The sequence below is a fragment of the Duganella sp. sic0402 genome (assembly GCF_019219065.1).
In the GTDB taxonomy this organism is placed as follows: Bacteria; Pseudomonadota; Gammaproteobacteria; order Burkholderiales; family Burkholderiaceae_D; genus Rugamonas.
The window spans coordinates 115,343-173,013 of sequence record NZ_JAHUWK010000007.1 but is presented as its reverse complement, the minus strand read 5'-3'; the positions used below and the strand labels follow the sequence as shown (position 1 = coordinate 173,013).

The following is a 57,671-nucleotide window of genomic DNA, read 5'->3' as shown; positions in this document are numbered from 1 at the left end:
TGTTTATCATAATCATAATCGACTCCTGCAAGAAGATTTCTCACCCCTGAATTCTATCAGCGTTTTGGCAATAGTTACCATTTCATGCGCGCATCTACTTCAAAAAAGTGCTCTTTTACCGAAAAAAAGTTTCCATACAACACTGTTTTAATGTGGAAAGCAGTTTCGTTGAAAATTTTGATGGTTTTACACGCTTTTCCTTGCGTAAAAATTAATATTGCAGCCGTCATCATCCGGTCATACGGACGAGTTAGCATGCCGCACGTCCGTGGTACGCTACGTCGCCACGCACTCCTTACAACCTGACGACGACCTTTATGACCAAGAAAATGTCCTTGCGCGCGATCGTACTCGCAACCTCGTGTTTCGCGCTCTCCAGTCTACAAGCCGCCCCTGCGGCGCCAACCACCGCTTCCACCCTGCCCAAGCTCATCGTCGTGCTGGTGGTGGACGGTCTGCCGAATGAACAGGTGCAGCGCTACCGCGACCAGTTCGGCCAGGGCGGCTTGCGCCGCATGCTGGACCAGGGTGCATCGTTCAGCAACGCACACCAGGCGCACGGCGTGACGGTGACCGCGATCGGCCACAGCGCCGTACTGACCGGCGCCTACCCTTATGTACACGGCATCATCGGCAATAACTGGATCGACCCGGTCACCAAGAAATCGGTCTACTGCACCGAAGACAGCAACTACACCTACATCGGCGAAGAAACCGATCCGAGCGACGGCACCTCGCCGGCCAAGCTGAAAGTCAACACGCTGGGCGACGAGCTGCGCTACGCCACCGGCAGCCGCAGCAAAGTCATCACCGTCTCCGGCAAAGACCGCGGCGCGATTCTGCTGGCGGGCAAAACCGGCACCGCCTATATGTATATGGACAAAACCGGCAACTTCGCCAGCAGCACCTACTACATGAAGCAGCATCCGGAATGGGCCACCAAATACCTGTCCACCAAGCCGCAGAACCGCTACTACGGCAAGACCTGGTCGGCGCTGCTGCCGGCATCGGCCTATGAAGGCGATGCGCCGGAAGAACTCAACACGCCCAAAGCCGGCGGCCATAACCGCCTGCCTTATACCTACTACAGCGAAAGCGGCGAGATCGACGCAGGCTACTACGCCAGTCTGCGCGTCGGCCCCTACCTGGACCAGCTGACGCTGGACTTTGCGCGCGCAGCGGTGGAAGGCGAAAACCTGGGCCGCAATCCGGCCGGCGTGCCGGACCTGCTGGGCGTCAGCCTGTCGGCGCACGACTACGTCAACCACGCCTTCGGTCCGGAGAGCAAACTGTCGCACGACCACTTGCAGCGTCTTGATCGCATGCTGGCGGAGTTTTTCACCTATCTGGATAAACGGGTTGGCATGGACAATGTACTGGTAGTGCTGACCGCCGATCACGGCTTCCCGAATACGCCGGAATTCGCGCAGACGCAGCACGCCGATGCGCAGCGCCTGGACGGCAACAAGCTGATGGCCGCACTGGATGCGCACCTGGCCGCGAAGTTTGGCGTCGCCAAGCTGGTGCAAGCGTGGTCGCTGCCGAACATCCATCTGGATTATGCGCTGGCCGAGCAAAACAAGCTGAAACGCGAAGATGTGGAAAACGCCGCCGCGCAGTATCTGATGGCGCAGAACGGCATCGTCGATGCTTTTACCCGCACGCAGTTTGAAAGCGGCGCGGTACAAGGCACGCATATCAACACGCTGATGCGCCGCGCCTGGAATCGCCAGTCGTCGGGCGACCTGATGGTGATCACCAAGCCCTATTGGTATTTCGGCAGCGGCACCAGCGGTACTTCGCACGGCTCGCCATATGCCTACGACACCAATGTGCCGCTGATGGTCATGGGCAAGCGCTGGATCAAGCCAGGCGCTTATGGCCAGTACGCGGAAGTGGTCGATATCGCACCGACGCTGGCGCACCTGCTGCACCTGCGTCCACCAGCTGGCTCGGAAGGCCGCGTGCTGGTGGAGACGCTGCGTTAATCGACGCGCCCTTACGACAGGCTGTTCAGATATTTGTTCAGATGATCAAAATTGAGCGGCTTGGAGAAATGCTGGGTGAAGCCCGCCGCGACAGCCTTCCTGGCTGAGTCGCGGTCGGCGGAACCGGTCAGCGCAATGATCGGTACCGACTGCGCGCCCGGCATGCGGCGAATTGCGCGCACAGCGCCAAAGCCATCCATCCACGGCATGCCCAGATCCATGATGATCGCCTTCGGCATCGCTTCACGAACCCAGTCGCACGCTTCGTAGCCATTGTGCGCGGACGCCGTTTCGTAGCCCTGGCATTGCAGCAGCGCCGACAGCGATTCCACTACATCCAGATTATCATCGACCACCAGAACTTGTTGTGCGGTTGCCATCATTTGCCTCGCCTTGTTATTGATCAGTAAGCTCATCGTAGCAACTGGTCCCGGCGCCGTATGTTCGCCAGCGCACGTTTTCGTCATGTACTCGCTTGTAGCACATTTGTGTTACAGACAAACATGCCAAAATAGCTTCTAATGAAGAATTATTTCTTCTCGGCATACACAGCCATGGCCAATACCACTCGCACCGTTCAAGGCGCCGCCGATACCACGCCGCCCACCGCTTTCTTTTTGCTGTACAGCTACGCGCTGAGCAGCACCCGCAATACCCAGCTCATCATCAGCTTCTCAGAGAAGGTTAGCGGATTTGACGGCAGTCTTGTCACGGTGGAGAACGGTACGCTGAGCGGCTGGTACGCTGGCGCCAATGGCATGGAATGGGGTGCCACATTCACGCCGAGCCAGAACATCACCTCGTCCACCAACAAGGCCAGCTTCGACATGTCCACCGTGCGCGACCTGGCTGGCAACGCCGGTGTCGGCGTCATCACCTCAAGCAATTACACCATCGACACGCAACGCCCGACCGCCACCATCGCGCTCGACAAAAGCACCGTGCTGGCCGGACAAACCATCAACTTCACGATCACGTTCTCGGAAATTCCCTATTCCTTTAACGCCAACACCGATCTCATCGCCGACAACGGCACGCTAAGCAACGTCAGGACCCAGAACGGCCTGGTTTTTTTCGGCACCTACACGCCAACCGCCAATCTGAATCTGGATACCAGCAACCTCATCACGCTACTCTCGGGCAGCTTCCAGGATGCTGCCGACAATAGCAACGCCACTGCCTTTACTTCGGCCAACATCACCATCGATACCACCGTGCCGACCGCCACCATTGCCATCGACGACACCGCGCTCAAGATCGGCGACAGCGCGCGGGTGACGGTCACGTTCTCGGAAGCGGTGGAGGACTTCAGCCGGAGCAGCCTGTCCGTCATGGGCGGTGTCGCCGGCAGCTTCAGCAGCAGCGACAAAATCACCTGGACCGGCAGCCTGACGCCGATTAACGGCTTGGTCAACGCTGATAACTTCATCATGCTGGACATGTCGTCCATTCATGACGCGAGTGGCAACGCCGGCAGCGGCACCGTCAAGTCCGACAGCTACGCGGTTGACACCGTGCGGCCGACCGTCCGCATCACGCTCGACCATCAGACACTCAAAGCCGGCGACACCGCGGTCGTCACGTTCGCCTTCTCGGAAGCGGTCACCGGCTTCGACGCCAGCGACCTGACCGTCCCCAACGGCGTATTGAGCAACCTGGTCAGCAGCGACGGCAACCGCACCTTCACCGCCACCTACACGCCGGACATTGTCAACGCCGCCACCAATGCCATCACGCTGGCAGGTACCAGCGTGACCGACGCGGCAGGCAACGCCAGTAGCGGCACCGTCATCAGTTCGGACAATTTCGTTATCAGCACGGTGCGCCCGCAGGCCACGATCACGGTGTCGAGCGGCACATTCACCCTGGACCCGCTGCAGGCCAGCTCGCAGGTGCAAATCCAGTTCACCGAGGCCGTAACCGGCCTGGGCTACGAAGACTTCACCATCGACAACGGCACGCTGAGCAACCTCACTACCAGCGATGGCATTACCTGGACCGCCACGCTGACGGCGAACGCCGACACCCAGCAGGCCAGCAACCGGATCCGCCTCGACCAGACCGGCATCAGCAACGCCGCCGGCAACACCGGCCTGGGCATCCAGAGTTCCAATGCGTACCAGATCGATAACCGGGCGCCCACCGCCACCATCACGGTCGACAACACCAACATCCTGGTTGGCGGCAGCGCGCAGGTGCGCATCGTTTTCTCGGAACAAAGCACGGGTTTCGACATTAACAATCTGCACGCCGACAACGGTACGTTCAGTAATATTGTCAGCGACGCTTACGGCGTCACGGCCACCTTCACGCCAACGGCGGGCACCACGTCGGCCACCAACAAGATCGTGCTCGACCTGACCAGCATCAAGGACGCCGCCAACAACGCCGGCAGCGGCACGGTCGAGTCGAACAACTACGCTATCGATCTGGTGCTGCCGACGGCCGATATCGTGCTCGCCAACAGCGCGCTGCTGGCCGGCCAGAGCACGCTGGTCACGCTGACCTTCTCCGAGGCCGTCACCGGCCTCGACGCGGCCGATGTGCGCGGCACCAATGGCACGATCACCCAGCTGACCCAGGTCGGCGCCACCACCTGGACTGCCGTGTTCACGCCGTTCGCCGATGTTATCGACAGCAGCAACCTCGTCTGGGTCGCCAACGCCAGCTTCGCCGACCTGGCCGGCAATGCCAGCGACCGCGTCTACAGCTCGGCCAACTATACGCTCAACACCGTGCGCCCGGTCGCCAACTCCATCGTGGTCGCCGATACCGCACTCAAGGCCGGTGAGACCTCACTGGTGACGATTCAATTCTCCATGGCGGTCAGCGGCTTCGACCTCGATGCCTTGCATGCCGATGGCGGCACGCTGAGCAACCTCGGCACCAGCGACAACATCACCTGGACCGCCACGCTGACGCCGGACGGCGTCACGCAAAGCGGCAACACCGTCACACTGGACATGACCGCCGTCACCTCGGCAGCCGGCAACGCCGGCACCGGCGTCAAGGTATCCAACAGCTACGCGATCGACACCGTCTTGCCGACCGCGAGCATTGTGGTCAGCGACAGCACCATCCTGGATGGCGGCAGCACGCAGGTCACGGTAACCTTCTCGGAGGCCGTCACCCTGCCCGCCAACCTCAACCTGAGCGTCGGCAACGGCACGCTGAGCAATATCGTCACCACCTCGCTCGGCCTCACCGCCACCTTCACACCGGACGCCGGCGTCAGCGCCGGCACCAACAAGATCGTGCTGGACCTGAGCCAGCTGAGCGACAGCTTTGGCAATGCCGGCGTTGGCACGGTCGAGTCGAACAACTACGCCGTCGACACCGTACGGCCGACCGCCGTCATCCAACTGGCCAGCAGCACGCTGCTGGCGGGCCAGAGCACCGGCGTCACCATCACCTTCTCCGAAGCGGTGCGCGACTTCGACAACGGCGACGTCAGCATCGGCAGCGGCTCCCTGAACCAGTTCACCACCAGCGACAATGGCATTACCTGGCAGGCCGTCTTCACACCCGATGCCGACGTCGACCAGGCCAGCAACGTGATCCGACTGGCCAACGCCAGCTATACCGACCTGGCCGGCAACACCGGCAGCGCGGCGACCTCGGCCAACTATGCGGTGCACACCGAGCGGCCCACCGCCACCATCGACATCGACGACACCACGCTGACGGCCGGTCAGACCGCGCAGGTGACGATCCGCTTCTCGGAAGCGGTCAGCGGCTTCGACAACAACGACCTCAGCGTCGCCAGCGGCACGCTCAGCACCGTCATCAGCAACGACGGCGGCCTGACCTGGACCGCGACGCTGACCCCGTCCGTGAACACCGATAGCAGCAGCGGCGTCATCACGCTCAACAACGCCGGCTACACCAACGCCGTCGGCAACGCCGGCGCCGGCACCGAGCTCTCAGGCAGTTACATCGTCGATACGCGGGCGCCCACCGCCACCATCAGCATGGCCAGCAATGCCCTGGCGGCCGGCGCCAGCACGCAAGTCACTTTCACCTTCTCCGAGGCGGTCAGCAATTTCAGCGACGCCGACCTGAAGCTGGCGCAGGGCACGCTGTCGGCGCTGACCACCATGGACAACATCGTCTGGACCGCCACCTTTACCGCCACCACCGCCGTCAGCAGCGACATGGTCGTCATTACCCTGGACAAGGCCGGCGTGACCGACGCGGCAGGCAACAGCGGCGTCGGCAGCATCAGCAATCCCACCATCGCGCTGCCACCGACGCAACCCGCGACGCCGCCGGTCACCGTCACCGTCATCGATGGCGTCCAGGTGCAAACCCAGCTGGTGCGCGATCCGCTGACCGGCCTTGAAAATCAGCTGGTCAACGTGGCGGTGATCAATGCCGTGCGCGATGACGCCGACTCCCCCCATCCCGGCCTGGCCGATATTCCACTGATGGCCGGCAGTGGCGCTGACGCCATCCAGCTGCTGGTCAGCCTGCCTGTGAACACCGGCTTGCAGAGCGCCGGCCCAAGCAGCCTGCTCGGCGCCAGCGAGGTGCTGCGGGATCTGCTGAACCGCATCCACAGCCACAGCAGTGAGGGTTCGGACGAACAGAAGCAGATGCTGGACGCCGGACAGAACTTCCTCGACGCCCTGGCCGACGGCACGCTGCTGGCGGTGCGGACGCTGGTATTGAAGTCGGCGCCAGGCGCGGTGCCGGGCCTGCCGATCATCATCAGCGGCAGCGCGGCCGGTGCCCATGCCGTCGGCCTGATCATCGACGCCACGCAACTGCCGGCCGGCACCGTGATCCAGCTGGACGACGTCGATTTCGCCACCGTGAGCGGCCCGGTCATCCTGCGCGGCGGCTTGGGCAACAACGTGGTGGTGGGCGACAGCAGTGGCCAAAGCATCGTGCTCGGCCCGGGGGATGACGTGCTGTCCGGCGGCGCTGGCGACGATGTCGTCGGCAGCGCCAGTGGTGACGACCGCATCGATGGCGGTGCCGGCAACGATATCATCTTTGGCGGCACCGGTAATGACATCCTCAAAGGCGGTGAAGGCAACGACGTGCAGCAAGGCGGCCGTAGCGACAGCGGCAAATGGGATTTCTACCTGAATGCGCAGGGCCAACTGGTAGCGCAGCACCAGACCCTGCTGGTCGATGCTGGCGCGGTGGAGATGCTGGCGCTGTCCGAGCTGAATCACAGCGTGGTGCCGCTGGCGTTTGTCAACGCCGACCACGCGCTGCTGAGCGGCATCGCTGGCCTGTACGCCACCGCCTTCGGCCGCGCGCCGGATCTGGCTGGCCTGAACTTCTGGATCGCGCATGGCGTGACACTGGCGCAGGCAGCGCATGCCTTCGTGGCATCGGCGGAATTCCTGCAAGGCAGCGGCGCGCTGGATAACGCCGGCATGGTGCACGCGCTGTATGAGGATGCGCTGGGCGCAGCCGGCGCGGCTACCGCGGCTGCGCTGGCCGAGCAAACGGCCTGGATCGCCAAACTGAATGCGGCCAGCACCCCGGCGGCGGCACGCGCGGAACTGTTGCTGTCGCTGTCGCAAAATGCCGCCACCCTCGCCCACTGGAACGGCGCCAACGGCATCGCCGTGGGCAGTGTGGTCTTGTCTACGGAACAGGGCTGGATTGCCGGCAGCGGCGACGACATCCTCGAAGGTGGTGCCGGCAACGACCGCCTGGTGGGCGGCGACGGCATCGATACCGTGGTCTACGCCGGCAAGCTGGCCGACTACCATATCGTCCTTAGCCAACATGGCGTGGTCACCATCCAGGAAGCCAGAGCCGGTGGCGACATCGACACCATCCTGCAAATTGAAAAAGGCCAGTTCAGCGACGGCAGCGTCGATCTGAATTTCACCAATAGCGATACCGCCAGCCTGACCAGGATCGGCCTGCTGTACCAGACCGTAATGGACCGCGCGGCCGACCTGCCGGGACTGGGGCATTGGGACGCACTACATCTTGCACCGCTCGACCTGGCGCGCGCCTTCATCGGCTCGGCGGAGTTCCAGAGCCGCTACGGCACGCTCGATAACGCGGGCTTCGCCGCGCTGATGACCGGCAACGCGCTCAATCACGCGCCCGACGCCGCCAGCGTACTATCATGGACCACCTATCTCGATACGCACAGCCGCGCCGACATGGTGACCGCCCTGATCGGCACGCCGGACGTGCTGGCCGCCCAGTTCGCCGGCGCGGGGCTGGTGCTGGTCTAAGCGTCAGCCAACCATCAGTTGGATGGATTTGAGGTTGACGCTATCAGGGCCGGCATGGATGGTGAAGCTGCCCGGCTCCACCACACGCTGCATCTCGGTATTGTAGAACCACAGGTCGGACGGTTTGATGTCGAAGCTCAGCGTGCGTTTCTCGCCCGGCTTCAGCGTCACGCGCTTGAAGGCTTTCAGTTCCAGCACCGGACGGGTGACGGAGCTGATGTCGTCGCGGATGTAGATCTGCACTACTTCGTCGCCAACCCGCTTGCCGGTGTTGGTGACATCGACTTCCACCTTGGTCGCGTCACCGACTGCGATACTGGCCTTGGTCAAGCGCGGCTGGGAGATCTCGAACGTGGTATAGCTCAGGCCAAAGCCGAACGGATACAGCGGCTTGGTCGAACCATCGATGTAGCCACGCCGCGCCGACGGCTTGTGATTGTAGAACACCGGCAGTTGGCCAACGCTGCGCGCAATCGACACCGGCAGCTTGCCGCCAGGGTTGGCGCGGCCGAACAGCAGGTCAGCGGCGGCATGGCCGGTTTCCTGCCCCATGTACCAGCCTTCGAGAATCGCGTCGGCCTTTTCCGCCAGCAGGTTGATCGACAGCGGGCGGCCGTTCAGCAGGAACACCACGGTCGGCTTGCCCAGCGCGAAAATGGCGCGCGCCAGATCGTTCTGCTGGCCCAGCAGGTCCAGCGTTTCACGGTCGCCCAGGTGATTGTCGGCCCATGCCTCGCGGCTGGTCTGCTCGTTGTCGCCCAGGACCATGATGATGGTGTCGGCCGATTTGGCCGCTTCCACCGCCTCGGCGATCAGCTTTGCATTCACCGCCGGATCGGTGAACTTGATCTCATCCTTGCCCCAGATGCGGCTTTCGGTGATGCGCACGCCTTCCGAGTAGGCCAGCGAGAAGCCCTGCGCCTTGGCTTCAGCCTGCAAGCCTTCGTGGATCGACACCACATGGCGCGGAATATCCGAGTAGCCGCCGATAGGCGTGTCTTTGGCATGCGTGCCGATCAACAGCAGCTTGCCAACCTTTTTGCCGTCCAGCGGCAGCAGGCCCTTGTCGTTCTTCAGCAGCACCGGCGTGCGCGTTGCCGCCAGCCGCGCCAGCGCCACCGCGTCCTTGGTGGCGGTCAGGCTGTCGGCGGCCTTGGCGTCCACGTAAGGATTTTCGAACATGCCGGCTTCAAACTTCATGGTCAGGATGCGGCGCACCACCACATCGATTTCACTTTCAGCGATGCGCTTTTCCTTGACCAGCTGGCCCAGTTCCTTGAACGCCTTGCCGTCCGGCGTCTCGATATCGACGCCGGCCTTGAAGGCGCGGAACGCCGCTTCCTTGTTCGAGTCCACCAGCTTGTGCCGCGAAATCAGCTCGGTCACGCCCATGTAGTCGGACACCGTAATACCCTTGAAGCCCCACTCCTCGCGCAGCACCTTGTGCAGCAGCCAGTGGCTGGCATGCGACGGCACGCCGCCTATCTCGTTATACGACGGCATCACCGCGCCGACATTGGATTCCTTGATGGCGCGCTCAAACGGCGGGAAAAACTCTTCGCGCAGCGTGCGTTCGGTGACTTCGGCCGGGCCGATGTTGGTGCCGTTCTCCGGCTGGCCGTGGCCAGTCATGTGCTTCAGCGTGACAAACACCTTGTCCTTGGCCAGCTTGGGATCGGTGCCGGCGAAGCCGAGTATCGCCGCTTTGCCGATCTCGCCGCAGACGTATGGATCTTCACCGAAGGTTTCCTCGATACGCCCCCAGCGTGGCTCGCGCGCCACGTCCACCACTGGCGCCAGCGCCAGGTTGGCGCCGCGCACCCGCATCTCGCGTGCAGCCACGCTGAAAATCTGCGTGGTCAGCTCAGTGTCAAACGATGAAGCAATACCAATCGCCTGCGGGAAGCAGGTGGCGTGACGCGCCACATAACCGTGCAGCGCCTCTTCATGCATGAACATCGGAATACCCAGGCGGGTCTGCTCCATGGCCCACTTCTGCGCCGCGTTGACGTAGTTGGCCGTCTCCAGCGGCGTGCGGTTCAGCACCTGGCCATCATCGCCCGCCGCGCCGGCGCCCTGCCCCAGCCGGCGGTCGGAAGGACGCGCCAGCATGCCCATGCCGTTCGGGAATTCCTGCTGCGCCTTGGCGGCGGCAAACTCACCTTTGTCATCCTGGATTTTGACCTTGGTCAGCCAGGTGCAGTGCAGCTGCATGATCTTCTCGTCCAGCGTCATGCGCGCCATCAGATCGTCAACGCGCTTCTCAACTGGCAGCGCTGCGTCCTTGTACGGCGCCTTGGCTGGCGCGGCCAGCGCCGGTAGAACGGTCAGCCCGGCCAGGCCGGTCATGGATGATAAAAACTGCCTGCGGTGATTGGTCATGCATTTGTCTCCAGTGGTTTTTTATATTGTGATTTATCGTTTGCCTGCGCGGGTGCTGACGTCCACCCATACTGCCAAGGTCAGGATCGCTCCTTTAACGATCATTTGCCAATACGTGTCCACGTCCAGCATCGACATGCCGTTGTCCAGCGACGCCATCACCAGCGCACCGATCAGCGCGCCGTGCACGGTGCCCGAGCCGCCGCGCATCGAGGTGCCGCCGATGAAGCAGGCCGCGATCGCATCCAGCTCGCCGGACGTACCGGCCGATGGCGAACCCGCCGCCAGGCGCGCCGTGTTGACGATACCGGCCAGTGCGCACATCAGGCCCATGATGCCGAAGATCCACAGCTTGATCGACTTGACGTTGATGCCGGACAGACGGGTCGCCTCCATATTCGAACCGACCGAATACACGCGGCGGCCAAACACGGTCTGCGTGGTGACGTAGCTGAAGATCGCCAGCAGCGCCAGCAACAGCAGCACCGGCAGCGGAATGCCTTCATAGGAATTGAAGGTGATGACGAAGGCCGCCAGCACTACGCCCAGCATCGCCAGCTTGGCGGCGTCGCGCCACATCGGCGCCACGTCCAGCGCGTGCTCGGTGCGGTTGCGGCGGCGCTGCAAGACCAGGTAGATACCGACTGCGAACAGTACAAAACCCAGCGCGATGCCCAGCGTCGGCGACAGGTAAGCCTGGCCGATGTAGACCATCTCGTCCGATACCGGCGCCACGGTGGTGCCGCCGGTCACGCCCAGCACAATGCCGCGATACGCCAGCATGCCGCCCAGGCCAACGATAAATGACGGAATACCCAGGTAAGCGGTCAGGTAGCCGTTAAAGAGGCCGATCAGCAGGCCAACCACCAGCACCGCCGCCAGCGTCACCGGCAGCGGCATGTGGTGCGTGACATCCAGCACCGCCGCAATCCCGCCCAGCAGACCAAGCAGCGAGCCGACCGACAGGTCGATCTCGCCGGCGATAATCACCAGCGACATGCCGCAGGCGACAATGCCGGTGATGGCCATCTGGCGCATCAGGTTGGACAGGTTGCGCGGCGTGAGGAAGCCGCCTTCGGTGTGGTAGCTGAAGAAAGCCCAGATCAGCGCCACCGCGATCAGCAGCGCCAGCATTTTATACTGCGTGAACAGTTGTTTTAAATTGAGACTGAGGTTGTTACTCTTCATAGATCATCCTGAATTCAATGCGCATCCAGCGCCGCTGCCAGCACGGTTTCCTGGCTCAGATTATCGTTGACGAAATCGCCACGCAGCTTGCCCTCGCCGATCACCAGCACCCGGTCCGATGTGCCCAGCACCTCGGCCAGTTCCGACGACACCATGATGATCGACACGCCTTCCTTGGCCAGATCGAACATCAGCTGGTAGATCTCAAACTTGGCGCCAACGTCAACACCGCGCGTCGGCTCGTCCAGGATCAGGATCTTCGGTTTGGTCAGCAGCATCTTGGACAGCACCGCCTTCTGCTGATTACCGCCGGACAGGCCGGTAATTGGCAGGAACGGGCTGGAGGTCTTCAGCTTGACGCTCTTGATCTCCCTGCGGATGGTCGTCAGCTCGGCTTCCTGGTCGATGCGGCTGGCGCGCGAGAAGTTCTTCAGCACCGCCAGCGTCATGTTGTGGCCGACGCCGAGGTCGGGCACGATGCCGTGATGCTTGCGGTCTTCCGGCACCATCGCCAGGCCGTTACGGATGGCTTTCACCGGGGTGCTGGTGTCGAGCTTCTCGCCGTTCAGCCATACTTCCGCTTCGCTCGGACCCGGATAGGCGCCAAAGATGGCCGACACCAGCTCGGTGCGCCCTGCGCCGACCAGGCCCGCGATGCCGAGGATTTCGCCCCGGCGCAGCTTGAAGGAGATATTGTCGACGCGTTTGCGCTCCGGATTATCGGCATCGAAGCAGGTCACGTTGCGCGCCTCGAAGATCACCTCGCCCGGCGTATGTTCGCGGTGCGGATACAGCTGCGTCATCTCTCGGCCCACCATCTGCGCGATGATGCGGTCGATATTCATCTCGCTCATCGGCGTGGTGGCGATGTGCTGGCCATCGCGGATGGTGACGATGGTGTCGCAGATATCCGCCACCTCATCCAGCTTGTGCGAGATGTAGACGCAGGTGACGCCCTTGGCTTTGAGTGAATGGATAATATTCAGCAGCACCTTGATCTCGGCCGCCGTCAGCGAGGATGAAGGTTCGTCAAGAATCAGCAGGCGCGCATTCTTGTTGAGCGCCTTGGCGATTTCGATCAGCTGCTGGTGGCCGCCGCCGTACTGCTTGACCGGCAGCACCACGTTGACATCATTGATGTTCAGCTCTTTCAGCAGCTCTTCGGCGCGGCGGTTCATCGCCTCATAGTTCATACGGCCGCCGGGCAGCGTGATCTCGTTGCCGAGGAAGATATTCTCCGCCACCGACAACTCGGGCACCAGCATCAATTCCTGGTGGATGATGACGATGCCAGCTGCTTCGGTTTCGCGGATCGACTGCGCCTGCAACGGCTTGCCATCCCACAGGATTTCGCCGTCCCAGGTACCGTGCGGGTACACGGCGGACAGTACTTTCATCAGGGTGGATTTACCGGCGCCGTTCTCGCCGCACAAGCCGGCGCATTCGCCGGCCTTGAGCTTGATGTCGATGCCGTTCAACGCGCGCACACCGCCAAATTCCTTGACGATGTTGCGCATCTCCAGAAGATATTCAGCCATGCTGACTCCTTATTTGGCGGTCAGCTGGGCCTTGGTGTAGAAGCCGTCGGTGGCAAGCACGTCGACGTTCGCCTTGGTCAGCGCGATCGGCGCCAGCAGCAAGGTGTTCACGTTTTTCATGCCGTTGTTATAGTTGGCGTTGTAGGCTGGCGCCTCGTTGCGCACCAGTTTGACCGACAGGCGAGCGGCTTCGGTGGCGATCACTTTCAGCGGCTTGTAGACAGTCATCGCCTGGGTGCCGGCGATCACGCGTTTGACGGCGGCCAGATCGGCATCCTGACCGGAGACCGGTACTTTGCCCGCCAGCTTTTGTGCAGCCAGCGCCTGGATCGCACCGCCAGCGGTGGCGTCGTTCGATGCGACCACGGCGTCGATCTTGTTGCCGTTGGCGGTCAGCGCGTTTTCCACGATGGCCAGCGCTTCGGAGGCGCTCCAGTCTTTCACCCACTGCTTGCCGACGACTTTGATGTCGCCCTTGTCGATCAGCGGTTGCAGCACTTTCAGCTGGCCTTCGCGCAGGATCTTGGCGTTGTTGTCGGTCGGCGCACCGCCCAGCAGGTAGTAATTACCTTTAGGCTTGATGCCCACCAGCGTGCTGGCTTGCAGCTCGCCGACCTTGGCGTTGTCGAAGGAGATGTAGGCGTCGATATCGGCGTTCAGGATCAGGCGGTCATACGACACCACCTTGATCTTGGCCTTCTTCGCTTCGCGCACGGCGTTGTTCAGCACCGTGGCGTTGTAGGGGACGATGACCAGTACGTCCACACCACGCGAGATCAGGTTCTCGATCTGCGCGATCTGGCGCTGTTCGCTGGCGTCGGCCGACTGCACGTAGACCTTGGCGCCCAGCTTCTCCGCTTCAGCGGTGAAGTAGTCGCGGTCACGTGCCCAGCGTTCCAGGCGCAAGTCGTCGATCGAAAAACCGATCTTCGGGTTCTTGGCATCGGCCATCGCGCTACCGGCGCCCAGCGCCATCATGGCGCCGATAACAGCGCTCACTACAATCTTCTTCATCTATCGTCTCCGTTATTGTTTTGATTGAAGGACTTAGTGGTTGTGACGCGCCAGCGTCTGCCCCACGTTCCTGTATTCGAGCGCCAGCTCCATGCAGGCCCCGGTTTCCATCTGGCCCACGGTGGAACGATACAGTTCCTGCCATGGCGTCTGGCTGGCCGGCACCGGCGGAATGCCTTCCGCCTTGCGTTTGGCCAGTTCCTCGTCGCTGATCAGCATATTGCAGCTGCCTTCGTTCAGATCCACGCGCACGGTATCGCCAGTGCGGATATAAGCCAGACCGCCGCCTACTGCGCTTTCCGGCGAGGCGTTCAGGATCGACGGGCTGTCCGAGGTACCGGACTGGCGGCCGTCGCCCAGCGTCGGCAGCCAATTCACGCCACGCTTGATCAGCGCATCAGGCGGTTGCATGTTGACCACCTCGGCCGAACCAGGCCAGCCGATCGGGCCGGCGCCACGGATCACCAGGATGCAGTTCTCATCGATGTTCAGCGCCGGATCGTTGATGCGGTCATGATAATCGCCCGAGCCATCGAACACGATGGCGCGCGATTCAAACACGTTTTCCTGGCCCGGCTTGCTCAGATAGCGCTCGCGGAATTCCGGCGAAATCACGCTGGTCTTCATGATGGCGAAATCAAACAGATTGCCCTTCAGGACGAAGAAGCCCGCATCTTCCTTCAACGGCGCGTTGAACGGATAGATCACTTCACGGTCATTGGTCTCGCGGCCCACCAGATTGTCCTTCATGGTGCTACCGGTAACAGTCAGGCGGTTGGAACGCAGCTTGCCCTGCTGTTCCAGTTCCCACATCACGGCAGGCACGCCACCGGCGCGGTGGAAGCGCTCGCCGAGGAATTTACCGGACGGCTGCATATTCAGCAGCAGCGGCACCTTGTGGCCGTATTCCATCCAGTCGCTGGATTTCAGCTCAACGCCGGCGTGACGCGCCATGGCGACAATGTGCTGCTGGGCGTTGGTGGAACCGCCGATGGCGGCGTTGACCACAATCGCGTCCAGGAAGGCGTCGCGGTTCAGGATCTGCGACGGACGCAGGTCCTGCTTGGCCATTTCAACAATGCGCTTGCCGGTTTCATAAGCCATCTGGCCACGTTCGCGGTATGGTGCAGGAATCGCCGAGCAGCCGGTCAGCGACATGCCCAGTGCTTCGGCAATCGCGTTCATGGTCGATGCCGTGCCCATGGTGTTGCAGTGACCTGCCGACGGCGCCGAAGCGGCGGCGATTTCCAGGAATTTCTCGTTGTCGATCTTGCCGGCAGCCAGCTGCTTGCGGCCTTTCCAGATCGCGGAGCCGGAGCCAACCAGCTCGCCATCCAGCCAGCCGTCCAGCATTGGACCACCGGACAGTACGATGGCCGGGATATCGATGGTCGCAGCAGCCATCAGCTGCGATGGCGTAGTCTTGTCGCAGCCGGTGGTCAGCACCACCGCGTCGATAGGATAGCCGTGCAGGATTTCGACCAGGCCCATATACGCCAGATTGCGGTCAATCGCAGCGGTCGGACGGCGGCAATTTTCGAAAATCGGGTGCAGCGGGAATTCCATCGCAATACCGCCAGCGTCGCGGATACCGTCGCGCACGCGCTTGGCCAGTTCCAGGTGGATGCGGTTGCACGGGCTCAGATCACTGCCGGATTGGGCGATGCCGATGATAGGACGGCCGGAACGCAGTTCCTCTGGCGTGATCCCGTAATTCATGAAGCGCTCAAGATACAGCGCGGTCATATCGATGTGGTCCGGATTATCGAACCAGTCCTGCGAGCGGTAGCGGCGTTGTTGGGTGCTCATAGAGTGCCTATTCTGGTAAATACAGATGTTGCAGTTGTCCCGGCGAGGCGACGCGGAAGCTGAAAATGCCTCCGGCCAGCGGCTCCCGGCGCAATTCTTCAGCCGACAGGCCTTTGCGGGCCGTGGTCACGAACACGGTGCGCAAATCCGCGCCGCCGAAAGTGACCTTGGTGATATTCGAACACGGCATGGCGATGCTGTCCAGCAGTTCGCCCGACGGTGCGTAGCGTTCGATGCGGGCGCCGGCAAACAGGCCCACCCACAAGACGCCGTCGGAATCGACCGCCGTGCCATCCGGATAACCGCTACCGGCGATGCGCACGAACACGCGCTTGTTGGACAGATTGCCAGCTTCGTCCAGGTCAAACGCGTAGATGACTTTTTCCAGCGTGTCGGTGTGGTAGAAGGTACGGCCGTCCGGGCTGACGCACGGGCCGTTGGTGATGACGTAGCCGCCATCCTTGTGCTGCAGACCGGTGGCGCTCAGGCGAAACAGCGATCCGCTGGGCGCCACTTCGGCGTTGTCCATGGAGCCGAACCACAGCGCGCCGTGGCGGTCCACATAGCCGTCATTCAGGCGATTGCCGGGAATGTCGGATTCCAGTTCCTGAATGGTGGTCAGCGCGCCCGTCTCGAACGAGAAGCGCTCGAGACGGCCCGGCAGGCCGCAGACGAAATCGCCACCGTGGATCGGCAAGGCGAACCCCACTTCATCCGGCACTGTCCAGCTTTGGCGGCGGCCGCCATCTTCGGCACAGCGGTGGATAGCGCGCTGCTTGATGTCGACGAAGTACAGCGCCTTGTCTTCAGCATGCCATACCGGGCCTTCGGCCAGCGTTGCCGCCAGAGGCCAGATGCATTCAGGCTGGTAAAGGCTCATGCGCCATACCATCCGGCGTCGACAAAGTAGTCACGGCCGGAGCAGCGGCGTGCATTGTCGGAGGACAGGAACAGTGCCATGGCGGCGATGTCATCGATTTCCACCGGCTGCGGCAGCACCTGCGAATCCAGAATCGCCTGGCCGGCTTCCGGCGAGTGCCACAGCGCCTTCTGGCGCTCGGTCATCACCGAACCTGGAATCACGGTGTTGACGCGGATGCCGTCCTTGCCCAGGTCGCGCGACAGGCCGCGGGTCAGGCCTTCGATGGCCGCCTTGGCGGTCATGTACAAGCTCAGGTTAGGCAAAGCCAGGTGCCACGAGATCGAGCCGAAGTTCAGGATCACGCCGCCGCCAGCCTTCTTCATGCCCGGCGCTACGGCCTGAGCGCAGAAGAACTGGTGGCGCAGGTTGACGGCCAGGCTGTCGTCCCAGTATTTCGGGGTGACGTCTTTGACTTCGTGACGGTGATCGTTGGCGGCATTGTTGATCAGGACGTCAATCGCACCGTGATCCTGTTCGATTTGCGCGATGACCTTGGCCACCGCATCCAGATCGGTCAGATCGCACTTGAAGAACAGCGGCGCAGGCGCGGCGTCTTTCAGGCTGGCGGCCAGCTCGCGCGAAGCCTCTTCCACGATATCGACGAAGAACACTTGCGCGCCCTGCTTGACGAAAGCGTCCACAATGCCGGCGCCGATGCCGGTGCCGCCGCCGGTGATCAGAACCCGCTTACCTGCCAGGTCCGGGTAGGTAGCGAAGACCAAAGGTTTCCCCATTTATTCTCTCCAGAGATTTGTTTTTTAGTTGAGCAGGCCGCGTTGGGCCAGATTGCGATACAGCGCGCGTACGCCAAAGGTCCATGGCGTAACGGCGTCGCTGCGGTAGACGTGATTGACCAGCATGCCCAGCGACGGGCTGCTGATGCTGACCCGGTCACCCAGCTTGTGGGTAAAGCCCGCGCCAGGTGCGCCACGGTCTTTGATCGGCGAGAACATGGTGCCGAGGAAGAGCATGAAGCCGTCCGGATACTGGTGGTGCGAGCCGCTGGTCTGCGACACCAGGTCCAGCGGGTCGCGGCTGATTTCGCGCATGCGGCTCTCGCCGTCCAGGCGGAAGCTGTCTTCGGCGCCTTCGATGACCAGCCGCAGTTCTGCATTGCGCACAGTGTCGATGCTGAAGCTCTCGTCGAACAGGCGGATGAACGGGCCGATGCCGCACGAGGCGTTGTTGTCCTTGGCTTTACCCAGCAGCAGCGCGCTGCGGCCTTCGATGTCGCGCAGATTGACATCGTTGCCCAGCGTGGCGCCGACGGCTTGCGCGCGACTGTTCACGGCCAGCACAACTTCCGGCTCAGGGTTGTTCCATTTCGATTCAGGGTGCAGTCCGACGTCCGCACCGAAACCGACCGCCGACATCGGCTGCGATTTCGAGAACACTTCAGCGTAAGGACCGATACCCACTTCCATGTATTGCGACCAGGCGCCACGGGCGATGAACTGTTCTTTCAGTTTTTCCGCTTCCGGCGAGCCTGGCTTGATGGCCGAAAGGTCGGCGCCAATATCTTTCAGCAGCGTCGCGCGCAATTCATCGGCCTTGGCCGGATTGCCGCCCGCCTGCTCTTCGATCACGCGTTCCAGCAGGCTGACCGCGAAGGTCACGCCGCAGGCCTTGATGGCTTGCAGGTCGTTCGGCGCCAGCAGGCGCACCGGCGCATCGTCCGCACCGCTCAGCGCCGCTTCAATCAGCGCTTCCACGCGGCCCAGGGATTCGCCCTGCGCGGCTTTGACAAACGCCACCACGTCATCGCGTTCCAGCAGGTCCGACACGGTTGGTACTTGAGCGGTGATATCAAACACTTCGCCATTGCGCACCACGACCACGCTCGGACCGTTGATGTCGCCGGCGCGCCATACGCGACCGACCAGCAATGCGTCCGACAAATCAGCAGGCAGGTGCGCCGACGCCGGCGCGTGTTTCAGATTGTTCTTCACAAAGTCTCCTTAATGGTTTCGTCCGGCATTTTTGTTGCATGTACCATCCGGTTAACCTAAAATGAATAGCGCTAACATTTTATGAGTGTGAAGGATTTATGCAATCAAGTCAACACGCTTTACCCCGTTATTTGGGCACCGCGCTGGCCTCGTGTTTCGCCGCTTGTTTGATGCATACCGCAGCTATTGCGGCGACTCCCGTGCAGCATTGGGTGGCGAGCTGGGGTGCGGCGCAGCAAATTCCCGATCAGGCGAATGAGCTGGCGGCGGAAAACTGGCGCGACGCCAGCCTGCGCCAGACCGTACGTCTCACTCTGGGTGGCCAGCAGTTCCGGGTACGCATCAGCAATCTATACGGCACCGCACCATTGGTACTCGACGGCGCCAGCGTGGCGCTGGCAAAAACGCCAGGACTAGCCGACATCCTCGCCCCTACCCTGCGCCCGCTGACGTTCGACGGCCGCGCCTCGGTGACGATTCCCGCCGGCGCGGAATACTATTCCGACGCCGTGGACATGGCGATCAAGCCGGCCGCCGACCTGGCCATTTCGCTCTACTTCAAAGGCGAGCCGGCGCGCCAGACCAGCCATAACGGCGCACGCGCCAGCACCTTCCTCGCCAAGGGCAATCGCGTGCTGGATGCGCAATGGGCCGATGCAGGCAAGATCACGCGCTGGTATGCGCTCAGCGATGTAGAGGTATTGGCGCCGCGCGGCGTCGGTGCGCTGGTCGCCATCGGCGACTCGATCACCGACGGCTACGGCATCCCCAACGACACCAACACCCGCTGGCCGGATGTACTGGCGGCGCGCCTGCGCAACAACGGCCACACGCTGGGCGTGGTCAACGCCGGCATCGGCGGCGGCCGCATGCTGAAAGACGGTATCGGCCCGAATCTGGCCGCTCGCTTCGACAACGATGTCATCTCGCGCGCCGGTGTCACCCATGCGCTGGTGCTGATCGGCGTGAATGACCTTGGCGTCCAGCACCGCAATGGCCCGGATACGCCGGCCGACCGCCAACTGCTGCTGGCAGACCTGAAGCTGGCGTACCGCCAGCTTGCCGCGCGCGCGCATGCGCATGGCGTATGTGTCATCGGCGGCACGGTGACTCCTTATGCGGGCAGCGAGTACTACCACCCGGAGCCGGACAACGAAGCCGACCGCCAGGAGTTGAACGCCTGGATACGCACTTCCGGCGTATTTGACGCCGTGGCCGATTTCGACGCAGCGCTGCGCGATCCGGCGCAACCATCACGCATCAAGAAAGTCTACGATTCGGGCGACGGCCTGCATCCGTCGCTGGCGGGCTATCGCGCGCTGGCGGAAACCGTGCCCTTGAAGGCATTACAAAAAAAATGTGGAGACAAATAAATGATGATTGCAGCGCGCGCCGTCCTGACGGCGCTACTGGCCAGCGCCACGCTGGCCGGACCTGTTGCGCACGCCGCGCAGCCAGCCACCTACACCAATCCTATCCTGAGCGGCTTTCACGCTGATCCCAGCATCTGCCGCGTCGGCGGCGACTACTACCTGGCCACCAGCAGCTTCGAATACTTCCCCGGTGTGCCGATCTACCACAGCAAGGACCTGGTGCACTGGCGCCAGATCGGCCACGCGCTGTCGCGCGGCAGCCAGCTGAATCTGGCCAAGACACGCAGCTCGCAAGGCATTTACGCGCCAACGCTGCGCTGCCACGACGGCGTGTTCTATATGGTGACCACCAATATGGAGGGCGGCGGTGCCTTCTTCGTGCATACCAAAGACCCGGCCGGCGAATGGTCGGAACCAGTGTGGCTGAACGATCCGACCTTCGCCATGGACCCGTCGCTGTTCTTCGACGATGACGGCAAGGTCTACTACACCCGCCATGGCGGCGGCCGGAACGGCGGCGTCTATCAGGCGGAAATCGACATCAAGGCAGGCAGGCTGCTGGAGCCGCCACGCCTGATCTGGTCCGGCACCGGCGGCGTATGGCCCGAAGGCCCGCATTTGTACAAGCATGACGGCCAGTACTACCTGCTGATCTCCGAAGGCGGCACCTCGTATGAACATAGCCTGACGATGGCGCGCTCCTCGTCGCCATTCGGCCCGTTCACCGCCAACCCGGCCAATCCTATCCTGACGCACCGCGACCATCCCGAACTGCCGCTGCAAGCCACCGGCCACGGCGACCTGGTGCAAACGCCGGAAGGCAAATGGTGGATGCCGCTGCTGGGCATCCGTCCGGTCGACAAGCGCCACCACCTTGGCCGCGAAACCCTGCTGACGCCTGTCGCGTGGAATGACAAGGGCTGGCTCACCGTGAACAACGACAAGCCGCTGCAAGTGGAGATGTCGGCCGAGGGCCTGCCAGCCTCCTCGCCATGGCCTGCGGAGCCAGTGCGCGATGACTTCACCGCGCCTAAACTCGGGCTGCAATGGTCGCAATTGCGCGGCCCCGGCGATGGCTTATGGTCGCTGAGCGAGCGCAAAGGCTATCTGCGCCTGAAAGGCAGCAGCGTCACCATGAACGACATCGCGCAGCCGGCTTTTGTGGCACGCCGCCAGGAACATATGCGCATGCGCGCGGCCACGCAGCTTGAGTTCCAGCCGTCCGCCGCGACGCAGGCCGCTGGCCTGGTGCTGCGCCAGAACGAGAAGAACTACTACCAGCTGCGCATCACCGGTGTGCCTGAACGACGCCTGGAGCTGGTATCGCGTACCGGCGGCGTGACCACGCTGGCCGCCTCGGCGCCGCTGCCGGCCGGCCCGGTGACACTGCAAGTCGAATCCTGGTCCGACCGCTATGCATTCAGCTATAGCAGCGCCGGCGGCCCGTTCAAACAGATTGGCGCCACCTTGCCTACCGCACCGCTGTCATCAGAATCGGCGGGCGGCTTTACCGGCGTCTTCATCGGCATGTACGCCGAAGGAGCCACAAAAGCCCAAGCCATGCCGGCCGCCGATTTTGCCTGGTTCGATTACACACCACTGGAAAAATAAAACATGAGACAACCCGTTTTTGCCGCAGGGGCCTTGCTACTGGCCCTGCTCTGTCACGCCCTGCCCGCGCAGGCGCTGGGCCAGAAAAAACTGGCCTGGTTCGATCAGCCTCCGGCTGACGCCGTCGCGCTGGCCCGCAACGGCCAGGCCGCCAGGCTGTATGTCGACCCGGCCGACCACATCGGCGTGCTGCGCGCGGCCGGCGATCTGCAAGCCGACATCACTCGTGTCAGCGCCGCAAAACCACTGCTGACCAAGGGCGGCAAGCCCGCCGGCGCCGACGTGGTCATCATCGGCACCATCGGCAAGAGCGCGTTGATCGACCAGCTGGTGGCGGAAGGCAAATTGGATGTCTCGTCCATCAAGGGCAAGTGGGAAGGCTGGCAGGTGCAAACGCTGCGCAAGCCGCTGCCTGGCGTTGAGCGCGCACTGGTCATCGCCGGCAGCGACAAGCGCGGCACCATTTTCGGCATCTATGAGATGTCGGAGCAGATAGGCGTCTCGCCATGGAACTGGTGGGCGGATGTACCGGCTGCGCAGCACAAAACCGTCTATGCCTCGGCTAGCGCTGCGGTCAGCGATGCGCCGGTGGTGCAGTATCGCGGCATTTTTCTCAACGACGAAGCGCCGGCGCTGACCGACTGGGTCAAACAGCGCTATGGCGGCTTCAATCACCAGTTCTATGAAAAAGTGTATGAACTGATCCTGCGCATGCGCGGCAACTACCTGTGGCCGGCGATGTGGGGCAAGGCCTTCTACGATGACGATAAGCTGAACGGCAAGGTCGCCGACGACTACGGCGTCGTCATCGGCACCTCGCACCACGAGCCGATGATGCGCGCGCACGACGAATGGCGCCGCTACGGCGAGGGCAAGCCATGGGACTACAACCGCAGCCCCGACAAGCTGCGCGATTTCTGGACCCAGGGCCTGCGTACATCGCAAGGCCAGGAAAAGCTGATTACCTTAGGTATGCGCGGCGACGGCGATGAGCCGATGTCGGAAGGCGCCAACGTCGCCCTGCTCGAAGGCATCGTGGCCGGCCAGCGCAAGATCATCGCCAAGGAAATCAATCCCGATGTCACCAAGGTGCCGCAGGTGTGGGCGCTGTATAAAGAGGTGCAGGAATACTACGAAAAAGGCATGCGCGTGCCGGATGACGTGATGCTGCTGTGGTGCGACGATAACTGGGGCAACATCCGCCGCCTGCCAACCATGGAAGAACGCAAGCGCTCCGGCGGCGCCGGCGTGTACTACCACTTCGACTATGTCGGCGGCCCGCGCTCGTACAAATGGATCAACGTGACGCCGCTGCCGAAAGTGTGGGAACAGATGCACCTGGCCTGGCAGTATCAGGCCAACCGCATGTGGATCGTCAACGTGGGCGACTTGAAGCCAATGGAAGTGCCAATCGAATTCTTCCTGACCTACGCATGGAATCCGGCCGCATGGCCTGCCGAGCGCCTGCCGGATTACCTGAAACTGTGGGCCACGCGCGAATTCGGTCCGGAACATGCGGCAGATATCGCCGACATCGTCGCCAAGTACGCCAAGTTCAATGGCCGCCGCAAGCCGGAACAGCTGGAGCCAGGCACCTATAGCCTGGTCAACTACAACGAAGCCCAGCGCATCGTCGAAGACTACAACGCGATTGCCGCGCGCGCCGAAAAAATCTCGGCCGCCCTGCCGGCAAACAAGCGCGATGCCTTCTACCAGCTGGTGCTATATCCAGTCAAAGCCAGCGCGGTGGTGAACGAGCTGTATGTCACCGCCGGCCTGAATCAGCTATACGGCACTCAGGGACGCGCGGCGACGAATGATCTGGCGACACGCGCCCGTGCATTGTTTGCGGAAGACGCCGAGCTGGCGCGCCGCTATCAGGAAGACATCAGCGGAGGAAAATGGCATCACATGATGTCGCAAACCCACCTGGGCTACACCTACTGGAATCAGCCGCCACGCAATGTGATGCCGCCGGTGACGCAGATGCAAGTGCCCAAAGCAGCCGATATGGGCGTGGCAGTGGAAGGCAGCGAGCTGGCCTGGCCTGGCCGCGAAACCGGCATCCTCAGCCTGCCGGCGCTGGATGTGTTCGAACAGAAGGCGCGCTTCCTCGACGTATTCAATCGCGGCCAGCAGCCGTTTGACTATACGATCAGCGCCAGTGAGCCGTGGATCACGCTGGACAAGCCGTCGGGCAAGGTCAGCAGCCAGCAGCGCGTGGTGGTCAACGCCCGTTGGGCCGACGCTCCGGAAGGTGTCAGCAACGCCACGCTGACGATCAGCGGCGCGGGCGTCAAGACCACGGTGAACGTCCCATTGCGCAAACCCGCCGGTGCCGCCGCCATGAAAGGCTTTATCGAAACCGGCGGCGTGGTGTCCATGGAAGCAGAGCATTACACGCGCGCGGTGGCGGCGGACCAGCGCACTTGGCTGAAGATTCCCGATCACGGCCGCACGCTGTCGGGCATGACCACCTTGCCGGTGGATGCGCCAGTGGACGAGAAGCCGCGCATGCGTCTGGAATATGAAATGCAGCTGTTCAATGCAGGCAAAGTGGACGTGCACGCGACGCTGGCGCCAACGCAGAAATTCCAGCCTGGCTCCGGCCTGCGCTATGCGATCTCGATCGATGACGAGGCGCCGCAGATCATCAACATCCACGCGGACGCCAGCGAAAAAGCCTGGGAGAAAACGGTATCCGATGGCGCGACCGTGCTGACCTCGCGCCACCAGATCGAGAAGCCAGGCAAACACACCCTGAAATTCTGGGCGCTAGACCCCGGCCTGGTGCTGCAAAAACTGGTGGTCAATGCCGGCGGACTTAAGCCGAGTTACCTCGGCCCATCCGAGAGTCCACGCCAGTAACTAGGCGCGCGGCGGCATCGCTTTGATCGAAGCAGCGATGGCGTCGCGCAGCGGTTTGGCGCGCAACTGATCGTCAAACGGCGTCGGCCGCATTTGCGCGCCGTCGTCACGCTTGGCCTCCTTCCATTCCTGTAGCCAGCTGACGTTATCTGACATTCCCCATAACAGGAAATCACGGCACTGGCGATAGCTCAGCGTCACATCCAGATAATCCTTCGCCAGCGCGGCCACGCCGGCATCGCGCGTCTTGATATCCACCGGCAGCTTGCGGTCATTGACGTCAAACTCGGTAATCAGCAAGCCCAGTCCCATGCCAGTCACCTCATCCAGGAACTTGCGCCACTCCCGCTGACGCTCGCTGCCTCGCAAATTATCAGACGAACCGATATGGCTTTGCAGGCCGAGCGCATGAATCGGCGTGCCGCGCGACTTCAGATCATGCAACAGCTTCAACACACCGGCACGGTGCTTGGCGCTATCCGCATCCGGCCCCATGTAATCGTTATAAACCAGCTCCGCCTTCGGCGCATGCTCCTGCGCCAGCCGGAACGCCAAATCAATCTGCGCCACCGCGCCCAAACGCTCGGTAAACACATTCGGCCGCAGCTCACCAGTCTTCTGATCCACCGCCTCATTCACCACATCATAACTATGAATGATGTCGCCAAAATGATCGCACACCGTCACGACATGCTTGCGCAGCAGGGCTTCCGCCGCCTGCGCCGGCTGCGCACCGAAGTCGTATTCATTCACCCACTTCGGCAGCCACTTGGCCTCCTGCCAAATCAAATTGTGCCCGCGCACCAGCATCCCTTGCGACTTCGCCCACGCATACATCTCGTCCGCCGGACCGAAGTTATACGCACCAGGACGCGGCTCCAGCGCCTGCCACTTGCCTTCGTTCTCGGCCACCAGCATATTGCACTCGCGCGCCATCAGCGCCTTGTAAGCCGGATCGCGGAAATAGCGCCCGCCGATCGCATTGCCGACATTCAGCCCTTTACGCTTGCCCAGCACCTTCAATGGTTCTGGCATTTCAGCGGCGTGCAGCGGTGCCATGCCGCTTGCAGCCATCAGTGCCAACATGGTACGACGGGATATATTCATTTTTGTCTCGCTCCTCTTGGAAATGTTTGCTACCATCGCGTCACAACGAAATGATTACGCTACCATAAACTGGAGACATGATGCGCTTTTCTTTATCCGCTGCGCTGGCAACGCTGCTACTCACGGTCGCTGCGGCGGCATCCGCCGCAGCGCCACCAAACGAAGACGGCTACGATCTGTGGCTGCGTTACCGCCTACTGGACAAGGCAGCCCAAGCCAGCGTGCAAGCGCAAGCCCGCAGCATCGTACTGCCCGGTGCGGCCACGCCGACCACCCAGGCCGCGCTCGATGAACTGCAAAAAGGCCTGAGCGGCTTGCTGGGCCGCGCGCCAGCACCAGCCACGCACATCGCCGATGGCGCGCTGCTGCTGGCTACGCCATCGCGCCTGCCGGAACTGAGCGCCGCCGCGTCGCCGCTGCGCGCCGAACTGGCCGCGCTGGGTGATGAAGGCTACCTGCTGCGCCAGACCCGCGTGCAAGGCCACAACGTCACGCTGATCGCAGCCAACAGCGACATCGGCCTCCTTTATGGAACCTACGCCTGGCTGCGCGACGCAGCCACCGGCGCAAAACTGGAAGCATCGTCAGCACCAACGCTGCAACTGCGCCTGCTGAATCATTGGGATAATCTGAACCGCACCGTCGAACGCGGCTACTCCGGCCAGTCCATCTGGGACTGGTGGGCGCTGCCGGACATCAAGGACCAGCGCTACACCGACTATGCGCGCGCCAATGCCTCGCTGGGCATCAACGGCACGGTACTCAATAACGTCAACTCCAAGCCGGAAATCCTGACCGCGCCGTTCATCGCCAAAGCCGCCGCCATCGCCGATGTGCTGCGCCCTTACGGCATCAAGGTTTATCTATCAGCACGCTGGTCAACACCGCTGGAACTGAAAGAAACCAGCACCGCCGATCCGCTGTCGCCGGAAGTGCAAGCCTGGTGGAAGCGCAAGGCCGATGAGATCTACAAAACGATTCCGGACTTCGGCGGCTTTGTGGTCAAGGCCAATTCCGAGGGCCAGCCTGGCCCGCAGGACTATCACCGCACCCACGCCGACGGCGCCAATATGCTGGCTGCCGCACTGGCGCCGCACAAAGGCATCGTCATGTGGCGCGCCTTTGTCTACGCGCCGAAAGGCACGCATATCGGTGAAGACCGCGCCAAGCAGGGCTTCGACGAATTCAAGCCGCTGGACGGCACCTTCGCCGCCAATGTGCTGGTGCAGGTGAAGAACGGCGCCATCGATTTCCAGCCGCGCGAACCATTCCACCCGCTGTTCGGTGCGCTGAAAACGCCGGTCATGATGGAGTTCCAGATCACCAAGGAATACCTGGGCTTCTCGACCGACATGGCCTATCTGGGCACCATGTTTGAAGAGACGCTGCAAGCCGATACCAAAACCGCGCCAGGCGGCCGCACTGTCGCCAAGACGCTGAGCGGCATCGCCGGCGTCTCCAATATCGGCACCGACCGCAACTGGGCCGGTTCACACTTCGACCAGGCCAACTGGTACGCCTACGGCCGCCTGGCCTGGAACCAGCAAGCCAAGGCCAGGGACATCGCCGCCGAATGGGCCGCCCTCACCTTCGGCCGGGACCAGCGTGTGGTCAAGCCGGTGGTCGACATGATGATGAATTCGCGCGAAACGGTGGTGAACTACATGACCCCACTGGGGCTGCATCACATCATGGGCACCGGCCACCATCACGGTCCTGGCCCGTGGGTGGACAATCTGGAGCGCCCGGACTGGAATCCGATCTACTACCACCGCGCCGGCCGCGACGGCATCGGCTTTGACCGCACCGCCAAAGGCAGCAACGCGCTGGAACAGTACGCGCCGGAGATCGCCCGCCAGTACAGCGATCCGAAAACCACGCCGGAGCAGTTCCTGCTGTGGTTCCACCACCTGCCATGGGACTACAAGATGCAGTCCGGCCGCACGCTGTGGACCGAGCTGCTGGCACACTACGACAAGGGCCTGGCCGACGCCAACGCGCTGCACGCGCAGTGGGTGGCGCTCAAGCCCTTGATCGATGCGCGCCGCTACGCCGAGGAAGAACAGCGCCTGCGCCGCCAGGTCAACAACGCCATCCTGTGGCGCGACGCCTGCATCGCCTACTTCCAGTCGGTGTCCGGGCTGCCGCTGCCGGCGGACGTGAAAGCGCCAGCGCACGCGCTGGAATACTACAAATCCCTGACCTTCCCTTACGCGCCGGGCCATTGGTAGGCGCCGCTTGTGATAGAGTTCGGGGCTTAACATAGCCATATTATTAACAGAGGACAGATGACTAACAAAAAGGTGAAAGCGGCGCCAGTAGTGGCCGTGCAGAACCGCTCGCAGGCGCCCACCATGGCCGACGTGGCCGAACTGGCCGGCGTCTCCCCGATGACCGTATCGCGCGTAATGAACGGCGATACCAACGTCCGCGAGAAAACCCGCAACCGCGTCGATGCGGCAGTCGCTGCCCTCAACTACGTTCCCAACCAGGCGGCGCGCCGTCTGGCGGGTTCGCGGCCGATTCGCGTCGGCTTCCTGTATTCGAATCCGTCGGCGGGCTACCTGAGCGAATTCCTGGTCGGCCTGCTGAACCAGGCCAGCCCGAACAATGTGCAACTGGTGGTGGAAAAATGCGAGGCGGACGAACATGGCGTCGAGCAGGCGCGCCGGCTGATCGCCAATGGCGTGGATGGCATCATCCTGCCGCCGCCGCTGTGCGACACGCGCAACCTGATCGACCTGATCGCCGCATCCGGCACGCCAGCCATCACGGTGGCTTGCGGCCAGCCGGACCCACGCGTCGGCGGCGTCAGCATCGACGACTATCAGGCCGCGTACGCGATGACCTGCCACCTGATCGCGCTGGGCCACCAGCGCATCGGCTTCGTCATCGGCCATCCCAACCAGAGCGCCAGCGCGCGCCGCCTGGCCGGCTTCAAAGCCGCGCTGGCGGACAAGCATATGCAACTGGCGCCGGAACTGCTGGTGCAAGGCTTGTTCACCTACCGCTCCGGCCTGGACGCGGCGGAGAATCTGCTGTCGCAAGAACATCGTCCGACCGCCGTTTTCGCCAGTAATGACGATATGGCGGCCGCCGTGGTGGCCATCGCGCATCGCCTTGGCCTGGACGTGCCGGGCGACCTGACTGTCGCCGGTTTCGATGACACCGCGCTGGCGACCACCATCTGGCCCGAGCTGACCACGGTGCGCCAGCCAATTACCGACATGGCGGAAGAGGCTGTGCAATTCCTGGTGCGCCTGATCCGCGCCCAGCGCAACGGCACGCCGGAGGAAGCACGCCATGTGGTGATGGAGCATACGCTGATCCGTCGCCAGTCCGATGCGGCGCCGCGCCTGCGCCCCTCCAGCAAGGTCGCCGGCAAAGTCAAATAACCCTTACTTACCTTACCGCACTGCTCACGCCATGAAAAAAACCGGTCTGCTGCTGTCCTCCCTGTTTGCCCTCACCGCCCATGCGGCGCCAAACGCCACGACCAGCACTGCCGGCGGCGTGGTGGCGGGCGTGCAGGAAGCATCGGGCGTCATCGCGTACAAGGGCATTCCCTACGCGGCGGCACCGGTGGGCAAGCTGCGATGGAAGGCGCCGCAACCGGTGGCCAAGTGGCAAGGCACGCGCAAGGCCGACAAATTCGGCGCGCGCTGCATGCAGCTGCCGCTGTTCGGCGACATGGTGTTCCGCTCGGACGGCGTCAGCGAGGACTGCCTGTTCCTTAACGTCTGGACGCCGGCCAAGTCGGCCAAAGAGAAGCTGCCGGTGCTGGTCTACTTCTACGGCGGCGGCTTCGCGGCCGGCGACGGTTCGGAACCGCGCTACGATGGCGAAAGCATGGCGGCCAAAGGCATCGTCACGCTGACCGTCAACTATCGCCTCAACGTATTCGGCTTCCTGGCACATCCCGAGCTGACCAGGGAAGCGCCGCATCACTCGTCCGGCAACTATGGCTTGATGGATCAGGCGGCAGCGCTGCAATGGGTACGCAAGAATATCGCGGCCTTCGGCGGCGATCCGGCGCGCGTGACCATCGCCGGCGAGTCGGCTGGCTCGTTCTCGGTCAGCGCGCAAATGATCAATCCGCAAGCCCAAGGCCTGATTGCCGGCGCCATCGGCGAAAGCGGCGCGCTGCTCGGCCTGACCCCGCCCGCCAGACTGGCGGACGCTGAACAAAAAGGTGCCGAATTCGCCAAGGCCATCGCTGCGCCTACGCTGTCGCAACTGCGCGAGCTGCCGGCGCAAAAGCTGCTGGAGTCGGCGCAGGCGTCGGGCATCTGGTTCTCCGCGATCCAGGACGGCTACGTGATTCCGCGCGCGCCTGCCGAGGTGTATGCGGCCGGCGAACAGGCCAAAATCCCGCTGCTGGCAGGCTGGAATTCGCAGGAAGGCCATTACAAGCAGATATTCCAGAAGGACGAGCCGAGCGAAGCGTTGTTTGTCGCGCGCCTGCAAGGCTTGTATGGCGACCAGGCAGCCACCGCACGGCAAGCTTACAGCGGCGACTACAAGCAAGCTGCCACCAATCTGGCCAGCGACCTGTTTATCGGCCATGGCACCTGGAAGTGGATAGACGCCCACGCGCGCACCAGCGGCAAGCCAGTGTATCGTTATTACTACACTCAGCCACGCCCTGGCCAGGAAGGCGCAGGCCATTCGGTGGAGATCGAGTACGCGATGGGCAACCTGGCGGGGAATAAAGTCTATGCGTGGAGCGCAGATGATTATGCGCTTTCCACCCAGTTGCAGGACTACTTCGCCAACTTCATCAAGCGCGGCAACCCCAATGGCGCGGGCTTGCCTGAGTGGCCGCAGGCGCATGCGGGCGCGGGTTCCAAATTGATGCGGCTGGGCGTGCCATCGGTTGCGGCGACTGCGGACGACGACACCCGCCAGCAATTCCTCGACACCCAGGCCAAGCGCTGAAGCCATTCCGGGTTTGTATTTTATTGTATCAGTGGGTAATCGATTGAAAAGCTGCTATACAATTTATCCTCTTATCAAGAGGAAACAATCCCTATGCAAAAGAAGCTTGGCTTACTGGCCCTCTGCCTGACGGTATCCGCCTACGCGGCAGAGCCATTTGACGACAAATTCCGTCAACTCGAAGAAATCCTGCCGACTCCGAACGCCTATCGCACCGCCTCCGGTGCGCCAGGCCACGCCTACTGGCAGCAACGCGCTGATTACACCATCACTGCGTCGCTGGACGAAGCCAAGCGCGCCATCACCGGCAGCGAGCAAATCACCTATCACAATAACTCGCCGGACACGCTGAGCTATCTGTGGGTGCAGCTCGACCAGAACATCTACAAAAAAGACTCCGACGCCCGCATGATGCTGACCCAGCCATCGCGCGAAGCCTGGGCCAAACCGTCCGGACCGGACGAGGGCTACAAGTTTGAAGGCATGCGCGGCCTGCTGGCCGGCCGTGAATTCGACGGCGGCTTCAAGATCAAGACCGTAGCCTCGGGCGGCCAGCCGCTGAAGCACGTCATCAACCGCACCATGATGCGCATCGACCTGCCGCAGCCATTGAAGTCGGGCGAGAAGTTCGTCTTCAATATCGACTGGTCCTACAACATCAACGAACAGCAAGTGCTGGGCGGCCGTTCCGGCTACGAGCACTTCGACGAAGACAAGAACGACCTGTTCGAAATCGCCCAATGGTTCCCGCGCATGGCGGCCTACTACGATGTCTATGGCTGGCAGCACAAGCAGTTTCTCGGCTCCGGCGAATTCACGCTGGAATTCGGCGACTACGATGTACAGCTGACCGTCCCGGCTGACCACGTGGTGGCATCGACCGGTGCGCTGCAAAATCCGAACGAGGTTCTGAGTGCAGCCCAGCGCGATCGCCTGGAAAAAGCCAAGACCGCCACCACGCCGGTGGTCATCGTGACCCAGGAAGAAGCCACCAGGGCCGAGAAATCGCGCAGCACCGCCAGCAAGACCTGGCACTTCAAGGCCGCCAACGTACGTGATTTTGCCTGGGCCTCCAGCCGCAAATTCATCTGGGATGCGCAAGGCTACAAAAAAGATTCCACCGACGTGATGGCGATGTCCTACTATCCGAAGGAAGGTAATCCGCTGTGGGGCAAGTACAGTACCCAGGCCATCATCCACACTATCGACAAGTACAACAAGTACAGCTTCGATTATCCCTATCCAACCGCGATCTCGGTCAACGGTCCGGTGGGCGGCATGGAATACCCGATGATCTCGTTCAACGGTCCACGTCCAAGCAAGGACAAGAAAACCGGCGCGCTGACCTGGTCGCAGCAGACCAAGTATGGCCTGATCGGCGTGATCATTCACGAAGTGGGCCACAACTACTACCCGATGATCATCAACTCCGATGAGCGCCAGTGGACCTGGATGGACGAAGGCCTGAACACCTTTGTGCAATACCTGGCCGAGCAGGAATGGGAAGATGGCTATCCGTCGCGCCGTGGCGAGCCACGCAACATCGTCGACTACATGAAGAGCCGCAACCAGGTGCCGATCATGACCAACTCGGAGTCGGTACTCCAGCTGGGTAACAATGCCTACGCCAAACCGGCGACTGGCCTGAACATCCTGCGCGAAACCATTCTGGGCCGCGAACTGTTCGACTACGCCTTCCGCGAATACGCACAACGCTGGAAATTCAAGCGCCCTACCCCGGCTGACTTCTTCCGCACCATGGAAGATGCTTCGGGCACGGACCTCGACTGGTTCTGGCACGGCTGGTTCTACACCACCGATCCGGTTGACATCAGCATCGACGGTATCAACGAGTACGGCATCAGCAGCAAGAATCCGGAAAAGGAGAAAGCCTGGAAGAAGGCGCAGAAAGACGCGCAGCCTATTTCGGTGTCCGAGCAGCGCAACAAGGCCCTGCCTAAGCGCCTGGATTCGCACCCTGAGCTGAAGGACTTCTACAACGAGCACGACGAATTCACCGTCACCAACAAAGACCGCAACGCTTACGCGGAAGCGGTCGAGAAACTGGAGCCGTGGGAGAAGAAGCTGCTGGATCAGGGCAAGCATCTCTATCTGGTCGACTTCTCCAACCTGGGTGGCATGGTGATGCCGCTGATTCTGGAGATTGAACTGAAGAGCGGCAAGAAGTATATCGAGCGCATTCCGGCCGAAGTATGGCGCTACTCGTCGAAGAAAATCACCAAGCTGATTATCACCGACGAACCGATGGTCAGCCTGACCCAGGACCCGTACTGGGAAACCGCCGACATCGACACGACCAACAACTCGTGGCCTCGCAAGGTAACGCAATCGCGCCTGGAACTGTTCAAGACCGAACGCGATAAAAATAACCTGATGCGCGACTTCAATACGCCGCTGAAGAAAGACGAGAAGAAGTAATGCCGCGTTTCTTGACGCTTGCAGTCGCCGTGCTGGCCTTGGTCAGCACGGTAGTCCATGCTCATAACTTCCATATGGGCATAGCGGACATCAGCTACAACGAGCGCACTGGCAACACCGAGATCGTGCACACCTACACCGGGCACGATCTCACCGCGCTGCTGACCAATCTGTACGGCCACCAGTTTGACCTTGGCCGTCCGGACAGTGAAGCGCCGCTGCGCCGCTACGTGGAAAAACAGTTCACCATCGCCGACGCGGCAGGCAAGCGCCTGCCACTGCAATGGGTTGGGGCAAAAGTCGACGCCGACAGCGTTGTGATCTTCCAGGAGATACGCGGCGCCAGACTGAAGAAAGGCAGCCGCATACACAATGCGCTGCTGATCGATTTCCTGCCAACTCAAAAGAATACCCTCAATGTGCAAACCGATGGCACGATCAAAACCCTCATCTTCGATCAAAGCAGTATCGATCAAATCGCCCCTTAAATATGCATTGCTGCTGGCCCTGGGTTCCGCCCAGGCCGATGACCTGGGCCTGCAACGGGTATTGGTGGATGGCTCGCGCCTGAACCAGCTGGGTGTCGCGGATGCCGCCAGCGCGGGCGCCGTCACCCAGGAACAGCTGGCCGCGCGCACCGTCTACCGTCCCGGCGAAATGCTGGAGGCGGTGCCGGGGCTGGTGGTCAGCCAGCATAGCGGCGAAGGCAAGGCCAATCAGTTCTACCTGCGCGGCTTCAACCTCGATCACGGCACCGACCTTCGCACCACAGTGGACGGCATGCCGGTCAACCAGCGCAGTCACGCGCACGGCCAGGGCTGGACCGACCTGAATTTCCTGATACCGGAACTGTCGGTGCGCCTCGACTACAAGAAAGGCCCCTACTCCGCTCAGGAGGGCGATTTCGCTTCCGCCGGTACCGCGTCCGTGGTGTACGCCAATCGCCTGCTACAAGGCGTGGCCAGCGTCAGCGCCGGCCAGAACGGCTATGGCCGCGCGCTGCTTGCCGATTCGGTAGAAACGCAGCGCGGCAGCCTGCTGTATGCGGTCGAGGCTTTGCACAATGACGGTCCGTTTACCAATCCGGACAACTATCAGAAACTGAACGCCGTGCTGCGCTACAGCGAAGGCTACGCCAACAACGGCTTTAACGTCAGCCTGATGGCGTACAAGGCCGACTGGAATTCCACCGACCAGATTCCATTGCGCGCCGTGCAGGACGGCCAGATCGGCCGCAACGACGCCATCGACAATACGGACGGCGGCAAGGCCCATCGCTACAGCCTTTCAGGCGCATGGCGGCGCACCGATGACAACAGCGCTTCCAAGGTCAACGCCTACCTGATCGCCAATCAGCTGGACCTGTGGTCCAACTTCACCTACTTCATGGATGATCCGCTCCACGGCGACCAGTTCGCGCAGCCGGACAAGCGCGTGACCAGCGGTCTGAATGCCTCGCACAGCTGGCACCAGCATACCGACACGGGCAACAGCGAAACCACCGTCGGCATCCAGCTACAGAACGACAATATCTTCAACGGCCTGCTGAACACCCAGGCGCGCCGCACACTTTCCGTCACGCGCCAGGATCACATCGTTGAATCCAGCGCCGGTCTGTTCCTTGAAAATAACACGCGCTGGTCGCCTGCCTTGCGCACGGTGGCAGGTGCGCGGCTGGACGGCTACCGTTTTGACGTGCAGAGTGACCGGAGCGCCAATACTGGCAAGGTCAACGACCATCTGCTCAGTCCCAGCCTGAGCGTCATCTACGGCCCATGGCAAACGGCTGAGGTATACGCCAACTTCGGCACCGGCTTCCACAGCAATGATGCGCGCGGCGCCACCATCACCATCGATCCGAAGACCGGTCTGGCGGCGGAAAAAGTCACGCCGCTGGTACGTTCGCGCGGCATGGAGCTGGGCGCGCGCACCGCTTGGCTGCCTGGCTTGCAGACTTCGCTATCGCTGTACCGGCTGGATTTCGATTCGGAGCTGGTCTACATCGGCGATGCCGGAGCGACCGAAGCAGGTCCGCCGAGCAGGCGCTATGGCGTCGAATTCTCCAACTACTACAAGCCGCTGAAATGGCTGTCGGTGGATCTGGACCTGGCTTACGCGCGCGCCCGCTCGCGTGGTGAGCAGGAACAAGGCCGTTACATTCCTGGCGCGGTGGAAGGCACGGGCCAACTGGCGATCACCGTGGACGACGGCGGTCCGTATTCGGCATCGCTGAAGCTGCGCTACTTTGGTCCACGCCCGCTTATTGAAGACAACAGCGTACGCTCCAGCTCCAGCATGACGCTGAACGGCCGCTTTGGCTGGAAGATCCGCAAGGACCTGGCGCTGGAACTTGAGGCATTCAATATCACCAACCGCCGCGACTCCGCCATCGATTATTATTATGAATCGCAGCTGAAAGGGGAAACGGCCGCCGTGGCCGACATCCACTTCCACCCTATCGAATCGCGCTCGCTGAGAGCCACGCTGATCAAGCACTTCTAGGCGCAGCGCGGCATTGCGCGGCGCTCTGCCAAAAGGATGAATATGAGCCTCCCTGCCACGCAAGACGATCTGCTGCATCTGGTGCCGGAAGGTTATCCGGTCAGCATCGACGTCGCGCAGGCCAGCATTGCGGGCGCCGGCACAGCGATGCATTTCGTGTTGCCGATCAAAGGCCATAACCTGCCGTTGACGCATCAACGGGAGAGCAAGCTGGTGGCAGCGCTTGAGGGTGAGCTGGAAATACGCAGCGGCGGTGTGCGTATCGCTCTGCTGCGGCAAGGCGATGCGGTACTGCTGAAGACCGGCATTGCGCACCGCATCCACCAGCATGGCGATCAAGCCGCCACAGTCGGCGTGGCGTTGTGGCCAGGACAAGCGGAACAGGCTTTTCGCGACATGGCGGCGCTGGTCACCAATCACCAATATAGCCGCGAAGCGATCATCCGCATTCTGGCGAACTACGATATCGCCTGGCACGGGGCTGCGGAAGGCACACCCGTGCAGGTGGAAGCCGGTACGCTCGACACCAAACTGGACGCCCTGCCCACCGCACTGGCGCAGGCAATCCGCTTACGCTGGGCCGCTACAATACGCCGTCACATTTAATCGCCACATTATTTGTGTCGCTACTTACTGGCGAGTCACCCGATCATCCCAACAATGACATCGCCATGACCGCCATATCAGCTTTCAGCAGCAGAGTTACTCCGGCCCAGCCAGTTTTCCAGGCAAAGGAACTGGACATCGCATCCACCTCACCGGACGAGAAGACGCTGGCAAGCACGTTTGCAGCGCCGCCAGACGCGTTGACCAGCATGCAGCCGCCGCTGACCAACAGCGTCGCATGGGGTGCAAAGTCCAGTGATCCAGTCAGTTCGCTGATGACGATTAATTATGCGTCAACTTCCGCGGCCGGCCGCCTGCGCGGCATCGGCGCGGCGCTGCTGCACCGCTTTGACAGCGATCCCGGCGATTTTTCGCAATCGGTCAGGCAATCGTCGCTCGCGGCGCCGCAGGGAAAGCAGGATACCTATGACATCACGCTGGACGTGATGGCGGCTTCCGGCATCAAAATCAGCATCGCTCTGAAGACCACATCGAACGGGCTGACCGTGCAGGTCGCCGGTTCCGACAAACTAAGCGAAGCGGAGCGCGGCGCCTTGTCGGGATTGGCGGAGGCGTTCCAAAGCGCCATCGACGGCATCACCGGTTCGCACAAACTCGACCTGAACGGCCTGCTGCGCTACGACCCGGCATTGCTGGCCTCAGTTGATCTGAAGGTGGATGTGGAACTGGAAGGTGGCAAAATGCAAACCCTGCATTTTCACGCCGATAGCAAGACGCGCTCGCTCAACAGCAATGGGCCGGACGGCAACGTGAACGTCAGTGTCGACCTGTCTCGCCTGGCCGGTATCGGTGACGACCAGCAGCGCCAGGCGGGAATCGACGCCTACCTGGCGCAAGTCGATGAGGCGGCCCGGCGCGGCCATGCCAACACCGCCCTGCTGGCCACTTTCAAAGGCGTGTTCACTCAGATGGTCGGCGCACCATCCGCCAATAGCGCGCCCAGCCTGGCCCCGCGCGACCTCGCACAGCTCACCGGCCTGGCCGATTTTGAGGCCTCGTTTAGCAGCACGCCATTAGCCCTCAATCCAAAGCGTCCGGACGAAATCGACAAGTTCATTTATCACGTCTCGCAGACCACTGATATAGGTGGCGATAGCCAGTTTGACCGCTCGATTTCACAAACGCAGAACAAGCGTCTTGATGCAAGCTTCCACGAATCACTCTCTTCCGGCAAGCCGTTCGACGCCAAGGAAAGCATGCGGACGCAAAGTTACTACTTCAAGAAGATCAGTGAAGAGAGCACCAGCAGCACGAACATCAGCTACAGCAGTGGCACGCTGACACGCGCAGACAAGCAAGACAACACCAGCGGCGAGACCAGCCTGGTCAAGTACGTCATGGGCGTGTTCAAAGAGAGCAGCAAGACACCTATCGTCGAAAGTGCCAAGCGCGATCTGGTGAAGGATATTCTGGGCCTGGACTAAGCCACCGAACGCGAACGGGACGAATCAGCATCAACCTTCGCCGGTGCGGATGCCGGCAGCGCGATCACACCTGCGCGCCCCGCTCCCGATGCAACCGGCGCAGCCAAAGCCGCCTGCCCAGCCTTGATGTTGAACGCGCTGACCACTTGCTCCAGCATATCCGCCTGATCGCGCAAGGTGGCTGCCGCTGCGGCGGTCTGCTCGACCAGCGCCGCATTCTGCTGCGTGGTCTGGTCCATCTCGGTCACCGCGCGGTGCACCTGCTCGATCCCGTCGTTCTGCTCCTGTGTCGCAGCACTGATTTCGCCAACGATATCGGTCACCTGCTGGATGCTCGCCACCACCTCGTGCATGGTCGTACCAGCCTGCTCCACCAGCCGGGTACCAGAGCCAACCTTCTCCACCGAATCATCAATCAGCGCCTTGATCTCTTTGGCGGCCGATGCTGACCGCTGCGCCAGGTTGCGTACCTCGGTGGCCACCACGGCAAAGCCACGCCCTTGCTCACCTGCGCGTGCGGCTTCCACCGCCGCATTCAGCGCCAGGATATTGGTCTGGAACGCGATCCCATCGATCACCGAAATAATATCCACGATCTTGCGCGACGACTCGTTGATCGAGCCCATGGTCAGCACCACCTGCTCCACCACCGCGCCACCATGCGTCGCCACCTCGGACGCCGAACGCGCCAGCTGATTCGCCTGGCGTGCATTGTCCGCGTTCTGCCCCACAGTAGATGTCAGCTGCTCCATGCTGGCCGCGGTTTCTTCCAGCGCATCCGCCTGAGACGAAGTACGATGCGACAAATCCCCGGTACCCGCAGCAATCTGCTGCGACGCCACACCAACCGAACCGGTCGCCGCGCGCACTGTTTCGATCACACCCGCAATCTGCTCCAGCAGCTTGTTGAACGCCACCGCCGTGTGGCCGATTTCATCCATACGCTCGACCTTGATCTGTTTGGTCAGGTCCAGAGACTGGCTGACATCTTCCAGCGTGCCGCGGATCGATGCCAGGCTGCTGCGGATGATGCGGTACAGCTGCCACGCCAGCGCGCCAGTCACCAGCAACGCCAGCGAAATCACCATCACCATCAGCTTGAACGCGAAGCCATACGCAGCCACACTCTCGGCGCGCACGTTTTCTATCAGCTGGTTGTTGTAAGCGATATGGTCGTCAAAGGCTTTCTTCAACGCGGCTGCGGACAACGCCAGCGGCGTGCCGGTTTCCAGCGTCGCGCGCACCGCATCCAGATCGCCGGCATGCGCGCCGGCGATAAACGGCACCAGCGCCTGGCGATAAGTCACCATCGCCGCCTTGTCCGCCTCCAGCATCTTGCGGTCGGTGTCGTCGAAGATCCGGTCTTTCTCATACGCCGCGATCACCTCGTCCAGGCGTCGATGCGCATCGTTATAGGCTTTATCCAGCGCGCTCTTGTCGGATAAATTCGAAAACACCGACAGCCGGTATGCGGCCAGGCGGCTGTCGGACATAAAGCCTTTGGCCATTTTCAAGCCGGAGATGCTGGGGATCAAACGGGTCTGCACCATGTCCAGCCGCTGCTGCGCATTCGACAGCTGCGTCAGCGCGGCGACGCCAACAAAAATCAGCGCCGCCAGCGCCAGGGATAGGGTCAACATCAAACGCTTGGCGATAGTCATTGCAATTTTCTCAATTAAGCTGAATTACCAATATGAGAAAATTATGCTGCATTGCAATGAATATTGCAATGAGGCAAATCAAATCAGATCACTTTGAACCCATGCGTGCCGTCCCTGCCGAGTTGCGCCACCAGGCCAAACTCCCAATCCAGATAGGCCTGCATGGCTTCGGCGCGATTGTCCGTGCCCTCGTACGGACGGCGATAGCGGTCGATCAATGGTGAGGCCAATCGCGTCGCGCCAGTCTCCACTGGCTTGCCGGCGGCCACCCACGCCGCCGTTCCGCCAGTCAGTACAAGGATAGGCAGCTTGGTCAACGTGCGCAGGTCAGCGGCGACATAGCGCGCCAGCAGGCTGCTGCCGCAGGTCAGCACATAGCGCTCCACGCCTTCCGGCAACTGCGCCAGCGCCGCCGCCAGTTGCGAACGCAGCGCAAACCATGCCCCCGGAATATGCCGTTTCTGATAATTGACGCCCGACGTGAAGTCCAGCAGCGCCACTTGCTGCGGCGCCGCAGACAACCAGTCGCCCAGCGTGTCGGCACTGATCTCTTCGACCTCCGGCTGCGGCGGCAGCGCATCCTGCCACGGACCGGTCACGCTGAAATCCGCGGCCTGCAAGCCATCCACCACATACACATCGTTATTCATTTGCTTCAGCCAGTGCGCGGTCAGATTGGCGCGCACGCCATCGCTATCCGCCAGCACGATGCGCGCGCCGCGTACCGGCGCGAACTGCTCGGTTTCCTGCACCAGTTGCCCGCCAGGCGCGGAGCGGAAATGCGGCAACCGTCCATCGCCGTATTCGCCCGGACTGCGAATGTCGAAGAAATAGTTGGTGCGCACGCGGTCAGCATGCAGCTCACTCAGTTGCGACGGCTGCAAGCGCTTGACGCCAGCGCGGTCGGCCAGCGCCCGCACATCCCGCGCCGCCGTCTGCCGATTCGCTTCCGACGCCGGCGGATAGCTGCGCGACTGGCCATGCTCCAGCTGCTGTTCGGCCAGCGTCCAGCCTATGGTGCCATTACGCAGCGCCGACACGGGATTCGGCACGCCGGCGTTGATCAGCGACTGGGTGCCGATGATACTGCGGGTACGCCCCGCACAATTGACGATGATGCGGGTGGCCGGGTCCGGAGCGAGTTCGCGCACACGCAACGCCAGCTCCGCGCCCGGCACGCTGATGCTGCCGGGGATGCTCATGGTCTGGTACTCGTCATAGCGGCGCGCGTCAAGGATGACAATGTTCTCGCCCTGGTCGATCAGCGCCTTCACTTCAGGCGCCGATAGCGACGGCGTGTGGCGCTCATGCTCGACCAGCTCGCCAAAGGATTTGCTCGGCACGTTCACATCGCGGAACAATTCCCCGCCGGCGTCGCGCCAGCCGGCCACGCCGCCGTCCAGCAGCGCGACATTGGTGTAGCCCAGTTGGTGCAGCTTGAGCGCTGAGGGCAAGGCCAAGCCTTCGCCATCGTCCAGCACGACGATCGGCGCATCGCGGCTCGGCAGCTTGGTGTAGGCGTCAATCTCAATGCGGCCATACGGGAAGTTGGCGGCGAACAGCGGGTGTGCCTGCGCGTGCGGATCCTCCTCGCGCACATCCAGCAGTGCGATTTCGCGGCCCGCCAATAGCGCCGCCCTCACCTGCTGGTAACTGCGATACGGGATCTGTGGCGTATAGCCTGAACGGAAAGGCTTGACCTGTCCGTCCAGCGTGTAGACGCTGCGATCAACCGCGCCGATATCCGCGCCATAAACGTGAATGCCGACCGATACACGGTCGCTGAAGGCGTTGTACACCTGATGGATATCGCCCAGCGCCGGCGACACCGCCACCACGTCGCCCGCCTCCAGCCGCTGCGGCTCGCCATGCCGCTCCAGCCGGCCATCTGCCGTGCGGCGGAAGTCGTACGAAATCTCGGCGCCGCGCAGCAGGCCGATCAGCCCCCACACGGTGTGGTCATGGATCGGCGTCGATTGGCCCGGCCCCCAAACAAAACTCACCACCGAAAAACGCGCAGCCGGATCGCGGTACAGCAGATACTGACGATAGAACTGCGGATGCGGCGCGGCGGCTTCACGCGGCAGCCAATCGTCATGCGCAAGCAGCTCGCGCAGCGCGGCCGAACCCTGCTCCACTACCTGTACCTCATCCTGGCCGATGATGGCATCCAGCTGGCCGACGAAATGCCGCAGCCGTGGCGGCAGGTCGTGTTGTTGTGCTTCACTCATCTTGCGCTCTCCTACGCAGCCTGGCGGCGTGCTGCGGTGTTGCGGTTTTCCGGCACATCCAGTCCCAGATTACCACGTAAGGTGTGGTGCTCATACTCTTTGCGGAACAGGCCGCGCTGCTGCAACACCGGCACCACTTCGGACACGAAAGCGTCCAGCTGGCGCGGCAGCGATTCAAACAGGATGAAGCCATCGGCCGCGCCGCTGTCGAACCAGCGCTGGATGGCGTCGGCCACCTGCACACCGGTGCCGACGAATTCACGGCGCGGGCTGGCGTAGCGCAGAGCGGTTTCGCGCAGCGTCAGGTTTTCTTCACGCGCGGCACGCACAATGCGCTCGGAGGAACTGCGGTTGCTCTCGGCGCCGTAATGGGCGATGTCCGGGAATGGGCCATCCAGCGGATACTGGCCCAGATCATGTTCGTTAAAGGAACGGGCCAGCGCCACCAGCGCATCTTCAACGCGGATCAGGCTCACTGCTTCCTGGAACAGGCGCTCCACCTCTTCTTCATCGCGGCCGACGATGGCGCGCAGCGCCGGCAACACGTTCAGGCGCTCCGGCGCGCGGCCGAATGCGGCGGCCCGCCGTTTGATATCGGCATAATAAGTCTGCGACGCCTCCAGCGACGAGTTCTCGGTAAAGAAGGCATCCGCATAGCGGGCCGAGAAATTGCGGCCGTCTTCCGACGCCCCCGCCTGGAAGATCACCGGCTGCCCTTGCGGCGAGCGGCTGATATTCAGCGGGCCGCGCACATTGAAGAATTCTCCCTTGTGGTTCAGCGTATGCAGCTTGGCCGGGTCGAAGAACTGGCCACTGGCTTTGTCGCGCGTCAGCGCATCGTCTTCCCACGAGTCCCACAGGCCCTGCACCGTCTCCAGATGCTCTGCCGCGATGCGGTAGCGGACTTCGTGCGGCGGGTGCGTCGGCTTGCCGTAGTTGTCGGCGCTGCCGGACAGCCACGAGGTCACCACATTCCAGCCGGCGCGGCCTTTGCTGATGTGGTCCAGCGACGCGAACTGGCGCGCCACCGTATAGGGTTCGCTGTAGCTGACGGTCAGCGTGCCCACCAGACCGATGTTTTGCGTGGCCGTGGCCAGCGCGGACAGGATGGTCAGCGGCTCAAAGCGGTTCAGATAATGTGGACTGGACTTTTCGGTAATGTGTACGCTGTCCGCCACAAACAGGAAGTCGAACTTCGCCTGTTCCGCCAGCCTGGCCTGGCGCAGATAGAAATCGATATTGGTGCTGGCGCTCGGGTCGGCGTCAGGATGCCGCCAGTCGCCCCAGCCAGGGCCCACGCCGTGCAGGATAAAGCCAAGTTTCAGTTGTCGAATGCTCATGTGATGCTCCTTGATGAAAGGTTCAGGCGGGCCGGAACACGCTGGTGTCTACCAGCTTGCTCGCGTCGACCCGGCGTGGGAATAATTTGGCTTCGTAAAAGGTATCCGCCACGTCCTGCAACTGTCGGACAATTTCGCTATCGACCGCGCGCAACTGCGGCCGGTCGCGGCTGACCGCCAGTCTGGCGACATCCGGCGGCAAGCCGGTCAGGCGCTGGAAGACTTCGCCGTATTCCTTGGGATGCGCATTGGCCCAGACATTCGACTGTGCAAGCCGTTGCAGCACATCTGCCAGCGCGGCACGCTTGCCCGCATCGGCCAGTGCCGCGTCCGAAGCGGTCAGCACGCCGATGCCGGAATTGATGCCGACGCCATTGCGCAACACGCGCGCACCGCGTATTTCGGCGGCCGCCTGGTAGGTGCCGAAGGTGGCCCAGGCTTCGATTTTTCCGCTGGAGAAAGCAACGGCGGCGTCGCTGGGCAGCATGAAGCCGGTGTTGACATCCGCAGGCTTTAGCCCCGCTTCGCGCAGCGCACCAAATAACAGGAAATGTGCGACGCTGCCGCGCGCGGAAGAAACGATGACGTTGCGGCCCTTGAGATCCGCCACGGTCTTGAACGGCGAATCCGGCGGCACCAGTATCGCTACACTGGTGGGGGAAGAGACGCTGGCCGCGATCACCTTGACCCGCGCACCACCCGCTGCCGCAGCCAGCGCCGGTGTGTCGGCGGCAATCGCCGTGTCCACATCGCCGGACACCACGGCCTCGAACAGCGGCGCCGCCCCCTGGAAACTGGCCCACTCAATCTGATACGGCAGGTCCTTCAGTACACCGGCCGCTTCCGCCTTGGTCTGCAACAGCTTGACCTGATCGCCCAGCACCAGCTTGACCTTGGACAGATCGGGAACAGCACCAGCCTGCGGCGCCGCTGTTGGCGTCTTGCCGCACGCGCCCAATAGCGCGGCGGCGGGCAGCGCCGCCAACAGGCGACGGCGGCGATGGTCCGGATCAGAAGTCATACGTCACCTTGCCGTAGTAGTAAGCACCGCTTGGCGCAAACGGCGCCGGGCCGTACACAAAGCTGTTACCACCCGAGTTGGCGTCACCCGGACCATTCTTGTCCGGCCGCGTATTAAACAGATTGGCCGCGCCGACCACCAGCTTGGTTTTTTTGGTGAGGGCATAGCTCAGGTCCAGATCGGTCAGCCACTTCGCGCCAAAGTGATAATCCTGCGCGCGGTTGGCCGTGGTCTGCCAGGTGTACGAGTCGTAGCGCGTAGTCTGCGCGGTCGCCTCGAGGTCGCCAAAGAACCAGCGCGCCGACAAAATCAGCTTGGTCTTGGGCGTTGCGCTCAAATCGCCGATGCCGCCGCCAGCCGCGTAGCCGAACCACACGGCGCTACCGCCGGTATTGGCGCCCAGTGCAGTGATCTGCGATGGCGTTGGATTAATTCGCGTTACCACGGTTTTGTTCCAGTTCAGCGCCGCGCCCCAGCGTACCAGGCCAGCCGCGCCGTAGTCACTGGTGATGTCGGCCACCAGATCGGCGCCGCGCGTGCGCGTGTCGACCGCGTTGGCGAAGTACTGCACCCACTCGGTGCCGGTCAGGCCTGCGGCAATCAGCGTCGGCGCAAAAGCTGGACCGAACATATAGCCGGTGCGGACAATCCGGTCCTTGACCTTGACCTGATAGCCGTCCAGCGTCACGTTGATGTTATCCGCAGGTTTCAGCACCAGGCCAAGACCGAAGTTGACTGACTTCTCCGGGTCCAGATCGCGCGCACCGAATTTGCGCGCCAGATCCGAGTTATTCCGCAGCAGCTTGGACAAGCTGGGCTCCACCACGCCGGTCACCGGATTGATGTTGGTGCGATTATCGGTCTGCGAATAGCCGCTTTGCGTCAGCGAAGGCGCGCGGAAGCCGGTGCCGGCGGTGCCGCGTATCGCCACCTTCGGCGAGAAGTCATAGCGGCTGTTGACCTTGCCGCTGGCAGTGTTGCCGGCGCTGTCGTTGTAATGCTCGAAGCGGACGGCGCCATCGACAAACCAGTTCTCAACCGGATAGAAGCCCAAGTCGTTGTACACCGCCAGCACCGTACGGCGGATGCTGGTCGCGTCGGCCGGCGACAGGGCCACACCGGCTTGCGCACCCACTGCCGCCGGTTTGCCGACGTTGGGATTGCCCTCCTGATCGCCGGGCTTGAAGATGTAGCCGCCGTTGATGTAGCCGAGCCGGTCGCCGGCATAGGTCGAGAAGCGTTCGATGCGCTGCTCCAGCCCCCACGACCATTGCAGCGGTTTCTTCCAGCCGATATCCACCGCACGGGTAAAGTCCTCGTTGGTGGTCCATTGTTCAAACTGATAGGTGGCCAGGTTGTCGAAGCTGGTCGGCGAGGCGGGTCCCAGCGATGGATTCAGCGTCAGATTGCTGTACTGGCGGGCGCGGTTTTTTCCATAGCCGGTGCTGATATCCCAGTTCCAGCCGGCTGTCTTGCCGCGGGCGCCAAGGTTCAGCTGGAAGTCGAAGGCGCTCATATTATTGAGCGCAAAATAACCATCAGGATAAATCTGCGCGATGGTCGCCAGGCCATTCGGACGGCGGAAGTTATTCCCCGCTACCGTGTTGCGCGTGCCGGCCGTACCAAAGGCATACAGCGTAACATCGGCGCTATACGGCTTCTCCGCATTGAATGCCAGATCGTAGGCCTCGATGCCCGGATCGCCGTTGTGCGCACCGTCACGGTTCCAGGTAGCGTTCTTGGGATTGGAGGCCGGTGAATACGCCACCAGATTGGTCGATGGGAAGTTATACCAGGCCTGGCCGCGCTTACGCGCCGCAGCGCCGATATGCACAAAGCCATCCTCGCCCAGCGCAAAGCCGACATCGCCTTCCAGCTTCTTGTTGCTCAGATCACCGTCGCCATGTTTCAGTTTACCGTAGCTGGCCGCGATCTGGCCGCCATGGTTGCCGGTCTTGAGGATGACATTGACCACGCCAGCCACCGCATCCGAACCGTATTGCGCGGCGGCGCTGTCCTTCAGCACCTCGATGTGGTCAATCGCGCTGAGCGGTATCGTGTCCAGATCAATCGCGTTGACGCCGCTGGTGTCGCCGCCGCCATTGGTCAGCAGCGCGCCGTTGTGGCGGCGCTTGCCGTTCACCAGCACCAGCGTATAGGCTGGCCCCAGTCCACGATTGCTGACCGGCCGTACCACCGAGTTCACGCCAGCCTGGTTGGTGCCGAAGTTAAAGGAAGGCAGCAGGCGCGCCAGCGCCTCGGCCAGCTCGGCGCGGCCAGTGTGGATCAGTTGTTCGCCGCTGATGACATCCACTGGCGCCGGGCTGTCCGCCACGGTGCGCGCCTCGCCGCGCACGGCAGTGGTCACTACCACGTCCTGTACCTGTCCCACGCTGGTTTGCGCCCACGCTGGCGTGCCGATGGCCAGCAAGGCCAGGCTCAGTGGCGTCAATGCGGTCTTTTTCGAAAAATGCTGCATACCTTTTCTTCCTCTCTTGTTATCAGGTCTGATTTCAGGTCAAATATTTGGCAAAACTGGTATCCCAGATAGGACGCACATCGATGCGGCGCGCCAGCAGGCCGGCGTCGGCGAAGACGTCGGCCACCTTCTGCTGCGACTTGATCGCCGCCTCATCCACCGGTATCAATTTGTATGGCTCGCTGCGCAGCTTCACCTGGTTAAGGAAGAACTGCGGCGGCACGCCGGCAATCTGGCCACTGCGCGTGGCCCACTTTTCCGGATTCTTGTTGATCCAGTCATAGACCTTGGCGATGCGTTGCAGGTAATCGCCGATCGCCTGGTGCTTGAGCGGATCGGCAATTGCCGGCGTCGACGCGCTGATCACGTAGTTGCCGGACAAATAGCCCTTGGCGGTGCGCAGCACGCGTGCGCCCTGGCTCTTGGCGAATTCCACCACCAGGCCGTAGATAATCCAGGCGTCCAGCTGGCCGCTCTTGAAGGCCGCCAGCCCGTCCTGCGGCAGCAGCGCCACCGGTTCTATATCCTTGAACGTCAGGCCGTTCTCCTTCAGCAGCTGGATCAGGAAATAGTGCGAAGTGGTCGAGCGCACATAGCCGATGCGCTTGCCCTTGAATTGCGCCGGATCGGTAAGTGTTGAATTCTTCGGCACCAGCACCACCTGGTTATTGACATCGCCACGCAGCACGGCGATCACCTTCATCGGCGCGCCGCCGGCGACGGCAAAGATCGGCGGGATCTCGCTCATGCCGCCAAAGTCCAGCGAACCAGAGGACATGGCTTCCACGATCAGGTTCCCGCCAGCGAATTCCGCCACCGCCGTCTTGTACGGAATGTTGGCAACACCGGCCTCGCTGAAGTAATAGCTGTCACCGCCTTTGTAGGTGCCAACGCGCAGCGTGGTGTCACGCAATTGCGCCGCAGCGGCGCGGGTGGCATTGTTCCAGCCAGCCATCAGGGCCGTCATCGCCGCGCCTTGCCGCAGGAATCGACGGCGAGCGCCGCCCTTCGAAGTCATCGAATCCATTTTCCAACCTTTGTGAGTGAGTTATTTGGGCGGTTGCTCAGATACCAGCGCGATGCGGGCGTAGCCAGCGTCGTTGAGCGTGCCCATGGTCTGTACGATGCGGCCGTATGCCAGCGTCTGGTCGCCGCGCAAGTGGATGCGGCGCTCCTTGTCGCCATCCGCTTCCTGCGCCATCAGCGGCAGCAGCGTGTCCGGCGTGGCGGCGGTCTGGTTGACATACACCGTACCCTCCGCATTGATGCTGACCACGATAGGCGGCTTCGGCTCCTGCAGGGGCTTGGCGTTGGAGGTCGGCAGATCGACCTTGACGCCGGCGGTCATCATCGGTGCGGCCACCATGAACACGATCAGCAGCACCAGCATGACATCCACCAGCGGCGTGACATTGATGTCGCTGACCGGCGTGGGGCGGGTTGCGGGACCGGAGGATAAGCGCACACCCATCTCAAGCTCCCTGTGCCGACAGCGACGTCACGTTATGGTTCGCATGCTCGCCCTTGGCCGTCGCCACATCCACATTCTCCACTTGCGACTCCCCTGCTTCCAGCTGGCGCGACAACTGCACTTCCACCAGGCCGACCAGTGTCGACAAGCGGCCTGCATAGTGATTCAAGTCGCCGGATGCACGGTTGTAAGCCACCACGGCGGGAATCGCGGCCACCAGGCCCAGCGCAGTGGCGAACAAGGCCTCCGCAATCCCCGGCGCCACTACCGCCAGGCTGGTGTTATTGCTGGCAGCGATGCCTTGGAAGGCGTTCATGATGCCCCACACCGTGCCGAACAGGCCGACAAAGGGCGCCACCGATCCCACCGTCGCCAGCACCGACAAGCCGCGCTGCAACTGCTCCACTTCCACATTGCTGGCGATCTGGCCGACACGGTTGACGCGCTCTTTCAGGCTGTCGCGGCCGGATTCGCTCGCATGCAGCTGCTGGCGGTGCGTGGTTTGCCACTCATCGACGATGGCGTGATAGATGCGGGCAAACGGGTCCTGCGTGTGCTGCTTCAGCTCCTGTGCCAGGCGGCTCAGCGAACGCTGGCCGGCCAGCGCAGCGGTCCAGGTGGCCGCATTGCGGCGCAGTTTGGCAAAGCGCAGCAGCTTGTCGATGATGACGCCCCAGCTGACCAGCGAGGCCAGCGTCAGCAACACCAGGATGGACTTCACGATCACGTCGGCCTGCTCAAACAACTCCAGCGGCGTCAGATGGGCGGCGACTTGGGTAGCACTCATGGCGATTCCTTGTTAGTTGATTTTAAAGACGATGTTCCCGGCCAGCAGATAGCTGCTGCCGCCCAGGTCGGGCAGACGTGGATACGGTGCGGCACGGCGTATGGCTTCGCGCGCCGCTTCATCCAGCGCTTCCACGCCGGAGGACTGAATCTCAAAGCCGGCCAGCGTGCCATCCGGGTTCAGGGTCAGGCGGTAGCCGACCTTGCCCTGCTGGCGGCGCATCTTCGCTTCGCGCGGGTAGTCGGCGTTGCGGTTGATGCGGGCATACACCTGGTTGACGTAATCGGTCGGAATGCCTTCCGTGGTGATCTGTTTAGGCGCTGCGGCGGCCGCTGGCGCCGGTGGGGCCGGCGCTGGCTGCGGCGGCGTCACCGGGCCAGGCGGCGCGGCCTGCACTGGTGGCGGCGGCGGCGTGTAGCTCTCTGCTTGCGCGGCCGTGGTTTCCACGGTTTTCGGCGTTGGCAGCGGCTGCGCGACCGGTTTCGGCGGCGCCAGCGCCAGTTGCTTCTCCCTCACCGGCTCCGGCTTGGGCGGCGTGTTTTCCGGGCGCGGTTGCGGCGCGATGCGGATCAGCTCTATCACCGGCGGCGCCAGCGGCGGCCTGACCTCGCCACTGGACCAGCTCCAGATGGCCAGCAGCGCCGCACCGTGAATCGCCAACGTGGCGATGGCGCCGGGACGGTGCAGCCAATGCTGCCGGGGGCCGGCGTGCAGGTAAGAGACGGAACCTGCGCCAGCCACCGTGACGGCAAGCGAGGACGGCTCCGGACGGGTGGCGGCTGTGCTGGCGGTGGATGACGCGGCGTGGGCGTCCCGCAACGATAACGTGGCGCTGCTCATGATGGCTCTCCTGTCAGTCGAACAAATCCGGCTCTTCACGCGTGATCACGTCCCACAGCGGCTGGAAGCTGAACCAGCCACCCGCTTCCGATCCCATCTGCTTCGAGGTATGCAGCGCCACCTCATGTGGAATCGGCTTGGTCGGGCCGGCGGCCTCGGACAGCAACTGCGCCTGCGCCGCGTTCTCAAACGCGATATAGCGCCACACTGCCGACTCCACCGACGCGCCCACGGTCAGCAGGCCATGGTTTTGCAGGATCACCGCTTTGCGCTGGCCCAGCGTATCGGCGATGCGCTGTCCTTCGCTGGCATCCAGTACCACGCCGCTGAAATCCTCGAAGATGGCGTGATCCTGATAAAAGGCGCAGGAATCCTGCGTCAGCGGTTCCAGCAGCCGGCCTTGCGCGGCGAATGCCTTGCCGTACAAGCCGTGCGAGTGGGCGGCCGCAATCACGTCCGGCCGCGCCTTGTGCAGTTCGGAGTGGATGGCGAAGGCGGCGCGGTTCAGCAGGCCGTCGCCCTCCACCACCTTGCCGTCATGGCTGACCAGCAGCAGGTCCGAGGCGCGCACATGGCCGAAATACACGCCGGCCGGATTGACCCAGAAATGGTCCGGGAATTCAGGATCGCGGGCGGTAATGTGGCCGGCGCCGCCCATGTCGAAACCATAGCGGGCGAACAGGCGGAACGACACGGCCAGCCGCTCCTTGCGGTGACGGCGTTGCGCCTCGACGCCGTCCGGCTCCGGCGGCTGCGCGAAAATGATGTTGCCCTGCTCGTCGCGCGGCGCGCTGTAAATGGATGGACGCGGATACGGCTTGCCGACAGCGCGCAGATGGGGACGCGACAACGGTGCGGAATACAGTGGTGCGGAGCTGCTCATGTTAAATCCTCTATCAGTAGCCGCGCGCGGTATCCACCACGTCGGTCAAGGGTTGCCCGCTGCGGAAGCGGTCCAGGTTCAGCACGAACTTGTCGATCAGTGCGGGCACGATCTGGTCGGTGCTGGGCGATATATGCGGCGACAGGCGTGCGCGCGGATGTCCATACAGCGCATGGCCGGCCGGCAGCGGTTCCGGGTCGGTGACATCCAGTGTCGCCAGTGCGACGCGGCCTTCGTTCAAGGCGTCCAGCAAGGCCTGGTGATCGACCAGGTTGCCGCGCGCGATATTGATCAAATGCAGATTCGGCTTGGCGTGCGCCAGCGAAGCGCGGCTGATCGCATGCCGCGTGTCCGCAGTCGATGGCGCGGCCAGCACCAGGTGGTCGGAGCGCGCCACCAGATGCTCCAGCGAGTCCACGCCTTCCACGCCTGGCACTTCAAACGGCGCGCCGGAGCGGCGCAGCGCGATCACCTTGATGCCGAGCGCCTGCGCGCGCTGCGCCAGCGCCTGGCCGATCGAACCGAAGCCGTATAGGCCCAGCGTCGTACCCTGCACCAGTCCGAGCTGGATACGGCGCCAATCGCTGGCCTGTTCCAGCCAGATTTCCGGAATGCGCTTGGCGGCGGCAAAAATCGCCGCCAGCACGTATTCGGCGATGGCGACCGACGCCGTGCCGCGCGCTGACGTCACCACCGGTCCGTTGAACAGCCAGTCCGGGTAGTAGTCGATGCCCACCGAGGCCAGCTGCACCCACCGCACATCGCCCCAGCCTTGCGGCGCCGGCACATGCAGCAGGGACTGCCCCTTCGGCGCGGGCAGCGCAAACAGCACATCCGCACCCGGCGGCAGCTCGGTCAGCGGCCCCGGCGCCACATCGCGTACTGCCAGGCCGGTGCGCTGGGCCAGCAATGCATTGACCTTGGCGTCGAACTGGCTGGCTACAATCAAATCATGCTTCACTGCGCTCATCGACTTTGCTCCGTTTATTTTTCGATCATGCGGCCAGGCGCTGGTCCTGCGCTTCGCGTTCGGCGATAGCAGCGCGGACCAGCGGGATCAGCTCGCGGCCATATTGCAGCGCATCCTGGATCGGATCGAAGCCACGGATCAGGAAGGTGGTGACGCCCAGCTCCCAATACTTCAGCAAGGCGTCGCGCACCTGTTCCGGCGTACCGACCAGACCAGTCGAGTTGCCGGCGGCCTTGGTCAGCGCTGCGATGCCAGTCCACAGCCGCTCATCCACCACCTTGCCTTGCGCGGCTGTTTCCAGCAGGCGCTGAGAGCCGGCGTTCTGCGGCTGCTGCGGGCGTTTGCTGAAGTGAACGTTGTCCTTGACGCGCTCGGTGGCGGTGGCCAGGATGGCGTCGGCCTTGGCCCAGGCTTTTTCCTCAGTCTCGGCCAGCACCGGGCGCAGCGACAGGCTGAAACGGATTTTGTCGGCGCGGCCATGCTTGGCGGCTGCGGCGCGCACGCGCTTGATCGTCTCCTCCACCTGCGCCAGCGATTCGCCCCACAGCGCGTAGACATCAGCATGCTTGCCGGCGACTTCGATCGCTGCGTCGGACGAGCCGCCGAAATAAACCGGGATATGCTGGTCGCGCACCGGACGCACGCCGGCATTCTGGCCCTTGAAACGGTACAGCGGCCCTTCGTGGTCGAACGGACCTTCGGACGTCCAGGTCTTCTTCACCACGTCCAGGTATTCGTCGGTGCGCTGATAGCGCTGGTCATGGTCGAGGAAGTCGCCGTCGCGCTGCTGCTCGGTATCGTCGCCACCACTGATGATGTGCACCGCCAGGCGGCCATCGGCAAAATGGTCCAGCGTGGCGAACTGGCGCGCCGCCAGCGTCGGCGAGACAAAACCCGGACGGTGGGCCAGCAGAATGCCCAGCTTGTCGGTCTGGGAGGCGATATAGGACGCCACCTGGAAGCCGTCCACCGACGCGCTGCTGTGCGCCACCAGCACGCGGTCAAAGCCCGCGTATTCGTGTGCGCGCGCCACCGCGCCGAGGAAGCTCTTGTTGACCACTGGGCCTTGCGGCAATACGGTTTCCGACACTTCCTGGGTGGCGCTAAAGCCGATAAATTCGATACTCATGATGCATCCTTTGCATTAATGGTTGAAATACCGGCCACGCCGGAGGGGGAAGCTTTTTTGGCGGCGCGCGCGGCGAAGGCGGCGCGTCCGCTGTTGACCAGAATGGTGTCGTTCTGCGGCGTGTGGATGCGGCTGCACAGCACATCGCGGTAGTGGCGCTCCAGTGGATTGGCGCGCGACAGGCCCGGATTGCCGCTCAATTCAATCGCCTTCTCCACCACCTGAATGGCGGTATTGGTCGCCAGGTATTTGATGCGGAAGGCATCCGAGGCCGGCACCGCGCCATTGGCGGCGGCGTCCAGCAGCACGCGGTTGGAGAACAGCCAGGCGTCCAGCTGACCGAGCGCTTCCTGGAAGCGCGGCAGGCTCGATAAGGGCGAGCCCAGATTGGCCGGCACGCGTTCTTCCAGCCAGCCGGCCAGCCAGTCGCGTGCATTGCGCGCCACGCCGTCGTAAATGGCGGATAACAGCACCGACATCCACAACAGCAGCGAAGCGTCGAGTTCCGGCGCGCTGCCGGCCGGTGATACGTCCACCGCGTGATCCAGCGGTATCAGCACATCGTCGAACACCACTTCGTGGCTGCCGGTGGCGCGCATGCCCAGGTGATCCCATGTCTCGTTGACGGTGATGCCTCGCGTGTCGCGGCGCACCAGCCAGCTGCCGACCAGCGGCTCGGCGTCATCGCTGCGCGCCCAGACGGCCAGCCAGGTCAGGCGCGGAATGCCGGTCGAGTAAATCTTGGTGCCGCTGATGCGCCATCCTTCCGGCGTGCGGCGTGCCACAGTGCCTGGCAGGCCGCCGCGCGCCGGCGTGCCCAGTTCCGGCTCCACGCGCAGCGCGTTGATCAGGGCGCCGTCGCCCAGCGTTTCATCGATCACACGCTGCAGCAGGTGTTGCGGCCACTTGTTGCCACGGCCGGAGGCGTGGTGTAGATACTGCATCACCAGCACCAGCGCGGTGGAAGGCTCGCCGCGCGCCACCGCTGCGATCACACGGGTGGTCTGCGCCAGGGTGGCGCCCAGGCCGCCCTGTGCACGTGGCACGGTCAGGCCGAGCAGCCCCAGTTCGTGCAGGCGCTCAAAATTCCGGTGCGGGAAACTGCCATCGCGGTCGTGCTGTTCGGCGGTGGCGGCAAATTCCTGGGTCAGCGTTTCCAGCAGCGCCGCGAATTCCGGGCTGTCCAGCTGGTGGCTGTGTTCTGCGGTGGGCAAGCGAAGGACGGAAGTCATGGTCAGATCGAGAAGTTACTGAAATTGAATGGCGTGACGATGGCCGCTGGCGCTTCCGGCTGCGTCACGGCGGCAGGCGCGCCCTCCAGCTCGACGCCCAGCAGCTGCAGCAGCTGCGCGCGCACTTTCTGGAATTGCGGTGCCTCGGCGCTGCGCGGGCGTTGCTGAGTGATCGCGATGTCGGCGGCGATACGGCCCTGCTCCAGCACCAGCACGCGGTCGGCCAGCAGCACCGCTTCATCGACATCGTGCGTCACCAGCAGCACGGATGGCCGGTGCTGACGCCACAGCGACAGAATCAGCTGGTGCATGCGGATGCGCGTCAGCGCGTCCAGCGCAGCGAACGGCTCATCCAGCAGCAGCAATTGCGGCTCGCGTACCAGCGCGCGGGCCAGCGCCACGCGCTGCGCCTCGCCTCCGGACAGTGTCGATGGCCAGGCGTTTTCCCGGTGCGCCAACCCTACTTCCTCCAGCGCAGCGCGGGCGCGTTCGCGCGGCCGGTCGATCTTCAGGCCTAGCGTGACATTGCGCCAGGCGCGTTTCCATGGCATCAGGCGCGGCTCCTGGAATACGGCAGCACGGGCGTGCGGCACGTCCAGCGTGCCGGAGCTGATGCGGTCCAGGCCCGCCAGCGCACGCAGCAAGGTGGTCTTGCCGGAGCCGCTGCGGCCCAGCAGCGCGACAAATTCGCCGGCGCGGATATCCAGGTCCAGCTTGTCGAGGATGGTGTTGTCACCGAAACGCTTGCTCAGTTGCCGCGCCTGCACCGGGCTGCGCGGCAGCGAAGGCGCGTCCTCATCACGATGCGCCTTCTGGCGGGGCGGGTTCAAAGTCAGGCTGTGCATGCTCAATCCTTGATGAAAGTCGGACGCCAGGCCAGCGCGTAGTGTTCGATGCCGCGCACCAGCAGGTCGGTGGCCAGGCCCAGCAAGCTATAGACCATCAGACACACCACGATCACATCGGTGCGCATGAAGTCGCGGGCGTTGTTGATCAGGTAGCCCAGGCCCGCAGTGGCGTTGATCTGCTCCACCACCACCAGCGATAGCCAGCTGACGCCCAGCGAGTAGCGCAGGCCGATCAGGAAGGAAGGCAAGGCGCCGGGCAGGATGACGTGCACAATCTGTTGCGGGTAGCTCAAGCCAAACAGGCGCGCCGCTTCCACCAGCTTGGCGTCCACACCGCGTATGCCGCTGTACAGCGACAGATACATGGGAAAGGTGGTGGCGTAGGCGATCAGCGCGATCTTGGTGAACTCGCCGATACCGAACCACAGGATGAACAAAGGCACCAGGCCAAGAAAAGGCACGGTGCGCGCCATCTGCATCGACGAATCCACCGCCACTTCGCCCTGGCGCGACAGACCAGCAACCAGCGCCAGCGCAGTGCCCAGCGACAGCGAAAACGCCAGGCCGGTCAATACCCGGTTCAGCGACACCAGCACATTGCTGCCGATTTCGCCGGAGGCGATCAGCTCACCGAGCGTGATGAAAATCTGTGAGGGTGCCGCCAGGATGCGGTCCGGCAGGAGGCCGGTGCGAGATGCAGTCTCCCACAGCGCCAGCAGGACCAGCGGTCCGAAAGCGCGGCGGAAGATTTGCGTGTGTAGCGTTGAAACCGACATGTTTGCATCCCTATTTCAAACCGTTGAAGCCAGTATAGGGAGCAAATGATTATGATAAAACTAATCGTTTCAACTAACGATATATGATTTTATGGAATAATTATCGCGCGACAATTTTGAGCGGCGATTCGGCAAAAGCGTGCTGCACCGCCTCCGCAAAGAAGTCGATCGCGTGCTGCACCGGGCCTGGCTGCAGCGGCTGTACCAGCCAGATATCCAGCACCGGCTTGAAGTCCGAGACGTTGACAATGTCCAGCTGCGAGCGATGACGGCTGCGCTCCAGAATAGGACGCGGCATCAGGCCCAGGCCAACGCCATTGGCCGCCAGCCCAAGCTGCAGATCGGTGCCAAATGTCTCCAGGTTGATCTTGAACGACAGCCCCTGTTCCGCCAGCGCCCTGGCCAGGCCGGCGCGGAAACCGCAACCATCGGGATTCAGCACCCAGCCGGTACCGAAGATGTCACGCAGCTTGTAGCTGCGCTTCTGCATCGAGTCCTTCTGCGCCACCACCACCAGCTCGATGCGGCCCAGCGCCCGTCCGGTCAGCCCTTCTGGCAGCACTTTGGTCGCCGGGAACAAGGCCACCGCCGCATCGATCTCCGCATTGGCCACCCGCTCCACCAGCTGCGAGCCCCAGCCGGACGACACTTCCGTGTGCAGTCCTTCAAAGGCACGGTTCAGCTTTTTGAGCGTATCCAGCAGTACCACATCGCCAATGGTCTGGATCACGCCGATGCGGAACAAGCCGGTCGGAGCGTGATCCGCCTGCACCAGCGAGCGCAGGCGATCAACCTCTTGCAGCACCTTGCCGCACTGGTCGAATACCTGGCGCCCCATGGCGCTGGGCTTGGGCGGCTTGACGCTGCGGTCCAGCAGTTCCACGCCCAGCGCATGTTCCAGGTTTTGCACGCGCCGGGTAATCGCCGACTGGGTCAGCCCCAGAGCCTCGGCTGCGGCGCTGACCGACTGGTTGCGCACCACGGCCACAAAGGCGCTGATGTCATCTATTTTCATGTCGTTGTCAAAGTAAGTCATACGAAAATCAGACACCATCTTAACAGCATCAGAACTTGTAGCTGGCGCGCAGATAATAATAGCCGCCGTTGAACGGTATCTGCGCCGACGCCGTATCGTACTGATACACGCCCAGGTAGCGGCTGGCGGCCGGTACCTTGCTCGGGTAGACATCGAACAGATTATTGGCGCCCGCCGCGACTTGCAATTTCTTGCTGACCGCGTAGCGCACTTCCAGATCGGTGGTGGTCTTGGGCTTGTTCTCGATGTGGTTGAACACCGTGGTCGAGTAGATATTCGGACCTGAATAGAAGGTCGCCTCGGTCGCCGTCTTGCCATAGCGGGTCGCATGCAGGCTGACGCTCCACTGCTCCAGCGTCCATGCACCACCAACAATCAGCTTGTTCTTCGGTGTCGCGGTGGTCAGGTAGCCGACCTGCTGGGCGTTCAGCAGCGTCTTGCCATTGCCGTCGATGCCAACCTTCGTCACCTTGCTGTTATTGATATTGGCGCTGGCGTCCCAGTCGATCCGGCCTGCGCTACCCAGACTGGTCGGATAATTCAGCACCAGGTCCAGGCCCTGGGTGCGGGTGTTGACGCCATTGGCGAAGTAGCTGGCGCTGACCGAGGACAGGCCGGTCGGCAGGCTGATGCCGGCGCCGGTCAGTGCGGCGATCGCGGCCGCGCCGCTATAGGTGCCGCCTTGAACGATGCGGTCGCGGATGTCGATCCGGTAGGCGTCCAGCGTCAGGTGCAGATTCTCGATCGGCTCCGCCACCAGGCCCAGATTGTAGCTGCGCGATTTTTCAGGCCGCAGCGGCGTGGCGCCCAGCTTGCGCGCAGCATCCGAATTCACCGCCAACTGGCCGCCTGCCGTGGTCGGCGACACGGCCAGGCTGGTGTAATACTCCTGCGCCAGCGATGGCGCGCGGAAGCCGGTGCTGGCGGTGCCGCGCACGGCGAACTTCGGCGTGATCTCGTAGCGCGTGGACAGCTTGGCGTTGCGGGTGCTGCCGGCATCGCTGTAATGTTCATAACGGCCGGCCAGCGACGCCTCCCATTGCGGCGCAAATTTGGTCGACAAGTCGGCATATGCG

At 62.6% G+C, this 57,671-nt stretch carries 41 protein-coding genes (2 of these 41 running past the window's edge); 13 read left to right on the top strand and 28 right to left on the bottom strand.

Annotated features, from left to right (window positions below; translation table 11 throughout):
* Nucleotides 1-16 carry the beginning of a hypothetical protein gene (locus KW842_RS17860; protein ID WP_218305453.1) on the bottom strand. The gene continues 617 nt to the left of window position 1, outside the view, so the window shows 16 of its 633 coding nt (coding positions 1-16); its start codon is at nucleotides 14-16; its stop codon lies off the left edge, out of view.
* Between the two features lie 301 nt (nucleotides 17-317).
* Here KW842_RS17860 and KW842_RS17855 point away from each other — a divergent pair, with 301 nt between their 5' ends.
* On the top strand, nucleotides 318-1,988 hold the full coding sequence (locus tag KW842_RS17855; RefSeq protein WP_218305452.1) for an alkaline phosphatase family protein: 1,671 nt from the start codon (nucleotides 318-320) through the stop codon (nucleotides 1,986-1,988).
* 11 nt (nucleotides 1,989-1,999) lie between these two features.
* Here KW842_RS17855 and KW842_RS17850 read toward each other — a convergent pair whose 3' ends face one another.
* A complete protein-coding gene (locus tag KW842_RS17850; protein ID WP_218305451.1) occupies nucleotides 2,000-2,371 on the bottom strand; it encodes a response regulator in 372 nt (123 codons plus the stop codon).
* Between the two features lie 171 nt (nucleotides 2,372-2,542).
* Here KW842_RS17850 and KW842_RS17845 point away from each other — a divergent pair, with 171 nt between their 5' ends.
* Nucleotides 2,543-8,200, top strand: a complete 5,658-nt coding sequence (locus KW842_RS17845; protein WP_218305450.1) for an Ig-like domain-containing protein — start codon at nucleotides 2,543-2,545, stop codon at nucleotides 8,198-8,200.
* 3 nt (nucleotides 8,201-8,203) lie between these two features.
* Here KW842_RS17845 and KW842_RS17840 read toward each other — a convergent pair whose 3' ends face one another.
* The 8 genes from KW842_RS17840 to KW842_RS17805 are packed head-to-tail and all read right to left on the bottom strand — an operon-like array spanning nucleotide 8,204 to nucleotide 19,002.
* The gene (locus tag KW842_RS17840; RefSeq protein WP_218305449.1) at nucleotides 8,204-10,582 is read right to left on the bottom strand and encodes a glycoside hydrolase family 3 N-terminal domain-containing protein; all 2,379 of its coding nucleotides are present in this window, start codon (nucleotides 10,580-10,582) and stop codon (nucleotides 8,204-8,206) included.
* Nucleotides 10,583-10,615: 33 nt separating this feature from the next.
* Nucleotides 10,616-11,770: a sugar ABC transporter permease gene (locus tag KW842_RS17835; protein WP_218305448.1), complete on the bottom strand. Its 1,155-nt coding sequence runs from the start codon at nucleotides 11,768-11,770 to the stop codon at nucleotides 10,616-10,618.
* A 14-nt stretch (nucleotides 11,771-11,784) separates the two neighbouring features.
* A complete protein-coding gene (xylG, locus tag KW842_RS17830; RefSeq protein WP_218305447.1) occupies nucleotides 11,785-13,308 on the bottom strand; it encodes a D-xylose ABC transporter ATP-binding protein in 1,524 nt (507 codons plus the stop codon).
* Nucleotides 13,309-13,317: 9 nt separating this feature from the next.
* The gene (gene xylF, locus KW842_RS17825; RefSeq protein ID WP_218305446.1) at nucleotides 13,318-14,322 is read right to left on the bottom strand and encodes a D-xylose ABC transporter substrate-binding protein; all 1,005 of its coding nucleotides are present in this window, start codon (nucleotides 14,320-14,322) and stop codon (nucleotides 13,318-13,320) included.
* A 33-nt stretch (nucleotides 14,323-14,355) separates the two neighbouring features.
* The gene (locus KW842_RS17820; protein ID WP_218305445.1) at nucleotides 14,356-16,131 is read right to left on the bottom strand and encodes an IlvD/Edd family dehydratase; all 1,776 of its coding nucleotides are present in this window, start codon (nucleotides 16,129-16,131) and stop codon (nucleotides 14,356-14,358) included.
* A 7-nt stretch (nucleotides 16,132-16,138) separates the two neighbouring features.
* Complete coding sequence (locus KW842_RS17815; RefSeq protein WP_218305444.1) at nucleotides 16,139-17,011, bottom strand: SMP-30/gluconolactonase/LRE family protein; 873 nt, start codon at nucleotides 17,009-17,011, stop codon at nucleotides 16,139-16,141.
* Complete coding sequence (locus KW842_RS17810) at nucleotides 17,008-17,787, bottom strand: SDR family NAD(P)-dependent oxidoreductase (protein WP_304515252.1); 780 nt, start codon at nucleotides 17,785-17,787, stop codon at nucleotides 17,008-17,010. The genes KW842_RS17815 and KW842_RS17810 overlap by 4 nt, the downstream gene beginning before the upstream one ends.
* A 24-nt stretch (nucleotides 17,788-17,811) precedes the next feature.
* On the bottom strand, nucleotides 17,812-19,002 hold the full coding sequence (locus KW842_RS17805) for a fumarylacetoacetate hydrolase family protein (RefSeq protein WP_373925203.1): 1,191 nt from the start codon (nucleotides 19,000-19,002) through the stop codon (nucleotides 17,812-17,814).
* 170 nt (nucleotides 19,003-19,172) lie between these two features.
* On the opposite strand from KW842_RS17805, the gene KW842_RS17800 reads away from it, so the two are divergent.
* Genes KW842_RS17800 through KW842_RS17790 form a run of 3 tightly spaced genes read left to right on the top strand, consistent with a single transcriptional unit; the run spans nucleotide 19,173 to nucleotide 24,854 of the window.
* Nucleotides 19,173-20,375, top strand: coding sequence for an SGNH/GDSL hydrolase family protein (locus KW842_RS17800; protein ID WP_218305443.1), 1,203 nt, complete (start codon nucleotides 19,173-19,175; stop codon nucleotides 20,373-20,375).
* On the top strand, nucleotides 20,376-21,986 hold the full coding sequence (locus tag KW842_RS17795) for a glycoside hydrolase family 43 protein (RefSeq protein ID WP_218305442.1): 1,611 nt from the start codon (nucleotides 20,376-20,378) through the stop codon (nucleotides 21,984-21,986).
* A gap of 3 nt (nucleotides 21,987-21,989) precedes the next feature.
* Nucleotides 21,990-24,854 (top strand): glycosyl hydrolase 115 family protein, encoded by a 2,865-nt coding sequence (locus KW842_RS17790; RefSeq protein WP_218305441.1) that lies wholly within the window; start codon nucleotides 21,990-21,992, stop codon nucleotides 24,852-24,854.
* Here KW842_RS17790 and KW842_RS17785 read toward each other — a convergent pair whose 3' ends face one another.
* Nucleotides 24,855-25,961: an endo-1,4-beta-xylanase gene (locus tag KW842_RS17785; protein ID WP_229223771.1), complete on the bottom strand. Its 1,107-nt coding sequence runs from the start codon at nucleotides 25,959-25,961 to the stop codon at nucleotides 24,855-24,857.
* Nucleotides 25,962-26,038: 77 nt separating this feature from the next.
* Between KW842_RS17785 and KW842_RS17780 the strand changes: the two genes are divergently transcribed.
* From KW842_RS17780 to KW842_RS17745, 8 genes are all read left to right on the top strand, one after another.
* Nucleotides 26,039-28,192 (top strand): alpha-glucuronidase family glycosyl hydrolase, encoded by a 2,154-nt coding sequence (locus KW842_RS17780; RefSeq protein ID WP_229223770.1) that lies wholly within the window; start codon nucleotides 26,039-26,041, stop codon nucleotides 28,190-28,192.
* A 57-nt stretch (nucleotides 28,193-28,249) separates the two neighbouring features.
* The gene (locus tag KW842_RS17775) at nucleotides 28,250-29,356 is read left to right on the top strand and encodes a LacI family DNA-binding transcriptional regulator (RefSeq protein ID WP_218305440.1); all 1,107 of its coding nucleotides are present in this window, start codon (nucleotides 28,250-28,252) and stop codon (nucleotides 29,354-29,356) included.
* Nucleotides 29,357-29,387: 31 nt separating this feature from the next.
* Complete coding sequence (locus KW842_RS17770) at nucleotides 29,388-30,899, top strand: carboxylesterase/lipase family protein (protein ID WP_218305439.1); 1,512 nt, start codon at nucleotides 29,388-29,390, stop codon at nucleotides 30,897-30,899.
* A 93-nt stretch (nucleotides 30,900-30,992) separates the two neighbouring features.
* Nucleotides 30,993-33,338: a M1 family metallopeptidase gene (locus KW842_RS17765; protein ID WP_218305438.1), complete on the top strand. Its 2,346-nt coding sequence runs from the start codon at nucleotides 30,993-30,995 to the stop codon at nucleotides 33,336-33,338.
* Entirely contained in the window at nucleotides 33,338-33,826 is a 489-nt protein-coding gene (locus KW842_RS17760) for a DUF6702 family protein (protein WP_218305437.1), read from the top strand. The genes KW842_RS17765 and KW842_RS17760 overlap by 1 nt, the downstream gene beginning before the upstream one ends.
* Complete coding sequence (locus tag KW842_RS17755; protein WP_218305436.1) at nucleotides 33,768-35,840, top strand: TonB-dependent receptor; 2,073 nt, start codon at nucleotides 33,768-33,770, stop codon at nucleotides 35,838-35,840. Before KW842_RS17760 ends, KW842_RS17755 begins: the two co-directional genes overlap by 59 nt.
* 42 nt (nucleotides 35,841-35,882) lie before the next feature.
* The gene (locus KW842_RS17750; protein ID WP_218305435.1) at nucleotides 35,883-36,446 is read left to right on the top strand and encodes a cupin domain-containing protein; all 564 of its coding nucleotides are present in this window, start codon (nucleotides 35,883-35,885) and stop codon (nucleotides 36,444-36,446) included.
* Between the two features lie 65 nt (nucleotides 36,447-36,511).
* Nucleotides 36,512-37,891 (top strand): hypothetical protein, encoded by a 1,380-nt coding sequence (locus tag KW842_RS17745; RefSeq protein WP_218305434.1) that lies wholly within the window; start codon nucleotides 36,512-36,514, stop codon nucleotides 37,889-37,891.
* Here KW842_RS17745 and KW842_RS17740 read toward each other — a convergent pair.
* The 17 genes from KW842_RS17740 to KW842_RS17655 all read right to left on the bottom strand — a co-directional run.
* On the bottom strand, nucleotides 37,888-39,552 hold the full coding sequence (locus KW842_RS17740) for a methyl-accepting chemotaxis protein (protein ID WP_218305433.1): 1,665 nt from the start codon (nucleotides 39,550-39,552) through the stop codon (nucleotides 37,888-37,890). The two genes, KW842_RS17745 and KW842_RS17740, sit on opposite strands and share 4 nt — an antisense overlap.
* Nucleotides 39,553-39,635: 83 nt before the next feature.
* Nucleotides 39,636-41,219, bottom strand: coding sequence for a rhodanese-related sulfurtransferase (locus KW842_RS17735; protein ID WP_218305579.1), 1,584 nt, complete (start codon nucleotides 41,217-41,219; stop codon nucleotides 39,636-39,638).
* Nucleotides 41,220-41,794: 575 nt separating this feature from the next.
* Entirely contained in the window at nucleotides 41,795-43,123 is a 1,329-nt protein-coding gene (locus KW842_RS17725) for an LLM class flavin-dependent oxidoreductase (protein ID WP_218305432.1), read from the bottom strand.
* A 22-nt stretch (nucleotides 43,124-43,145) separates the two neighbouring features.
* Nucleotides 43,146-44,144: an ABC transporter substrate-binding protein gene (locus KW842_RS17720; protein ID WP_218305431.1), complete on the bottom strand. Its 999-nt coding sequence runs from the start codon at nucleotides 44,142-44,144 to the stop codon at nucleotides 43,146-43,148.
* Nucleotides 44,134-46,623 carry a TonB-dependent siderophore receptor gene (locus tag KW842_RS17715; protein ID WP_218305430.1) on the bottom strand — a complete coding sequence of 830 codons (2,490 nt, stop codon included), beginning with the start codon at nucleotides 46,621-46,623 and terminating at the stop codon, nucleotides 44,134-44,136. Before KW842_RS17715 ends, KW842_RS17720 begins: the two co-directional genes overlap by 11 nt.
* A 34-nt stretch (nucleotides 46,624-46,657) precedes the next feature.
* On the bottom strand, nucleotides 46,658-47,650 hold the full coding sequence (locus KW842_RS17710; RefSeq protein WP_218305429.1) for an ABC transporter substrate-binding protein: 993 nt from the start codon (nucleotides 47,648-47,650) through the stop codon (nucleotides 46,658-46,660).
* 21 nt (nucleotides 47,651-47,671) lie between these two features.
* A complete protein-coding gene (tolR, locus tag KW842_RS17705) occupies nucleotides 47,672-48,094 on the bottom strand; it encodes a protein TolR (protein WP_218305428.1) in 423 nt (140 codons plus the stop codon).
* Between the two features lies 1 nt (nucleotide 48,095).
* Nucleotides 48,096-48,881, bottom strand: coding sequence for a protein TolQ (gene tolQ / locus KW842_RS17700; protein WP_218305427.1), 786 nt, complete (start codon nucleotides 48,879-48,881; stop codon nucleotides 48,096-48,098).
* Between the two features lie 12 nt (nucleotides 48,882-48,893).
* Nucleotides 48,894-49,721 (bottom strand): TonB family protein, encoded by an 828-nt coding sequence (locus KW842_RS17695; protein WP_218305426.1) that lies wholly within the window; start codon nucleotides 49,719-49,721, stop codon nucleotides 48,894-48,896.
* 13 nt (nucleotides 49,722-49,734) lie between these two features.
* Nucleotides 49,735-50,604, bottom strand: a complete 870-nt coding sequence (locus KW842_RS17690; protein ID WP_218305425.1) for a class II aldolase/adducin family protein — start codon at nucleotides 50,602-50,604, stop codon at nucleotides 49,735-49,737.
* 13 nt (nucleotides 50,605-50,617) lie between these two features.
* Nucleotides 50,618-51,574: a D-isomer specific 2-hydroxyacid dehydrogenase family protein gene (locus tag KW842_RS17685; RefSeq protein ID WP_218305424.1), complete on the bottom strand. Its 957-nt coding sequence runs from the start codon at nucleotides 51,572-51,574 to the stop codon at nucleotides 50,618-50,620.
* Nucleotides 51,575-51,599: 25 nt separating this feature from the next.
* Nucleotides 51,600-52,703, bottom strand: coding sequence for an LLM class flavin-dependent oxidoreductase (locus KW842_RS17680; RefSeq protein WP_218305423.1), 1,104 nt, complete (start codon nucleotides 52,701-52,703; stop codon nucleotides 51,600-51,602).
* Nucleotides 52,700-53,935, bottom strand: a complete 1,236-nt coding sequence (locus tag KW842_RS17675; protein ID WP_218305422.1) for an acyl-CoA dehydrogenase family protein — start codon at nucleotides 53,933-53,935, stop codon at nucleotides 52,700-52,702. The genes KW842_RS17680 and KW842_RS17675 overlap by 4 nt, the downstream gene beginning before the upstream one ends.
* Before the next feature lie 2 nt (nucleotides 53,936-53,937).
* Complete coding sequence (locus KW842_RS17670; RefSeq protein ID WP_218305421.1) at nucleotides 53,938-54,780, bottom strand: ABC transporter ATP-binding protein; 843 nt, start codon at nucleotides 54,778-54,780, stop codon at nucleotides 53,938-53,940.
* 2 nt (nucleotides 54,781-54,782) lie between these two features.
* Complete coding sequence (locus KW842_RS17665) at nucleotides 54,783-55,559, bottom strand: ABC transporter permease (RefSeq protein ID WP_218305420.1); 777 nt, start codon at nucleotides 55,557-55,559, stop codon at nucleotides 54,783-54,785.
* A 100-nt stretch (nucleotides 55,560-55,659) separates the two neighbouring features.
* Nucleotides 55,660-56,574, bottom strand: a complete 915-nt coding sequence (locus tag KW842_RS17660) for a LysR family transcriptional regulator (protein WP_218305419.1) — start codon at nucleotides 56,572-56,574, stop codon at nucleotides 55,660-55,662.
* Between the two features lie 49 nt (nucleotides 56,575-56,623).
* Nucleotides 56,624-57,671, bottom strand: the end of a protein-coding gene (locus KW842_RS17655; protein ID WP_229223769.1) for a TonB-dependent siderophore receptor. The gene runs 1,340 nt beyond the window's last position; the window shows 1,048 of its 2,388 coding nt (coding positions 1,341-2,388); its start codon lies beyond the right edge, outside the window; it ends in the stop codon at nucleotides 56,624-56,626.

What these genes read in the sequence shown, in the direction of transcription:
- KW842_RS17775 (WP_218305440.1), top strand. Translation starts at nt 28,250, where the DNA reads ATGACTAACAAAAAGGTGAAAGCGGCGCCAGTAGTGGCCGTGCAGAAC.
- KW842_RS17715 (WP_218305430.1), bottom strand. Translation starts at nt 46,623, where the DNA reads ATGCAGCATTTTTCGAAAAAGACCGCATTGACGCCACTGAGCCTGGCC.
- xylG (WP_218305447.1), bottom strand. Translation starts at nt 13,308, where the DNA reads ATGGCTGAATATCTTCTGGAGATGCGCAACATCGTCAAGGAATTTGGC.
- KW842_RS17845 (WP_218305450.1), top strand. Translation starts at nt 2,543, where the DNA reads ATGGCCAATACCACTCGCACCGTTCAAGGCGCCGCCGATACCACGCCG.
- tolR (WP_218305428.1), bottom strand. Translation starts at nt 48,094, where the DNA reads ATGGGTGTGCGCTTATCCTCCGGTCCCGCAACCCGCCCCACGCCGGTC.
- KW842_RS17720 (WP_218305431.1), bottom strand. Translation starts at nt 44,144, where the DNA reads ATGACTTCTGATCCGGACCATCGCCGCCGTCGCCTGTTGGCGGCGCTG.
- KW842_RS17695 (WP_218305426.1), bottom strand. Translation starts at nt 49,721, where the DNA reads ATGAGCAGCGCCACGTTATCGTTGCGGGACGCCCACGCCGCGTCATCC.
- KW842_RS17680 (WP_218305423.1), bottom strand. Translation starts at nt 52,703, where the DNA reads ATGAGTATCGAATTTATCGGCTTTAGCGCCACCCAGGAAGTGTCGGAA.
- KW842_RS17770 (WP_218305439.1), top strand. Translation starts at nt 29,388, where the DNA reads ATGAAAAAAACCGGTCTGCTGCTGTCCTCCCTGTTTGCCCTCACCGCC.
- KW842_RS17835 (WP_218305448.1), bottom strand. Translation starts at nt 11,770, where the DNA reads ATGAAGAGTAACAACCTCAGTCTCAATTTAAAACAACTGTTCACGCAG.
- KW842_RS17840 (WP_218305449.1), bottom strand. Translation starts at nt 10,582, where the DNA reads ATGACCAATCACCGCAGGCAGTTTTTATCATCCATGACCGGCCTGGCC.
- KW842_RS17725 (WP_218305432.1), bottom strand. Translation starts at nt 43,123, where the DNA reads ATGAGCATTCGACAACTGAAACTTGGCTTTATCCTGCACGGCGTGGGC.
- KW842_RS17710 (WP_218305429.1), bottom strand. Translation starts at nt 47,650, where the DNA reads ATGGATTCGATGACTTCGAAGGGCGGCGCTCGCCGTCGATTCCTGCGG.
- KW842_RS17850 (WP_218305451.1), bottom strand. Translation starts at nt 2,371, where the DNA reads ATGATGGCAACCGCACAACAAGTTCTGGTGGTCGATGATAATCTGGAT.
- KW842_RS17855 (WP_218305452.1), top strand. Translation starts at nt 318, where the DNA reads ATGACCAAGAAAATGTCCTTGCGCGCGATCGTACTCGCAACCTCGTGT.
- KW842_RS17670 (WP_218305421.1), bottom strand. Translation starts at nt 54,780, where the DNA reads ATGCACAGCCTGACTTTGAACCCGCCCCGCCAGAAGGCGCATCGTGAT.
- KW842_RS17800 (WP_218305443.1), top strand. Translation starts at nt 19,173, where the DNA reads ATGCATACCGCAGCTATTGCGGCGACTCCCGTGCAGCATTGGGTGGCG.
- KW842_RS17675 (WP_218305422.1), bottom strand. Translation starts at nt 53,935, where the DNA reads ATGACTTCCGTCCTTCGCTTGCCCACCGCAGAACACAGCCACCAGCTG.
- KW842_RS17665 (WP_218305420.1), bottom strand. Translation starts at nt 55,559, where the DNA reads ATGTCGGTTTCAACGCTACACACGCAAATCTTCCGCCGCGCTTTCGGA.
- KW842_RS17820 (WP_218305445.1), bottom strand. Translation starts at nt 16,131, where the DNA reads ATGAGCACCCAACAACGCCGCTACCGCTCGCAGGACTGGTTCGATAAT.
- KW842_RS17685 (WP_218305424.1), bottom strand. Translation starts at nt 51,574, where the DNA reads ATGAGCGCAGTGAAGCATGATTTGATTGTAGCCAGCCAGTTCGACGCC.
- KW842_RS17795 (WP_218305442.1), top strand. Translation starts at nt 20,376, where the DNA reads ATGATGATTGCAGCGCGCGCCGTCCTGACGGCGCTACTGGCCAGCGCC.
- KW842_RS17750 (WP_218305435.1), top strand. Translation starts at nt 35,883, where the DNA reads ATGAGCCTCCCTGCCACGCAAGACGATCTGCTGCATCTGGTGCCGGAA.
- KW842_RS17810 (WP_304515252.1), bottom strand. Translation starts at nt 17,787, where the DNA reads ATGGGGAAACCTTTGGTCTTCGCTACCTACCCGGACCTGGCAGGTAAG.
- xylF (WP_218305446.1), bottom strand. Translation starts at nt 14,322, where the DNA reads ATGAAGAAGATTGTAGTGAGCGCTGTTATCGGCGCCATGATGGCGCTG.
- KW842_RS17790 (WP_218305441.1), top strand. Translation starts at nt 21,990, where the DNA reads ATGAGACAACCCGTTTTTGCCGCAGGGGCCTTGCTACTGGCCCTGCTC.
- KW842_RS17785 (WP_229223771.1), bottom strand. Translation starts at nt 25,961, where the DNA reads ATGAATATATCCCGTCGTACCATGTTGGCACTGATGGCTGCAAGCGGC.
- KW842_RS17780 (WP_229223770.1), top strand. Translation starts at nt 26,039, where the DNA reads ATGATGCGCTTTTCTTTATCCGCTGCGCTGGCAACGCTGCTACTCACG.
- KW842_RS17660 (WP_218305419.1), bottom strand. Translation starts at nt 56,574, where the DNA reads ATGAAAATAGATGACATCAGCGCCTTTGTGGCCGTGGTGCGCAACCAG.
- KW842_RS17690 (WP_218305425.1), bottom strand. Translation starts at nt 50,604, where the DNA reads ATGAGCAGCTCCGCACCACTGTATTCCGCACCGTTGTCGCGTCCCCAT.
- KW842_RS17755 (WP_218305436.1), top strand. Translation starts at nt 33,768, where the DNA reads ATGGCACGATCAAAACCCTCATCTTCGATCAAAGCAGTATCGATCAAA.
- KW842_RS17760 (WP_218305437.1), top strand. Translation starts at nt 33,338, where the DNA reads ATGCCGCGTTTCTTGACGCTTGCAGTCGCCGTGCTGGCCTTGGTCAGC.
- tolQ (WP_218305427.1), bottom strand. Translation starts at nt 48,881, where the DNA reads ATGAGTGCTACCCAAGTCGCCGCCCATCTGACGCCGCTGGAGTTGTTT.
- KW842_RS17740 (WP_218305433.1), bottom strand. Translation starts at nt 39,552, where the DNA reads ATGACTATCGCCAAGCGTTTGATGTTGACCCTATCCCTGGCGCTGGCG.
- KW842_RS17815 (WP_218305444.1), bottom strand. Translation starts at nt 17,011, where the DNA reads ATGAGCCTTTACCAGCCTGAATGCATCTGGCCTCTGGCGGCAACGCTG.
- KW842_RS17745 (WP_218305434.1), top strand. Translation starts at nt 36,512, where the DNA reads ATGACCGCCATATCAGCTTTCAGCAGCAGAGTTACTCCGGCCCAGCCA.
- KW842_RS17765 (WP_218305438.1), top strand. Translation starts at nt 30,993, where the DNA reads ATGCAAAAGAAGCTTGGCTTACTGGCCCTCTGCCTGACGGTATCCGCC.